Annotated in this window: 41 protein-coding genes, 1 tRNA gene and 2 pseudogenes (2 of these 44 only partly in view); 23 read left to right on the top strand and 21 right to left on the bottom strand. The window is 69.8% G+C overall.

Translation table 11 applies throughout. The features are described from left to right. Positions 1–984, bottom strand: partial view of an acyl-CoA dehydrogenase family protein gene (locus OG456_RS05135; RefSeq protein ID WP_266557625.1) — the 5' portion only. 174 nt of this gene lie to the left of the window's left edge; 984 of the gene's 1,158 nt are visible here — the first part of the coding sequence; it begins with the start codon at positions 982–984; the stop codon falls past the left edge of the window. A gap of 369 nt (positions 985–1,353) precedes the next feature. Here OG456_RS05135 and OG456_RS05130 point away from each other — a divergent pair, with 369 nt between their 5' ends. From OG456_RS05130 to OG456_RS05110, 5 genes are all read left to right on the top strand, one after another. After that, positions 1,354–2,574: an MBL fold metallo-hydrolase gene (locus tag OG456_RS05130; protein WP_266557623.1), complete on the top strand. Its 1,221-nt coding sequence runs from the start codon at positions 1,354–1,356 to the stop codon at positions 2,572–2,574. A 405-nt stretch (positions 2,575–2,979) separates the two neighbouring features. Continuing rightward, positions 2,980–5,061: a sensor histidine kinase KdpD gene (locus tag OG456_RS05125; protein ID WP_266557621.1), complete on the top strand. Its 2,082-nt coding sequence runs from the start codon at positions 2,980–2,982 to the stop codon at positions 5,059–5,061. A 114-nt stretch (positions 5,062–5,175) separates the two neighbouring features. Further along, positions 5,176–5,610, top strand: coding sequence for a roadblock/LC7 domain-containing protein (locus tag OG456_RS05120; RefSeq protein WP_100591713.1), 435 nt, complete (start codon positions 5,176–5,178; stop codon positions 5,608–5,610). A gap of 2 nt (positions 5,611–5,612) precedes the next feature. Continuing rightward, entirely contained in the window at positions 5,613–5,984 is a 372-nt protein-coding gene (locus OG456_RS05115; protein WP_266557615.1) for a DUF742 domain-containing protein, read from the top strand. Continuing rightward, positions 5,962–6,555, top strand: coding sequence for an ATP/GTP-binding protein (locus tag OG456_RS05110; protein WP_266557613.1), 594 nt, complete (start codon positions 5,962–5,964; stop codon positions 6,553–6,555). The genes OG456_RS05115 and OG456_RS05110 overlap by 23 nt, the downstream gene beginning before the upstream one ends. A 5-nt stretch (positions 6,556–6,560) precedes the next feature. On the opposite strand, the gene OG456_RS05105 is transcribed toward OG456_RS05110, so the two are convergent. The 5 genes from OG456_RS05105 to OG456_RS05085 all read right to left on the bottom strand — a co-directional run bounded on the left by OG456_RS05105 (position 6,561) and on the right by OG456_RS05085 (position 15,054). Then, positions 6,561–8,468, bottom strand: a complete 1,908-nt coding sequence (locus tag OG456_RS05105; RefSeq protein WP_266557611.1) for a DUF2264 domain-containing protein — start codon at positions 8,466–8,468, stop codon at positions 6,561–6,563. Positions 8,469–8,564: 96 nt separating this feature from the next. Then, entirely contained in the window at positions 8,565–11,000 is a 2,436-nt protein-coding gene (locus OG456_RS05100) for a polysaccharide lyase 8 family protein (RefSeq protein WP_266557609.1), read from the bottom strand. Between the two features lie 39 nt (positions 11,001–11,039). Continuing rightward, a complete protein-coding gene (locus OG456_RS05095) occupies positions 11,040–12,428 on the bottom strand; it encodes a M60 family metallopeptidase (protein ID WP_266557607.1) in 1,389 nt (462 codons plus the stop codon). Between the two features lie 410 nt (positions 12,429–12,838). Continuing rightward, positions 12,839–13,933 carry a LacI family DNA-binding transcriptional regulator gene (locus OG456_RS05090; RefSeq protein WP_266569046.1) on the bottom strand — a complete coding sequence of 365 codons (1,095 nt, stop codon included), beginning with the start codon at positions 13,931–13,933 and terminating at the stop codon, positions 12,839–12,841. A gap of 134 nt (positions 13,934–14,067) precedes the next feature. Further along, a complete protein-coding gene (locus OG456_RS05085) occupies positions 14,068–15,054 on the bottom strand; it encodes a hydroxyacid dehydrogenase (RefSeq protein WP_266569044.1) in 987 nt (328 codons plus the stop codon). A gap of 298 nt (positions 15,055–15,352) precedes the next feature. On the opposite strand from OG456_RS05085, the gene OG456_RS05080 reads away from it, so the two are divergent. The 5 genes from OG456_RS05080 to OG456_RS05060 all read left to right on the top strand — a co-directional run bounded on the left by OG456_RS05080 (position 15,353) and on the right by OG456_RS05060 (position 22,684). Then, positions 15,353–16,309, top strand: coding sequence for a sugar ABC transporter permease (locus tag OG456_RS05080; protein ID WP_266557605.1), 957 nt, complete (start codon positions 15,353–15,355; stop codon positions 16,307–16,309). 91 nt (positions 16,310–16,400) lie between these two features. Next, positions 16,401–17,261 (top strand): carbohydrate ABC transporter permease, encoded by an 861-nt coding sequence (locus tag OG456_RS05075; RefSeq protein WP_227300673.1) that lies wholly within the window; start codon positions 16,401–16,403, stop codon positions 17,259–17,261. Between the two features lie 76 nt (positions 17,262–17,337). Next, the gene (locus OG456_RS05070) at positions 17,338–19,011 is read left to right on the top strand and encodes an extracellular solute-binding protein (protein ID WP_266557603.1); all 1,674 of its coding nucleotides are present in this window, start codon (positions 17,338–17,340) and stop codon (positions 19,009–19,011) included. After that, the gene (locus OG456_RS05065; protein ID WP_266557601.1) at positions 19,008–20,450 is read left to right on the top strand and encodes a M1 family metallopeptidase; all 1,443 of its coding nucleotides are present in this window, start codon (positions 19,008–19,010) and stop codon (positions 20,448–20,450) included. The genes OG456_RS05070 and OG456_RS05065 overlap by 4 nt, the downstream gene beginning before the upstream one ends. Before the next feature lie 8 nt (positions 20,451–20,458). Next, the gene (locus tag OG456_RS05060) at positions 20,459–22,684 is read left to right on the top strand and encodes a right-handed parallel beta-helix repeat-containing protein (protein ID WP_266557599.1); all 2,226 of its coding nucleotides are present in this window, start codon (positions 20,459–20,461) and stop codon (positions 22,682–22,684) included. Positions 22,685–22,743: 59 nt separating this feature from the next. Here OG456_RS05060 and OG456_RS05055 read toward each other — a convergent pair whose 3' ends face one another. Further along, on the bottom strand, positions 22,744–24,324 hold the full coding sequence (locus OG456_RS05055) for an IS1182 family transposase (RefSeq protein ID WP_266557237.1): 1,581 nt from the start codon (positions 24,322–24,324) through the stop codon (positions 22,744–22,746). 292 nt (positions 24,325–24,616) lie between these two features. Between OG456_RS05055 and tdh the strand changes: the two genes are divergently transcribed. Genes tdh through OG456_RS05040 form a run of 3 tightly spaced genes read left to right on the top strand, consistent with a single transcriptional unit; the run spans position 24,617 to position 27,872 of the window. Continuing rightward, positions 24,617–25,645: an L-threonine 3-dehydrogenase gene (tdh, locus tag OG456_RS05050; RefSeq protein ID WP_266557597.1), complete on the top strand. Its 1,029-nt coding sequence runs from the start codon at positions 24,617–24,619 to the stop codon at positions 25,643–25,645. Between the two features lie 57 nt (positions 25,646–25,702). Then, positions 25,703–26,917 (top strand): glycine C-acetyltransferase, encoded by a 1,215-nt coding sequence (locus tag OG456_RS05045; RefSeq protein ID WP_266557595.1) that lies wholly within the window; start codon positions 25,703–25,705, stop codon positions 26,915–26,917. 55 nt (positions 26,918–26,972) lie between these two features. After that, complete coding sequence (locus OG456_RS05040) at positions 26,973–27,872, top strand: LysR family transcriptional regulator (protein ID WP_266557593.1); 900 nt, start codon at positions 26,973–26,975, stop codon at positions 27,870–27,872. Positions 27,873–27,888: 16 nt separating this feature from the next. On the opposite strand, the gene OG456_RS05035 is transcribed toward OG456_RS05040, so the two are convergent. Beyond that, the gene (locus tag OG456_RS05035) at positions 27,889–28,902 is read right to left on the bottom strand and encodes a LacI family DNA-binding transcriptional regulator (RefSeq protein WP_266557591.1); all 1,014 of its coding nucleotides are present in this window, start codon (positions 28,900–28,902) and stop codon (positions 27,889–27,891) included. Positions 28,903–29,160: 258 nt separating this feature from the next. On the opposite strand from OG456_RS05035, the gene OG456_RS05030 reads away from it, so the two are divergent. The 4 genes from OG456_RS05030 (at position 29,161) to OG456_RS05015 (ending at position 32,437) form a co-directional block, all read left to right on the top strand. Beyond that, the gene (locus OG456_RS05030; protein ID WP_266557589.1) at positions 29,161–30,024 is read left to right on the top strand and encodes an ABC transporter permease; all 864 of its coding nucleotides are present in this window, start codon (positions 29,161–29,163) and stop codon (positions 30,022–30,024) included. A gap of 62 nt (positions 30,025–30,086) precedes the next feature. Then, positions 30,087–31,115 (top strand): ABC transporter substrate-binding protein, encoded by a 1,029-nt coding sequence (locus OG456_RS05025; protein ID WP_266557587.1) that lies wholly within the window; start codon positions 30,087–30,089, stop codon positions 31,113–31,115. 37 nt (positions 31,116–31,152) lie between these two features. Beyond that, the gene (locus tag OG456_RS05020; RefSeq protein WP_266557585.1) at positions 31,153–31,974 is read left to right on the top strand and encodes an ABC transporter ATP-binding protein; all 822 of its coding nucleotides are present in this window, start codon (positions 31,153–31,155) and stop codon (positions 31,972–31,974) included. Positions 31,975–32,020: 46 nt separating this feature from the next. Beyond that, on the top strand, positions 32,021–32,437 hold the full coding sequence (locus OG456_RS05015) for a hypothetical protein (protein ID WP_266557583.1): 417 nt from the start codon (positions 32,021–32,023) through the stop codon (positions 32,435–32,437). Positions 32,438–32,484: 47 nt separating this feature from the next. Here the strand turns inward: OG456_RS05015 and OG456_RS05010 are convergent. The 6 genes and pseudogenes from OG456_RS05010 to OG456_RS04985 all read right to left on the bottom strand — a co-directional run bounded on the left by OG456_RS05010 (position 32,485) and on the right by OG456_RS04985 (position 40,951). After that, positions 32,485–34,134: pseudogene (locus OG456_RS05010) on the bottom strand (IS200/IS605 family accessory protein TnpB-related protein). Further along, a pseudogene (locus tag OG456_RS05005) lies at positions 34,127–34,707 on the bottom strand (IS607 family transposase). The pseudogenes OG456_RS05010 and OG456_RS05005 overlap by 8 nt, the downstream one beginning before the upstream one ends. A 571-nt stretch (positions 34,708–35,278) precedes the next feature. Then, a complete protein-coding gene (locus OG456_RS05000; protein WP_266557582.1) occupies positions 35,279–35,449 on the bottom strand; it encodes a hypothetical protein in 171 nt (56 codons plus the stop codon). A gap of 189 nt (positions 35,450–35,638) precedes the next feature. Beyond that, complete coding sequence (locus OG456_RS04995; RefSeq protein ID WP_266557580.1) at positions 35,639–35,953, bottom strand: hypothetical protein; 315 nt, start codon at positions 35,951–35,953, stop codon at positions 35,639–35,641. Positions 35,954–36,524: 571 nt separating this feature from the next. Then, complete coding sequence (locus OG456_RS04990; RefSeq protein WP_266557578.1) at positions 36,525–37,370, bottom strand: sugar phosphate isomerase/epimerase; 846 nt, start codon at positions 37,368–37,370, stop codon at positions 36,525–36,527. Between the two features lie 11 nt (positions 37,371–37,381). Then, entirely contained in the window at positions 37,382–40,951 is a 3,570-nt protein-coding gene (locus tag OG456_RS04985) for a ThuA domain-containing protein (RefSeq protein WP_266557576.1), read from the bottom strand. Between the two features lie 647 nt (positions 40,952–41,598). Here OG456_RS04985 and OG456_RS04980 point away from each other — a divergent pair. Together OG456_RS04980 and OG456_RS04975 are read left to right on the top strand one after the other, a co-directional pair. Further along, the gene (locus OG456_RS04980) at positions 41,599–41,961 is read left to right on the top strand and encodes an MmcQ/YjbR family DNA-binding protein (RefSeq protein WP_266557574.1); all 363 of its coding nucleotides are present in this window, start codon (positions 41,599–41,601) and stop codon (positions 41,959–41,961) included. 285 nt (positions 41,962–42,246) lie between these two features. After that, positions 42,247–43,512, top strand: coding sequence for an MFS transporter (locus tag OG456_RS04975; RefSeq protein WP_266569040.1), 1,266 nt, complete (start codon positions 42,247–42,249; stop codon positions 43,510–43,512). Here the strand turns inward: OG456_RS04975 and OG456_RS04970 are convergent. After that, the gene (locus tag OG456_RS04970; RefSeq protein WP_266557572.1) at positions 43,478–44,392 is read right to left on the bottom strand and encodes a transketolase; all 915 of its coding nucleotides are present in this window, start codon (positions 44,390–44,392) and stop codon (positions 43,478–43,480) included. The two genes, OG456_RS04975 and OG456_RS04970, sit on opposite strands and share 35 nt — an antisense overlap. After that, positions 44,376–45,152: a transketolase gene (locus tag OG456_RS04965; protein WP_266557570.1), complete on the bottom strand. Its 777-nt coding sequence runs from the start codon at positions 45,150–45,152 to the stop codon at positions 44,376–44,378. Before OG456_RS04965 ends, OG456_RS04970 begins: the two co-directional genes overlap by 17 nt. 150 nt (positions 45,153–45,302) lie before the next feature. Here OG456_RS04965 and OG456_RS04960 point away from each other — a divergent pair. Further along, positions 45,303–45,376, top strand: a tRNA-Pro gene (locus OG456_RS04960). 570 nt (positions 45,377–45,946) lie between these two features. Continuing rightward, entirely contained in the window at positions 45,947–47,620 is a 1,674-nt protein-coding gene (locus tag OG456_RS04955) for a DUF262 domain-containing protein (RefSeq protein WP_266557568.1), read from the top strand. A 155-nt stretch (positions 47,621–47,775) separates the two neighbouring features. On the opposite strand, the gene OG456_RS04950 is transcribed toward OG456_RS04955, so the two are convergent. Together OG456_RS04950 and OG456_RS04945 are read right to left on the bottom strand one after the other, a co-directional pair. Then, entirely contained in the window at positions 47,776–49,362 is a 1,587-nt protein-coding gene (locus OG456_RS04950) for a serine/threonine-protein kinase (protein WP_266557566.1), read from the bottom strand. 33 nt (positions 49,363–49,395) lie between these two features. Then, a complete protein-coding gene (locus OG456_RS04945) occupies positions 49,396–49,959 on the bottom strand; it encodes an ATP-binding protein (RefSeq protein WP_323136298.1) in 564 nt (187 codons plus the stop codon). A 162-nt stretch (positions 49,960–50,121) separates the two neighbouring features. Between OG456_RS04945 and OG456_RS04940 the strand changes: the two genes are divergently transcribed. Together OG456_RS04940 and OG456_RS04935 are read left to right on the top strand one after the other, a co-directional pair. Next, complete coding sequence (locus OG456_RS04940; RefSeq protein WP_266569036.1) at positions 50,122–50,991, top strand: helix-turn-helix transcriptional regulator; 870 nt, start codon at positions 50,122–50,124, stop codon at positions 50,989–50,991. Continuing rightward, positions 50,988–51,200 carry a DUF397 domain-containing protein gene (locus OG456_RS04935; RefSeq protein ID WP_266557564.1) on the top strand — a complete coding sequence of 71 codons (213 nt, stop codon included), beginning with the start codon at positions 50,988–50,990 and terminating at the stop codon, positions 51,198–51,200. Before OG456_RS04940 ends, OG456_RS04935 begins: the two co-directional genes overlap by 4 nt. A 99-nt stretch (positions 51,201–51,299) precedes the next feature. On the opposite strand, the gene OG456_RS04930 is transcribed toward OG456_RS04935, so the two are convergent. The 3 genes from OG456_RS04930 to OG456_RS04920 form a co-directional block, all read right to left on the bottom strand. Next, entirely contained in the window at positions 51,300–52,613 is a 1,314-nt protein-coding gene (locus tag OG456_RS04930; protein ID WP_266557562.1) for a hypothetical protein, read from the bottom strand. A gap of 137 nt (positions 52,614–52,750) precedes the next feature. After that, positions 52,751–55,945, bottom strand: coding sequence for a type I restriction endonuclease subunit R (locus tag OG456_RS04925; RefSeq protein ID WP_266557560.1), 3,195 nt, complete (start codon positions 55,943–55,945; stop codon positions 52,751–52,753). 131 nt (positions 55,946–56,076) lie between these two features. After that, positions 56,077–57,671, bottom strand: the 3' portion of a protein-coding gene (locus OG456_RS04920) for an AIPR family protein (RefSeq protein WP_266557558.1). The gene runs 400 nt beyond the window's last position; the window shows 1,595 of its 1,995 coding nt (coding positions 401–1,995); the start codon falls outside the window, past its right edge; it ends in the stop codon at positions 56,077–56,079.

Raw genomic sequence — 57,671 nt, 5'->3', positions numbered from 1 at the left:
CTTGGCCATGGCCGCCTCGGCGGTCGCGTCGAGTCCGGCGTCCAGACGCCGCGCGGCACGCCACGTCATCAGACGGGACTGCTCGATCCGCGTGCGCATGTCCGCGAGGCGGAACGCCACGGCCTGGTGCTCGATGATCGGCTTGCCGAACTGCACGCGCGTGCGTGCGTAGTCGCGGGCGTACTCGTACGCGGCCCGCGCCACACCCGTGGCCGCCGCGCCCAGAACGGCGCGCGAGATGTCGAACGTCCGCATGAGGCCGGCGAAGCCCTGCCCCTCGTAGCCCAGACGGTCGGCGTCGGGCACGAACACGTCGGAGAAGAACACCTCGCGGCACACGATCGCGCGCTGGCCCATCTTGCGCATCGGCTCACCGAACGTGAGCCCCTCCGCGCCCTTGCGCAGCAGGAACGCCGTGACACCGCCCGAGCGCTGCGACGGGTCGGTCTTGGCGAAGACGACGTACTGCTCGGCCTCGCCCGCGTTCGAGATCCACGCCTTCTGGCCGTTCAGGAGGTAGCCGCCCGCCGTGCGCGTCGCGGTCGTCACGATCGACGCGGCGTCGGACCCGGAGCCCGGCTCGGTCGTCGCCAGCGAGGTCATCGGGGTGTCGGGCCCGGCCAGCGGCGTCAGCCACGCGCGCTTCTGCTCCTCGGTGCCCAGCTCCATGACCGGGTCGGCGAAGAAGCCGTTCGAGCAGAGGAGGTTGCCGATGCCCAGGTCGCCGACGCACAGCTCCTCCTGGACGAGGACCTGCGTGAACACGTCGGTGAACCCGCCGCCCCCGTACTCCTCGGGCAGCATGAAGCCGGTGATGCCGACCTTCGCGGCCGCGCGCCACAGATCCCAGGGCGTCTCCACGTCCGCCTCGTCCACGGCGCGCCCGCGCGGGCGGATCTCCTCACGCGCGAACGTCCTCGTGAGGTCCACGATGTCCCGCTGCTCCGGGGTGAGGGGGACCAGCTCGATGGGGAGCTCTGACACGGTGCCTCCAGAAACTGACGGATACCGACGAGGGGGGTCACGACCGGCGCGGGTCACTGACCCGATTACTGAATCGCCAGTCAGTATCCGAGGCCGTGAAGACCGGTGTCAACGCAACGGCTACTGAATGATGGATCAGTTTTCTGACGCCACTGCGAAGAGGCTTCCGCCCGCTCGGCGCACGGGGGCGTCACGGCCGGCGACACGAGCCGGTCGCCGGCCGTGACGCCGAGTGACGTCGGCGCCGCGCAACCGGGGCGTGCCTTGGAATTCCCTGTGCGTCCAGGTCCCGGATCGGGCACTGTCGGCGGGGCCGCCCATAATGGAGTCCCTGATCGGGAAATCCTGATCGATCCACCGGGAGGCGCTGTGTCACGTTCCCTGAGCTCCGGGCTCCGCCCGCTGCGGCCCGCCGCTTTCGGCGCGGACCCGGCGGGAGAGAGACTCGCGCGCATCCGGAGGTCGCCGAACTTCGCGGACGGCAGCTTCCAGAACCCGGTGGGCGCACGCACCCGGCCCGCGGGTTCCATGATCGAGTTCGCGAAGGTCTTCTTCGCCAAGGAGGGGCGCGTACGCCGGGCGCCCACGGGCACCGTCCCCGTGCACTCCACGACCCTCGCCGACCTCGCCAAGCCCCCGGCGAGCGGCCTGCGGCTGACCTGGATGGGGCACTCCAGCGTCCTCGCCGAGATCGACGGCCGCCGCGTGCTGCTCGACCCCGTCTGGGGCGAGCGCTGCTCCCCGTTCTCCTTCGCGGGCCCCAAGCGGCTGCACCCCGTACCGCTGCCGCTCGCCGCGCTCGGCCCGGTGGACGTGGTGGTGATCTCCCATGACCACTACGACCACCTGGACCTGCCCACGATCCGCGCGCTGGCCGACACGGACACGGTGTTCGCGGTGCCGCTCGGCGTCGGCGCGCACCTGGAGCACTGGGGCGTCCCCGCCGACCGCCTCCGCGAGCTCGACTGGAACGAGTCGACGAAGGTGGCGGGGCTGACCCTGACGGCCACGCCCGCGCGCCACTTCTGCGGCCGAGGCCTGCGCAACGAGCAGCACACCCTGTGGGCGTCCTGGGTCGTCGCCGGTCCCGAGCACCGCGTCTACCACAGTGGTGACACCGGCTATTTCCCCGGCTTCAAGGACATCGGCGCGGAGCACGGGCCGTTCGACGCGACGATGATCCAGATCGGCGCGTACAGCGACTTCTGGCCCGACATCCACATGCGTCCCGAGGAGGGCATGCGCGCCCACCTCGACCTCCAGGGCGGGCCCGGCGGCGGGCCCATGCTGCCGATCCACTGGGGCACGTTCAATCTGGCGCCGCACCCGTGGTCCGAGCCCGGCGAGGGCACGCTCGCGGCGGGACAGCGGGCCGGGGCCAAGGTCGCGCTCCCGTGCCCGGGCGAGCCCTTCGAACCCACGGCCGAGACGCTTCCCGTCCAGCCGTGGTGGCGCGCCATCGCCACCCAGCCCGCGGAAGGCTGGCCCGCGGCGGAGCCGGCGGACCGGCCGGACGCCGGCACGGCAGCCGGCAACGGCGCGGGCGCCGGGACCGGCTCCGGCGAGCAGGAGGCCGTACCGGCGGTCTGAGCACGTCCACGAGGTCCGGGCTCTCAGGTAAGCGTCCGGTGAGAGCCCGGACCTTTGCGCGTGACAGCCCGGATCTCGGCGGGCTGTCCTGGCCCGACTCCCCGAACATCCGGCGTGCCGCGCGCGCCGGAACAGGACGCATTTTCGGGTGAGGGAACACCCGTACCCATGACCGGTCGGGCGTCCAGCCCTGTTATCGGTCTGTCGTACGAAGCCTCATACCAGAGCGGGATCTGGGCCGCCGGACTTTGGCAACTGCCCACCGCATGTGAGCCGTCCCCGACTACCGTGTGTGCTCGCTGAGCGACGCAGCGGCGGCATTCCCACCCGCTCCCGGCCGGGAGCGCGATGCCGCCTGCCCGCCTCGCGCCGACCCGCAGGAGCCCCCACGTACGAGGACGCCGAATGTCTCACCTTCGCCCACCGGCCCCCCGAGCAGACCGCCGAGAGGGCGGTCGGCACGGCAGGCCGGGCGGCCGGTCCGTCCCCCCGCAGCCCGAGACCCACATACGGCCCCAGCTTCTGCGCCTTGCCGTACTGCCCCCGCTCGCCGTCGCCCTGAGCGCCAGCGCGGCCGTTCTCTTCACCATCCGCTCCACGGGCGCCCGCCCCGGGCTCGCCCTCTGGGCCGTCCTGGCCGGAGCGTGCCTCGTCACCCTGGCCGGCATCGTGATCGCCGCCGTGGCCGCCGACCGGGCGGCCAGGACCGTACGCGAACGGGTCGGTGTCCTGCGCCGTGCGAGCGCGCGCGGGCAGGGTGAACTGCGCGGTCTCGTGGAGCAGTTGCGTAAGGGCGAGGGCCCGCCGCCCCGCAGGCAGGCCCCGTCGGCCGCCCCGGACGCCGACGAGTTCGACCTGCTGGCCGCGGACATGACGCGCGCCCAGGACGTGGCCGTCACCGCCGTCGTCCAGGCGTCCCAGCTCTCCAGCCACGCGGGCAGCGAACAGAAGGTCGAGGTCTTCGTCAACCTGGCCCGGCGCCTGCAGTCCCTCGTGCACCGCGAGATCTCGATCCTCGACGAACTCGAGAACGACGTCGAGGACCCCGACCTGCTCAAGGGCCTGTTCCACGTCGACCACCTCGCCACCCGGATCCGCAGGCACGCCGAGAACCTGGCCGTGCTCGGCGGCGCCGTGTCCCGGCGCCAGTGGAGCCGCCCGGTCTCCATGACCGAGGTCATGCGGTCGGCCATAGCGGAGGTCGAGCAGTACTCCCGGGTCAAGCTCGTCCCGCCGGTCGAGGGCACCCTGCGCGGGCACGCCGTCGCCGACTGCATCCACCTGCTCGCCGAACTCGTCGAGAACGCCACCGTGTTCTCGGCCCCGCACACCCAAGTCCTGCTCCGTGCCACCACCGTCACGTCCGGTCTCGCCATCGAGGTCGAGGACCGCGGCCTCGGAATGCCCGTCACCGAGCAGAACAAGATGAACACGCTGCTCGCCGACCCGGACCAGGTCAACGTCGCGAGCCTCCTCCAGGACGGACGTATCGGCCTCTTCGTCGTCTCGCAGCTCGCCCGCAGACACGGCATCACCGTCCGGCTCCAGAGCAATATCTACGGCGGTGTGCAGGCGGTCCTCGTCGTACCGCAGAGCCTGCTCGGGGGCGACGAGAACGAGCCCGCGCCGAGGCCACGGAGCGCCGCGGACGCGACGGACGACAGCGCGCAGACCATGCACCAGCGGCACCAGGCGCATGAGCGGCGACTCTCGCAACACCAGAACCAGCAGGAACGTCAACACCAGCTCGAAGAACAGCCGCAGCTGCAGCCGCAGTCCCACCGCCGACCACCGCAGCTCCAGCCCCAGCCCCAGCTCCAGAACCAGAACCAGCTCCAAAACCAGAACCAGCTCCACCGTCCCCCTCAGCCCGACCACCAGCCTTTCGACCCCCAGCCGTCGGCCCCCCAGTCGTACGAGGCGCCGCACCAACCCCCGCCGCCGCCACGCGAGACCCCGCACGCCGGCGTGGCCGTCGTCCCGCGGCAGCCTCAGGGCGGTGCCTCCGACGGCAGGCAATCCGGGGCGAACGGCGTCGCGCCGCCCCTCCCGCTGCGTACCGCCAGGGACGAGCGACGGACACCCGCCGACGCGCTGCCCGGCATCCGTTCCGAGGACCGGCAGGCCACCGGAGAGCCCACGCCCGTCCAGCCGACCCCGGGCAACGGCGCCGTGCGCGGCACCATGGGGCGGCCCCAACTTCCCAAACGGCGCGTCCAGGAACACCTCGCGCCGCAGCTCAGGGGCGGCCCGGCACAGCGGCAGGAGCGCCCCGAGAACGAGGCGCCCGTACTCCACGACCCGGGTCTCATGGCGGCGTTCCAGCGCGGCATCGGGCTCGCGGAGGCGGCCGCGGCAAGGGACCTGACCCTCGGCACGCGCGACCTGCCGCAGGCCGGTCCCGAGCCGACCGGCGGTCCCGCCACCGGGTCACTCGCCGCCTACGAACCGGACGCACGGCACGACGGGAGCGATCCGGCCGGATGACGTTCGCCCGCCACCTGTGCCCCCACTCCCCGTGAGCCCGCCAAGTGCCGCAAGCAGTCCCGCACTTCCCTCAGTCAACGCACCCCCAGCAGTCCACCAAGGAGTCGATCCCCCATGGCGAGCGATGTGCCGACGGGTCATGTGTCCGATCTCGACTGGCTGATGAGCGGCCTCGTCCAGCGTGTGCCGCACACCCGCAGCGCCGTCCTCCTCTCGTCCGACGGGCTGGTCAAGTCCGTCCACGGCCTCGACGCCGACAGCGCCGACCACATGGCGGCCCTGGCGTCGGGCCTGTACTCCCTCGGCCGTAGCGCGGGTGTCCGTTTCGGGGACGGGGGTGAGGTCCGGCAGGTCGTCGTCGAGCTGGACTCCACCCTGCTGTTCGTCTCCACCGCGGGCTCCGGCACGTGCCTCGCGGTGCTCGCCGGGCGTGAGGCCGACGCCGCGGTGCTCGGCTACGAGATGGCCATGCTGGTCAAGAGCGTGCGCCCGTACCTGATGACCGCACCCCGCCAGCACGCGGCCGAACCCACGGCGATGAGGAACTGAGCATGACGGCCCCGCAGGACGGGCCGTGGCTCGACGCAGCGGCCGGCCGCCTCGTCCGCCCGTACACGGTGAGCAACGGGCGGACGCAGCCGACCGCCTCGCTGGATCTGCTGTCGCTGGTGATGGCGACCGGGGCCACCCCGCTCGGCTACCTGGGGCCCGAACACGACGAGGCGCTCAAACTGTGTGCCCACCCCACATCGGTCGCGGAGATCGCGGCCCAACTGAAACTCCCCGCCGCCGTCACGAAGGTCCTGCTGTCCGACCTCGTCGACTGCGGGGCGATCACCACCAAGCCCCCCACGTTCCACGACAACCCCACTGACCGGTCCCTACTGGAGGCAGTGCTCGATGGACTACGACGACAGCTCTGACGCCTTCCCCACCGCGCTGAAGATCCTGGTGGCGGGTGGCTTCGGTGTCGGCAAGACGACCTTCGTCGGCGCGGTCAGCGAGATCGCCCCGCTGAGCACGGAGGAGCTGCTCACCACGGTCAGCGCCGAGACCGACGACCTCGAAGGCATCGAGAACAAGGTCGAGACGACGGTCGCGATGGACTTCGGGCGGATCACCCTGGACCCGCAGCACGTGCTGTATCTGTTCGGCACGCCCGGGCAGGAGCGCTTCTGGTTCATGTGGGACGAGCTCTCCGAGGGGGCGCTCGGCGCGGTGATCCTCGCGGACACCCGCCGTCTCGAGGACTGCTTCGCGGCCGTCGACTTCTTCGAGGAGCGCGGCATGGGGTTCATCGTGGCCGTCAACGAGTTCGACGGCGCCTACCGTTACGGCCCCGACGAGGTGCGGGCGGCCATCGACCTCGACCCGCAGGTGCCCGTCGTGCGGTGCGACGCCCGGATCTCCAGCTCCGGCATCCAGACCCTTCTCACCCTCGTCAGGCACCTCTTGGCCCACGCCCCCGCCCCGACGTACGGGGCGCGCACATGACGACCTCAGACGGTGACCGTCCCGCCGTCGGGGAACGTGATCCGCACCTGCCTGGCGTCCCCTGGGTCCGCCACACATGAGATCGACTCGCGCAGGGCCTGCGGATGCACGACGTCGCGCGTCAGGACCGCGAGCGTGACGTGCACGCCGGATCCTGTGGGGTGGCCGGTCGAGCGGAGGTAGGGCGTCGCCGAGTGCGGGCCGTAGGCGTTGGCCTCGACCTCCCGTGCGATACCGGACTCCTCGTCCCAGCCGTGCAGCGCCACCACCGCGCTGGTCACCCCGGACTCCGTGCGCGTCAGCGCCCAGCCCGGGCCCCGCTCGGCGTGGACGCTGGTCTCGTCGGCGACCGCGTAGCCGCCCTCGCGCACCGTCACGCCCTCGGGTGCCTGCACCCGGTGCACGCGGATCTCCCACGGCCCGTGCAGCACGGTCGTCGACTCGATCGGGAACTCCTCGTCGAATCCGGGCAGTTGGGCGTCATGGCGGGAAGAGGCGACGCGCCCCTCACAGGAGATCGGGTGGATCCGGCGCCGGCGTGAGGGGGTGCCGTCCTCCGCGATGAGCGCCACATGGTTGTCGACGGTCCGCTGCCAGGCGTGCGGGGCCGACTCGGGTGCCGTCGCCGTGGAGTAGGCGAGCTTCGCGTAGTGCGGATCGTCCGTGGCGGGACCTTCGAGCGGGTTGTGGTCGCTGCCGTGGTTGATCAGCCGCACGATCCCGTCGTGGGGCGTGCCGTGCAGCAGCCAGCCGGGCGCGGGCAGCGCCGTGTACTGCTCGGACTTCTCGACGGGCAGCTGCGCCTCGCGCTCGGTCCACACCGGATGGTCGGCGGGCAGCAGCAGTCCGAGGAACCCCTTGCTCGCCCAGTACGGCGAGGCGGGGCCCGAGTACGGCTGCGTCGTCGGCAGGAACGTCCCGTACCAGCCGAGCGGCAGCAGGCCCCGCTCGTCGGGGACGCCGCGCTCCACGAAGTGCCGTGCGGTGCCCGACGCGAGGCGTCGGGTGAGCCCCGGCTCCAGCGGGGTGCAGTCCGCGAGCGCGCCCATCCACACGGGCGCGGTGGCGGCGAAACGGTACGTCAGTGAGCGGCCCTGGTGCACGGGTGCGCCGTCACCGCCGAAGAAGTGCGGGTAGGTGGTGAGGAACTGAGACAGGCGTTCCCGGTAGACCTTCGCGCGGCCGCCGTCGCCGTCCGGGCCCGCCATCCGCGCCCACAGCAGCGGGTACAGATGCATGGCCCAGCCGATGTAGTAGTCGAAGTTGCGGCCGTCGCCGTCGGTGTACCAGCCGTCGCCGACATACCAGTCCTCGATACGGTCGAGGCCGCCGTCGATGTCCTCCTGGCTGTGCGGGGCCCCGACCGAGGCCAGGAACTGCTCCGAAACCACCTGGAACAGACGCCAGTTGTTGTCCCAGGTGCGGCCGCCGACGAATCCGGAGAACCAGTCCACGATCCGCTCCTGGACCCGGGAGTCGAGCTTGTCCCAGATCCACGGGCGGGTCTCGTGCAGCCCGATCGCGATGGACGCGGCCTCCACCATCTGCTGGGAACAGTCGGTGAGTTCGGGCCACGCCTCGCCGTCGAGGCCCGTGCCGCGGCGGCGGTCGGTGCCCGTTGTCAGACCCTGCGCGTAGCGTTCTACGAGTCGGGGATGCACGTCCCCGCCCGCGCCCGCTATGCGGAAGGAGGCCAGCAGGAATGACCGTGCGAACCCCTCCAGCCCGTCCGACACGACCCCCGACCAGCTGGCCCGCCCCGGCAGCCGGTACTGCGCGAACCCGGGCGTAGCGTACGGGACGAGCGCCTCCAACTGCCGGTCGGCGAGCGCCTCCCAGTGGGCCCGCGTCCAGCCCGTGAGCGGGGACAGGACACGGTCGGTGGGCGGCAGCGAGAGGTGCGGTGCGGGCATGGGGGCGTGTCGCTCCTTGATCGGAAGTGGCGGGCCGGGGGTGACCCTATGCGCGCCTGGGACGGACGTCGACGGTCGGAATTGACGGACATGACCTCATGCGAGCTCGGCCGTGTGGCTGTGCCCGCGTGAGCCCGCGACGTCGACCGTCAGGACGGGCCGGCGGCCTGGGGTGAGAGTGATCGTGTCGTCGGCACGCGTCACCTTGCGCACGGGGAAGGGGAGTTCGACCGTGAGAGTCGACCCGGTGCGTCCGGGGTCGGCCACGGCGACCGCGATGGCGTCGCCGTGCCGCCGCACCAGGACGGTGCCGGGACCGGACGACGTGAGTCCGGCGGCGCTCCCGGGACCCCAGAAGTGCGCGGCGAGGAGCCCGAGACGGCGCGCTTCGACGGCCTGCACCGTGGCGTCGTTCGCCACGATCCGCACGGGCCGTGAGTGCGCCCAGACTCCGGTCGCCACGGCGCTCGCACCCGGCAGGAGCACATAGGCGTACGAGGAGTCGGTGGGGGAGGAGCCGTGGTCGAACCACAGCGTGACGTAGCGGCGGGTGACCGGGTCGGTGTCGCCGCCGGTGTCCGCGCCGGAGTTGAGGGCGCCCCACGTGCCGGTGCGTTCCTCCCGCAGCGCCCGCAGCGGGACGCCGCCGGGCGCGCGTCCCGGATGGTCGGGAAAGACGTAGCCGCCCGTGCCTTCCAGATGCGCCCAGTCGGCGCCGGACAGTGACGCGGACCAGCCCTGCTCGCCGGGCTGCCGCCGCCCGTCCACCAGGAGGCGCGGCGCTCCGTCCGTGTGCAGACTGCGGTTCTCGACGACGGTCTCGATCGTGCGGCCGTCGCTCGCGGTGATGCCGGCGCCGAGCGCGACGACCGCGTTGTCCAGGCAGAACCACGCCTTCCGCGCCTGCAGAGTGCTGCCGTCGGCGATGAGTTCCATCGCTGCCGCGCCATAGCGGTCCTGGAGGACGGCGCCACCCGCCACGGCGTTCTTCGGGCGGTACGTGCCGGTGCCGGCGCCCGTGCCGAGGTTCGCACGCGCGCGCGTGTCCACCGTCGTGCCCGGCAGCCGGTACGGGTCGACGGTCGGCCAGAACCCGTCGCCGAACTGGCCGAGGTCGTCACCGTCGTACAGGTACGTCATGCCGTCGCCGGTGTACCAGCCGTGGAGGTTCTCGCCGTTGCCCGCCTCGTACGCGGCGATGCGCTTCGAGGAGAGCGACAGGGCGAGCGCCCAGCCGGGCCGCCGGTGCACCGCGCGGTCCATGTCGGCGAACGAGAAGTGACCGGTGAGACGCTCCGCGGCCGGGATCGCCTTGTCGTCGAGGACGGCCTTCGCGCGCGCCAGAGCCGGGATGCCGACGAGACCCGCGTACGGATTGGCCTTGTTGCGGCTGATCCACCCCTTGGCGAGCGCGCGCCAGCGGTCGGCGTACGGGGCCGGGGCGCCTGCGGCGAGCTGGAGGATGTAAGTGAGGGTGACAGCGCCGTCGTTGTAGTCGCGGGCTCGCTCGCGGGAGATCGCCCGCCCGCGCAGCGCGTCCATCATCAGCCCGTCGAACACGACGGGCGAGAAGGACCGCTCCACCGCCTCGTAGAGCACCGACACCTTCGGGTCGCTCAGGGCCCAGTCCGACCCGGCGAGCAGCGCGATCAGCTGCCCCGCGCTGCCGAGCAGCACACTCCCGTACGTCCCCGTGTAGGCAACGCTGTCGTGCTGGACGAACGACCCGTCCTCGTAGAAGCCGTCGCCCGAGGTGACATAGGTGAACAGGCTGCGGCGCCCGTTGTCCCGCACGTCCGACAGGCCGTCGCGGGCCAGCGCGACGGTGGCCGCGTCCCGGGCGAGGAGCCCGCGCAGGGCCACGATGACGGCCTTGTCGGCGCGGTTCGCGCCGGTCTCGGACAGGGAGGGGGAGTTGGTGCGGCGGTCGGGGTTCGGGCAGAACTTCGCGACGGTCGCGACGTATCCGGCCAGATCCGCGGCAGGCAGCTTCGACCGCAGGAGTACGCAGGTGTCCATCAGCGCGCGGGGCGCGCCGATCTCCCAGAACCACCAGTTGCCGGACTCGCCGCGGGCCGGGTTGTAGCCGGTGGTGCCCAGGAAGCCCAGCGCCGCGACGAGTGCGTCGGCGACTTCGGCGCTGCCGGTCAGCGAGGTGCCGGGGGTGGCCCAGGCGGTGGCCAGGGTGCGCAGGCGCGGATAGCTCTGCCCGAACATTCCGGGGTCCGACGCGGGGGAGAGGTCGGCCCACAGTGCCTTCCTGCCCGCGCTTCGGTCGAGGTCCTTCCACCAGGCGGACGCCTGTGTGTCGAGGGCCTTGACGGCGGCCGCGAAGTCCGGATCGGCGGTGTCGAACGCGCCGCCGGTGAGCTGCTCCTCGGCGCGCGCCAGCAGTACGTCGAAGGCGTCGGTGGCAGGGGTGTCCGCCGCTTCCACGGCGTTCGCCGCCGTGGCGACGCCCGCTGTCAGGGGGAGCGCCGCCGCGGCGGTCGCGCCCGCGAGGGTCAGGGTCTGTCTGCGAGTGAGGTCCATGTTCGGTGGGTCCCCTCCGGTTCGGTCACGTCAGTCGGGTCAGTCGGTCAGCGTGGCCGGTTCGACGGTCGGCTTCGGCAGCTCGAGCGCGGCGATCTCGGCCAGTCCGGTGGCGTCGATGGGGAAGGCCCAGTCGCGCACGAAGAAGTCCGTGAGGTCACGGCCGGAGACACGGCTGGCGTAGGTCGACAGGGCGCGGTACCGCTTGGCGGTCTCGGTGTAGTCGGACTGCGGGTTCTCCTCGCGCACAAGCTTGTGCAACCGCGGCCAGAAGTCGTCACCGAAGGCCAGCTCCAGCTGCCGCAGCGGCACGAGCTTCTCGTAGGCGCCGAAGGACTTCTCGTACGTCAGCCCGTCCGTGCCGAACTTCGCGCGTGCGGACTGGAAGGGGTTGAGGCCGGTCTTCGGGTCGACGGTCAGAAGATTGGACGGCTGGCCAAGGGCCCGCTGCACCGCGAGCGAGTAGATGTTGACCGTGACCTCGGTCAGGCCCGTCGGCTTGTACGCCATCTGCTGATGCAGGTGCCCGAGTTCGTGGTAGAGGCCCCAGCCCCGGGTGCGCAGTCCGTCGACGGTGGTGGCGCGGTCGAGATAGGCGCGCGGGAAGCCGTTGTAGCCGTGCGTGGCGTAGGCACCGACGCCGGACGGGACCACCGACACCTCGGTGAAGTGGTAGCCGCCGGCCTTCGGCCGGTGCACCGGCTTCGACCCGTCGAGCCCGCTGATCCGCGACTCGGCCTCGATGATCTCCTCGACGAGCCGGAGCAGCGCCGCGTGGTCCTGGTCGCGGTACAGGAGCGCGCCGTCGCGCGTCAGCGTCATGATGGTGCGCGGCGCGTGCAGCTCGACCACCGGTATGTCGGTGAGGGTGTCCAACTGCCGTTGGTAGTCGGCCTCGGAGGTGTGGCCGAGCGTGAAGACGGGCATCGCGGTGGCGCCCGCCGTGAACTTCACGGCGGCGCGCTCGCCGTGTCCTTCGAGGGAGAAGTAGACGGGACCGCCGTGCGGGTCGGTGACCGTGTTGGCGCCGGGCTTCAGCGCATAGCTGCGCGGCTCCGTCACCGTGCCGTAGTAGTCCCACTGCCCGATCCAGAGCGTGGGCACGAGGCCGTCGTAGGGCAGCACGTCGAAGCGCAGCGCGGTCCCGGCCGGGACGTACTGCCCGGTCGGCTGGAACTCGGTGGCGCGCAGGGCCTGTCCGAGGCGGAGGCGCTCCGTCTCGGCGGAGGGGCGCGCGATGAGCGGGATGGTGAGGCCGACACCGCCCGTGGCGTGGGCACGTGCGGTGCCGGTGCCGAGGAGCGTGGCGGCTCCGGCGCCGGCCAGGGTGGCGAGCACCGCACGACGGGAGAAGCCCGAGGTGGCGGGGGTGTCGGCGAGGACAGCGGGGTCGGCTGAGGCGGCGGAGGGTATACGGGCAGGGCGCATCCAGAGACTCCCATGGGGATCAACAGCATCGGAGTGATGTGCGGGCTGCGCGCCAGCATGTAAGCGTTTGCTATCCCGCCGCAAGAGGGCCCGGCAAGTTTCTGTCTGTTACTACGACCTGAGGGGAGGAAACCGGTGAACAGGGCCGGCCGGAACGCCGTTGAACGGTCCAGGGCAGCACGTCGTGAGCCGGGGTGCCGTACACCGGACCGGGGCGTCGTGAGTCGGCGTGCCGTACACCGGACCGGGGCGTCGTGGGTCGGTGTGCCGTATACCGGACGGAGCGTCGTGGGCCGGGGCGTCGCAAGCCGGGACGCCGTGGGCCGGGGCGCAGCGAACCAAAGCGTAGTGAGCCGGAGCGCCTCAAGCCGGGGCGCGGCAGACCGAGATGCCGTGAGCCGGTGCGCAGTTCACCCCCGGCGGCGGCGCACCCCACGTGGCGCCGCCACGGAGTCGCGTACCACCAGATGCGTACCGAGGCGGAGCGTGCCCGTCGTCGGGGCCCGCCAGTCGTCCTCGTCGCCGCCGGCGAGGGCGACGCGGACGGCCTGGCGGCCCATCTCCTCCAGCGGGATGTGCACGGTGGTGAGGCGCGGCCGCAGCTCCTGCGCCACGGGCACGTCGTCGTAGCCGACCAGGGAGACGTCCTGCGGCACCCGCATCCCGGCCTCCTCCAGGGCCTGGGCCGCGCCCGCCGCCACGATGTCGTTGGCCGCGAAGACGGCGGTGAACTCCGGCCCGTCGCGCAGCAGTTCCGTCATCCGGCGGTGCCCGAACTGGCGGCTGAACGCCCCGGGCTGCACGAGCGCCGGATCGCGCGGCAGCCCGCGCTGCTCCAGGGCGCGACGGTGGCCGGCGATCCGTTCCTTGGTGGTGGAGAGCCCCGGCGGGCCGCCGAGGTACAAGATCCGCTCGTGGCCCTCGGTCAGGAGGTGGTCGGTGATCGCGAAGGCGCCGCCCTCGTTGTCGTACTCGACCCCGACCGTGGGCGCGTCCTTGCCGAGGGAGGGGCGGCCGCACAGCACGAGCTTCGAGCCGCCGGCGTCCAGTTCGCGGGCGCGGCGTTCGAGTTCCGTGCGGTAGCCGCGGTCGGCGACGCTGCCACCGACGAGGATCACCGCGTCGGCGCGACGCTCGTGCATCAGCTCGATGAAGGCCAGCTCGCGCTGCGGGTCGCCCTGGGTGCTGCAGACCAGGCAGAGCCTGCCGCCCGCCGTCGCCTCGCGTTCCACGCCGCGCGCGATGTAGGCGTAAAAGGGGTCGACCACGTCGCTGATGATGATGCCGACCGTGCGTCCGGAGACACCCGCCAGCGCGCGGGCATGGGCGTTGACCACATAGCCCAGCTCCCGCATGGCCTCCTCGACGCGCTCGCGGGTGGCGGCAGCGACCGGGTAGTTGCGGTTCATCACGCGGGACACGGTCGCGGTCGACACGCCCGCGAGACGCGCCACGTCCACGACGGTCGCGCGCCGTCCGTTCGCCGTAGAGCCCTGCCGGGGCATCCGGACCTCCCCCTGGTCGTCGCGGTCGTCGTGGTCTTCCCGACCGTCCTGGTCACCGGTCTGCGCGGCGGGCCCCGCGACCCGTCCCGCGACCCTCCCGCACGCAGAGCCTATGGCGTCCTCGGAGCCCCCGCTCACGCGATCCGCTCCAGTTCCTCCAGGAGGACCGGGTGGTTGAGAGGCACCCCGCGCGCGTAGCGGGCGAGTTCGTCGACCGCGAGGGCGCCGAGCCGCCCCACCTCGTTGCCCTGCGCCCCCGCCAGGTGCGGGGTGATGAAGACGTTGGGCAGGTCCCACAGGGGGTGGTCGGCGGGCAGCGGCTCGGGGTCCGTGACGTCGAGTACGGCGTCGATCCGGCCGCTGACCAGGTGCGCGGTGAGGGCTTCGGTGTCGACGAGCGGGCCGCGTGCCGTGTTGATCAGCAGGGCGCCCGGGCGCATCAGCGCGATCCGTCGCTCGTCGAGCAGGCGGTGGGTGAGGGGGGTGGACGGCGCGTGCAGGGTCACGACGTCGCTGGTGGCGACGAGGGTGTCGAGGTCGGTGCGGGTGGCCCCGAGCAGCTCCGCCTCGGCGTCGCTCACGTACGGGTCGTGGAGCAGTACGTCGGCGTCGATGGAGCGCAGCAGCTGGATGACCCTGCGGCCGGTGCGGGAGGCGCCGACCACGCCGACGGTGATGCCGTGCGTGCCGAGCCAGTGGTGGCGGTCGAGGTCGGCCGCCGTGCGGTGGGAGCGGCGGGAGCGGAAGAGCTGGGCGAGCGGGAAGGCCCGTTTGGCGCCCATGATGATCGCCGCGAGGGTGAACTCCGCGACGGGTACGGCGTTGGCGGCCGCGGCGGACGACACCGCGATGCCGCGTCCGTACGCCTCGGGGGTCAGGAACGTCTTGACCGTGCCCGCCGAGTGGATCACCGCGCGCAGCCGCGGTGCCCGGTCGAGCACGTCCGTGTCGATGTGAGGACAGCCCCAGCCGGTCAGCAGGACCTCGCACTCGGCGAGCGCGGCCACCGCCTCGGGACTCCCGAACTCGCCCACCACCTGCGGCGGCCGGATGTCCGCGGACTCCTCGAGCCGGAGCCGTACGGCGGGCGGGAAGACGTCGTCGAGCAGCCCCGCGTCCATCGCCAGGACGGTACGGGGCCTGCGTGGGGGCCGTGTGGAGCCGGCGGAGTCGGCCTGGACCGGCGACTCGTCAGTGGTACGCACCCTGCCTCCGGACAGTAAACGTGTTCTATGAGGTCACCGCACGCTAGGGATCACGAGGGGTGAGCGTCAAGCATGCCGACCACGGCCCTAGCCCGCCGTACCACGACATAGCGCTAAATGCCCGTCAGGAATGGGCAGTTGAAAAGCTCGCTTGACCCAGGTGTTGCCCAGACCTATTGACGTGAGGGGTAACCGATTACTAACTTGCCGCCCCATGGCTGATACAACGCCCTCCCCGCCGCGGGCAGTTCACCGCCTCTCGCTGGGGCAGCGGCTCAAGCGGGACAAGGTCATGCTGCTGCTGACCCTGCCGGGCCTGCTCTATTTCTGCGTCTTCCACTACGTGCCGCTCCTCGGCTACGTGGTGGCGTTCCAGGACTACCAGCCGTACCTGGGCTACATGCACAGCGCCTGGGCAGGCGTCTCGAACTTCACGTCCGCCTTCGCCGACCCGGCGTTCTGGTCGGCGACCGGCAACACGCTGAAGATCGCACTCGTCCAGCTGGTGTTCTTCTTCCCGGTCCCCATCGCCCTCGCGCTGCTGCTCAACAGCATCGTCAGTGACAAAGTCCGCCGGTTCGTGCAGAGCGTCGTCTACCTGCCGCACTTCATCGGCTGGGTCATCATCGTCTCGATCTTCCAGCAGATCCTCGGCGGCGCCGGCGTCCTGCCCGACCTCCTCGGCCACCTCGGCCTGCCGCGCTACGACATGACGACCGACCCGGCCGCCTTCCCCTGGCTCCTCACCCTCCAGGTGGCCTGGAAGGACGCGGGCTGGGGCACGATCATCATGCTCGCCGCCCTGCTCAACATCGACCGGGGCCTGTACGAGGCCTCGGCGATCGACGGGGCGGGGCGCGCCCGGCGCCTGTGGCACGTCACGCTGCCAGGCATCTCCCCGGTGATCATCCTGCTCCTGATCCTCAACCTGGGGCAGATCCTCTCCGTCGGCTTCGAGCAGATCCTGCTCCAGCGCGACGCGGTCGGCCCCGCCGCCGGTGAAGTCCTCGACACCTACGTGTACTTCCACGGGATCAAGAACAACGACTGGGGCACGTCGGCGGCCGTAGGACTGGTCAAGGCGGTCATCGGCACCGTCCTCGTACTCGGCGCGAACAAGTTCGCCCACCGGCTCGGCCACGAAGGGGTGTACCGCGGTGCTGACCGCTGAGACGCAGACGGCGGCCGCCGGACGCCGCACACGCAAGCCGGCCGCCCCGGCCGACACCGGCATCAGGGTGTCCGACGGCCGCCCGCCCTGGATGGAGAAGCCAACCCGAACCGGCCTGTTCCTCAAGGGTCTTGTGCTGGTCCTGGTGGTCGCGGCCGTCGCCTACCCGCTGCTCGGTGTGATCGGCACGAGCTTCGCCTCGCAGTCCGACATCATCCGCAGCCCCGGCCTGGTCCTGTGGCCCGACCACCCGACCCTGGAGGCGTACCGCACGGTCTTCAGCGGCGGTGTCGTCACGCACGCGCTGCTCATCTCCGTCGGCGTGACCCTCGTGGGCACCGCGACCAGCGTCCTCGTCACCATCGGGATGGCGTACGGCCTCTCGCGCCGCGAGGTCACCGGCTCCCGCTTCATCCTCATGACGGCCCTGTTCACGATGCTCTTCGACCCGGGCATCATCCCCAAGTTCCTCACCATCAAGGAACTCGGCCTGTACAACACCCTGGCCTCGCTCGTGCTGCCCACCATGGTCAGCGCGTTCAACCTCGTCGTCCTGCGCTCCTTCTTCATGAACCTGCCCGAGGAGCTGTACGACGCCGCGAAGGTGGACGGCGCGGGCGACCTGCGCACCCTGGTGCGCATCGTGCTGCCGCTGTCGAAGGCCGTCATCGCCGTGATCAGCCTGTTCTACGCGGTGACGTACTGGAACGCCTTCTTCAACGCGATGCTCTACCTGAGCGACAACGACAAGTGGCCGCTCTCCATGGTCCTGCGCACCTTCGTCCTCCAGGGCCAGTCCCTCGAAGGCGCCTCGGCCGGTGAGGCCCTCGCGCCCCAGCAGGCCGTGCAGATGGCCGTTCTGGTGATCGCCGTCGTGCCGATCCTGTGCGTCTATCCCTTCCTCCAGCGCTACTTCACCAAGGGCGTCCTCACCGGCGCCATCAAGGGCTGACGCCGCACAGTCCCACTGCACAGCCCCGTCTCGCACCCCCCGCGCCCATGTCCCCTCCGTCACCGAGGAGTTCACCGTGTCGCGCTCCACCCCCATCAGTCGCAGAACCCTGCTGAGGACATCCCTCGGCCTGGGCCTCGGACTCGCCGCGGCCCCGCTGCTGACCGCCTGCGGTGACGGCGGCGCCGCCGAGAAGTCCGCCGCGAAGAGCGGCAAGGTGCTGCCGTCCACCGTCACGGCCAACACCGTCAAGGCCGACCTCCCCGGCACGGCCGCCGGTGTGCCCAACGCCTTCTACGGCTACCCGAAGACTCCGGTCCGCTCCGTCCAGGGCACTCCGCTCAAGGGCGCCAAGACCGTCAAGGCGTTCACCGAGACCTACGCGCCGCCCGCCCCGGGCCGTGGCAGGAACGCCGCCTGGCAGGCGATCGAGAAGCGGCTCGGCGGCACGGTCGACATCACCGCCGTGGCCGCCGACGACTACCCGGCGAAGTTCTCGACGATGGTCGCGAGCGGAGACCTAGCGGACGTGTTCATGTACCCGGAGAGCGGGGGAGTCGACCACAAGGCCTCCTTCCTCGCCGCCGAGTGCGCGGACCTGACGCCGTTCCTGTCGGGCGACAAGGTCAAGGCGTACCCGAACCTCGCGGCGATCCCCGCGAGCGCGTGGCAGCAGGCCCTCTACGGCGACAAGCTCTACGGCGCCCCGGTCACCCGTTACGGCACTTCGGGAGCCGGCTTCTACCGGCACGACCTGTTCAAGGAGGTCGGGGTCGACAGTCTTGACCAGATCACCGACCTGGACCGCTTCTTCGAGGTCTGCAAGGAGCTCACGCAGCCCAAGAAGAAGCAGTACGCGATCATCGCGGGCGCCACCAGCATGCTCGCGATGTCGGCCGGCGCCCCCTACTTCTGGTCGATGGACAAGAAGACCGGCAAGTTCACCGCCGACCTCGAGACCGACGAGTACCGCGCCGCCGTGGAGATGGCGGCCAAGCTCTACAAGGCGGGCTGCTACTACCCGGGCACCCTCGCCATGAGCGGCGCCCAGAAGGCCCAGTACACGGACCTCTTCAAGAACGGCAAGGGCGCGTACGTCTACGACGGCATGCCCGCCTACCTTCAGCCCGCCAGCGGGTACGTCGACGCGATGGCCGCCATCGACAAGCGCTACGACGTGAGGCCCTTCGTGCCGGTCGGTACCAAGGCGGTCACCTGGACCGACAACGCCACGCTCAGTGAGTCCTTCGTGAAGAAGGCCCCCAAGGAGCGCGTCGAGCAGATCCTGCGCCTCCTCGACTTCATCGCGGCGCCGTTCGGTACCGAGGAGTACACCCTGATCAACTTCGGGGTGGAGGGCGCCGACTTCAAGCGCGACGCCAAGGGCATCCCGGTGCTCACGCCCAGCGGCAGCCAGGACATCGGCGTCCCCTGGGGCAAGCTCGCCTCCGGTGTCCCCGCGCTGTTCTCGCCGACGTCGAAGGACGCGGTGACGTACGCGCACGAGGCGTACACGAAGCTCGTTCCGAAGCTGGTGAAGTCCGACTACCTGGACTACACGTCCCCGACCTGGGACTCGAAGGGGTACGGCAGCCTCGGCACCCTCAAGGGCGACGGGCTCAAGGACATCATCTCCGGCCGCAAGTCCATGAAGGACTACGACGCCCTGGTCAAGGACTACCTCGCCAAGGGCGGGGAGCAGTGCCGCTCCGAATTCGAGGACGCCGCCCAGAAGGGAACCGGCAAGTGACCCGCACCGTACGCGCCGCCATCGCCACCGCCGCGGCCACCGCGACCCTCGCCCTGGCCGCGCCCGCGCAGGCGCACCCGTTCGACCCGAAGCCCGGCGCGGACGGCGTCGGGGACCCGCTCTTCCCGACGCTCGGCAACGGCGGCTACGACGTCCGGCACTACGACCTGTCCTTCGACTTCACGCCGGTGACGTACGACTTCACCGGCACCATGAAGATCAGCGCGAAGGCCACCCAGGACCTCTCCTCCTTCAACCTCGACATCGACTCGCTCGCCATCGACGCGGTGAAGGTCGACGGCGAGGACGCGTCCTTCGCCGTATCGCTCGGCAAGAGCGGCCAGGAGCTGACGGTCACCCCCGCCGGCGGCCTGCACGACAACCGGCCCTTCGAGGTCGCCGTCACCTATCACGGCAACGGCAGGACCAAGCCCATCGGCGCTCCCGGCTGGCGTTACATGAGTGACGGAGGGTTCGCCTCCGCGGCGCAGTCGTCCCGCGCCGACACGTTCGCCCCGGTCAACGACACCACGATGGACAAGGCGAGCTGGACCTTCCACCTCACCGCCCCCGACGGCTGGACGCCCGGTGCCAACGGCACCGCGACCGGCACCCGCCCGGCGGGCGAGGGGAAGACCACCTCCGACTTCCGGCTCGACGCGCCCATGGCCTCCGAACTCCTCGGCATCTCCGTGGAGAAACAGACCCTCCTGACGGGACACGGGCCGCACGGAGTGACACTGCGCCACTACGTCCCCGACGACCAGGTGGCCACGTACCGGCCGATCGTCGAGCAGACCGGCGGCCAGATCGCGTGGCTGGAGAAGACCCTCGGCGTGCGCTTCCCGTTCGACACCTACGGGATGCAGATCGTCCGCGACGGCTACAGCGACGCGTTGGAAAACCAAACCCTGTCACTGTTCGGGCCGGGCTGGTTCAAGAACGCGTCCACGTCGACGACGTACACGAACGTCATGGTCCACGAGATGACCCACCAGTGGTTCGGCGACTCGGTCACGCCCACCACCTGGCAGAGCGCCTGGCTGAACGAGGGGCCCGCCGTCTACTACGCGGCCCTGTGGGCCGACCAGCAGGGCACCGCCTCCATGGAGGACAAGATGAAGACCGCGTACGGCAAGCTCGACGCCGTCCGCAAGACCGACGGGCCGCCCGGACTGCCCACCGAACTCGGCGGGTTCAACATCTACGACGGGGCCGCCGTCGTGCTCTACGCCCTCAACCAGCAGGTCGGCCAGGACGACTACGACGCGATCATGAAGTCCTGGCTCACGAAGCACCGGCACGCCAACGCCGACTCCCAGGACTTCATCGACAACGCGGTACGGGTCACGCACGACCCGTCGCTGCGGCCCTTCCTGGAGGACTGGCTGTTCAGCAAGGACAACCCGCCCATGCCCGGCCACCCCGACTGGAGCTGACGCCGATCATGAACGGCACCCGCATCGCCGTAGCCCTCGCCGCCACGGCCGCCCTCCTGTCCACCGCCCCCGCCGCACAGGCCGACCCGTCCCCCCGTGTCCTGCACGCCGCCCCCGACGGCTCCGGCACCGCCTGTACGCACGGCCGCCCCTGTTCCCTCGGCGGCGCCCGCGACGCCGCCCGCACCGTCGACGGACGCGACGTACGCGTCGAACTTGCCGACGGAACCTACGCGTTGAGCAGACCGCTGGAACTCGGCGCGGCCGACTCCGGGCGCGACGGGCACACCGTCACCTGGACCGCCGAGCGAGGCGCACACCCCGTACTCTCCGGGGGCAAGGCCCTGAAGGGCTGGGACAGCAACACCGACGGGACCTGGACCACGCACGTCCCCGAAGGTGTCACGCCCCGCCAGCTCTTCGTCGACGGGGTACGGGCCGTGCCCGCACGCGGCGCATCGTGCGCCGCCTCCGTGTGCGACGCCACCAAGACCGGCATGACCGGCGCGAAGGCCACCGGCATCGCCTCCTGGGCCCGCCCCACCGACGCCGAGGCCGTCATCAGCGTCCGCTGGCGCAACTACCACTGCCGCATCGACTCCGTCACCGGCGACATCCTGACCTTCGCCCAGCCCTGCTGGACCAACTCCGCCTCCGGCACCGACCGCACGGGCCCCGCGTGGGACACCACCGCGGTCGACTCGTCGCGCTACTCGAAGGTCAAGTACTTCGAGAATGCGCCCGAACTCCTCGATCAGCCGGGCGAGTTCGTCTGGAACTCGGACGCCCGCACCCTCACGTACCTGCCGCGCAAGGGCGAGGACATGCGCGGCGCCAAGGCCGTCACCCCGGCCACCGAGCAGCTTCTCGTCCTCGACGGCGCCCACGACGTGCGCATCGAGGGCATCGCGCTGCGTTACGCGGCCTGGCACCAGCCCTCCACCGACGAGGGCTACGCCGGCATGCAGGCGGGACTCGTACTCACCGGCGCCACCGGCCCCAAGGACCACGCGGGCCGCTACTACACCAAGCCCTCCGCCGCCCTCACCGTGCGGGGCGGCAGGCATGTGAGCGTCGACCAGGTCGAGTTCAGCCGGCTCGGCGGCGCCGGAGTGGTGTTCGAAGCCGGTACGCAGGATTCGAAGCTCACCCGCTCGCGCTTCACCGACCTGTCCTCCGGAGCCGCCTACATAGGGGACACGGAACCCATGCCGGCTCCTGAACTCGTGGGTGCGCGCAACACGGTGGCGTACAACACCATCCGCCGCACCGGTGTGGAGTTCACCGACGCCGTCGGCATCTGGGCCGGCTACGAGGCCGCCACCGTCATCGACCACAACACCCTCGACGACCTGCCCTACTCGGGCATCTCCGTCGGCTGGGGCTGGAACCAGCCCGAGGCGCAGAAGTCCGTCCTGCGCGACAACCGGATCACGAACAACCGGATCACGAACGTCATGCGCGTCGAGCACGAGCAGCACGACGGCGGCGCCATCTACACCCAGGGCGCCCAGCCCGGCACCGTCATCTCCGGCAACTACATCAACCGCAGCGCCTTCGGCAACACCGAGCGCGACGGCAACGGCATCTACCTCGACGAACAGTCCAGCCACATCCGTGTCGAGGGCAACGTCCTCACCCGCCTCGGCTACAAGTGGGTGTCCAACTGGGCCGACTACGGCATCGACAACCACGCCACCGGCAACTGGACCGACACCGACGCCCCCGCCCTCGCCGGCACCGGCTCGGCGACGGCCGACAACCACACCAAGCTCGACCGGCTCCCCGCCGACGCGCTGAAGGTCGCCGCCGCCGCGGGCGCCCAGGGACACGACCGCGCCGAACAGCTTCGCCCCGACCTCGCCCGCACCGGCACCGCCTCGCAGTCCTCCACGGACGGCACCGCCACCGCGGCCGCCGCGACCGACGGAGACACCTCCACCGACACCCGCACCCTGTCCGAGCCGGGCGCCTGGTGGCAGGTCGACCTGGGGTCCATACAGCACGTCGGGCAGGTCGAGGTCTGGAACAACACCGCGATGACCACGACCGGCTTCGACGTCCAGCTGGCCCGCACCGCGGACTTCGCGGACGCCACCACCCTCCACGTCCCGGGCAAGGCCCTGCGGCCCACCGTCCTGGACACCGACACGGGCACCGAGGCCCGCTACGTACGGATCAAGCTCACGGGAACGGGACGCGTGGCACTCGCCCACGTGCTTGTCCACCCCTAGAAGACTCATGAAGATCTTGCTGAGGGGTTGTCCGGCCGCAGGCCGGGCGGCCCCTCCGGCTATGTATTGACCGGGGTGAGGTGCCAGGTTCCGTTGGTTCGGGTGAGTCCGAGGTTGATCAGTCGGCGGAGGTTGAGGGCGGCTGCTCGGGTGTGGAGCCAGGCGTCGTTCTTGATGGTGCCGCGGTAGCGGAGTTTGCGGTTGTTGTGGTGGACGAGCCAGGCGACGGCGCGTTCGACTGGTGGTCTCCAGCGCCGGTAGTCAGCCTGCCAGTCGGGATCGGTGGCGGTCTGGTGGCGAGCGGCGGCGAGCAGGTCGTGGTGCGGACGGATGGTCAGGATCCGCCCGGCCTTGGCCTTGGTGCACCGCTCACGAAGGGGGCATCCGGCGCACACGTCCTTGAACGAGGCTTTGCGCTGGTGGTGCTGCCCGGCGGGAGCGGATAAAGGGACGGTGTGTCCGGCGGGGCAGGTCACGGTGGCGGCGCCGGTGTCGATGATGAAGTCGTCGAGGGTGAAGCCGCCAGGGACGGCGGGCCGCAGTGGTGCGGGTTTGAGGAACAGCCGGTGACCGGCAGTTTCGAGGCTGTGGCGGGCGTCGCCGGTGGAGTAGGCGGTGTCACCGAAGGCGTCAACGGGCTCGTCCTCGTCGGTGAGCAGGTCGATTCCGACCATCGCCTCGTGGTGCTCGGGACCGGCTCCGGGCCGCAGGGCGACGGCGGTGTATAACCCGGTCTCGGGCTCCATGGCGAGGTGGGCCTTGAAGCCATCCTGTTGGTGGGTGCGGGTCTTGTGCACGTGCCGGGCTTCGGGGTCGACAGTGGAGACCATCCGGTTTGGTGCGGTGCCCTGGGTGATGCGCCAGCGCCCGTCGCGGCCGTCGGAGTCCTCGGCGGGCTCCACGTCCTGACCTGCGACCAGGGCCAGGATGCCGACCGCGTTCGCGGCCTTCTCGTCGAGCTGCTGCTCGGGCAGATGGCCCAGCAGCCGCAGTGCGTCACCGACCAGGGCGTCGACCAGGTCGGCACGGGCCTGCTCGTCGTTCCAGGCGATCCTCGGCTTGCCCGGGTCGTTGTAGTCGTGCGCGGTGCACTGCACGGCTGCCACCTCGCCGGCCCCGGGGACTTCCCGGATCACCGCCCGGATGGCGGCGATGATCTGGGTGACGGTGTCCTGGGTGGCCACCGCGTCGTCCAGCACAGTGGAATCCAGCGCCCGGCGGTGCTTGCCCTTGAGGACACCGGTGGCCTTCACGACCTCACGCACAGCCTCGAATACCCGGTTCGGCCGGGCGGAACGGGCCAGCCGGCGGCGGAAGTAGGCCAGCAACGACGGATCGAACGCCATGTCATGAAGGCCCAGTCCACAGGCGGCCTTCCACCGCAGGTCGCACCGCAGCTCCTGGACCGTCTCGAAGTCCGAAAGCCCGTGCAGGGCCTGTAGCGTGATCGAAGCGGCCAGGATCTGCGGCGGCATGCTCGGCCGCCCGTTCGCCGACGGGTACATGTCCGCAAACATCTCCGCTTCGAACAGCGCGCTGCGATGCTCGGCCAGGAACGCGAACACACTCCCTGCCGGGATCAAATCCCGGCAGGTCTCCCATACATCCGGCCCGATCGTCTCCCCGGCCCATTCCCCCATCACCACAACAAACAGTCTGGCCCCGCCGCTCACGCGGCGGGGCCAGAACCCAAGATCTTCATGAGTCTTCTAGCTCCCGTGCCGGGAGAGGCCTGAAGGAAACCTGCGGCGGCGCTTAAGAAATCCTCGATGGACCAAGAGCGCCGCAGTACGGCAGATTTGCTCCCGTCGGCAGCAGGGCGCGCCGCAGCCGCACCAAGGCGCCCTCCCGTGCTGTCATTTCACTCTTCCCCTCGCACGGCGGCCGGTCCCGGCATGCCGTGACGCGGGGTGCGACGAGGGGAGCCGTGCGTTGAAGGCGCTGGTCAAGGAGAAGTCCGAGCCGGGACTGTGGCTGACGGACGTGCCCGAGCCGGGCATCGGCCACACAGATGTGCTGATCAAGGTCCTCAGGACCGGGATCTGCGGCACCGACCTCCACATCCGCAACTGGGACGGCTGGGCGCAGCAGGCCATCAGCGCGCCGCTGATCGTCGGCCACGAGTTCGTCGGCGAGGTCGTCGAGACCGGCCGTGACGTCGCCGACATCGCCATCGGCGACCGCGTCAGCGGCGAGGGCCACCTCGTCTGCGGCAAGTGCCGCAACTGTCTCGCCGGGCGGCGCCACCTGTGCCGCTCCACGGTCGGGCTCGGCGTCGGACGCGACGGCGCGTTCGCCGAGTACGTCGCTCTGCCCGCTTCCAACGTGTGGGTGCACCGCGTGCCGGTCGACCTCGACGTGGCCGCGATCTTCGACCCGTTCGGTAACGCCGTGCACACCGCCTTGTCGTTCCCGCTGGTCGGCGAGGACGTCCTGATCACCGGCGCCGGGCCCATCGGCCTCATGGCCGCGGCCGTCGCCCGGCACGCCGGCGCCCGCAACGTCGTCGTCACCGACGTCAGCGAGGAGCGGCTCGACCTGGCCCGCAAGATCGGCGTCAGCCTCGCCCTGAACGTCGCCGAGACGACGATCGCCGAGGGACAGCGCGACCTCGGCCTGCGCGAGGGCTTCGACGTCGGCCTGGAGATGTCGGGCAACCCCGTCGCCATGCGCGACATGCTCGCCAACATGACCCACGGCGGCAAGATCGCCATGCTCGGCCTGCCCGCAGAAGAGTTCGCCGTCGACTGGTCCCGGATCGTCACCTCGATGATCACGATCAAGGGCATCTACGGCCGCGAGATGTTCGAGACCTGGTACGCGATGTCGGTCCTCCTGGAGGGCGGCCTCGACCTCGCCCCCGTGATCACGGGCCGCTACAGCCACCGCGACTTCGAGGCGGCCTTCGACGACGCGGCCAGCGGCCGCGGCGGCAAGGTCATCCTCGACTGGACCGTCTGAGCACGGCCCGCCAAGCCCCGACCTCCTGACCGACCTCTTCTTTTAAAGGAAGTCACCATGTTCGACTCCGTACGCGACGGTCTCCAGGCCACCCTCGACGAGATCGCCGCCGCGGGCCTGCACAAGCCCGAGCGCGTCATCGGCACCCCGCAGTCCGCGACGGTCGCCGTCACCGCGGGCGGCCGCCCCGGCGAGGTCCTCAACTTCTGCGCGAACAACTACCTCGGCCTCGCCGACCACCCCGAGGTCATCGCCGCCGGCCACGAGGCACTCGACCGCTGGGGCTACGGCATGGCCTCCGTGCGCTTCATCTGCGGCACCCAGGAGGTCCACAAGGAGCTCGAGGCGCGCCTGTCCACGTTCCTCGGCCAGGAGGACACGATCCTCTACTCCTCCTGCTTCGACGCCAACGGCGGTGTCTTCGAGACGCTCCTGGGCGAGGAGGACGCCGTCATCTCCGACGCGCTGAACCACGCCTCGATCATCGACGGCATCCGCCTGTCCAAGGCCCGCCGCTTCCGCTACGCCAACCGCGATCTCGCGGACCTGGAGCAGCAGTTGAAGGAGGCGCAGTCCGCGCGCCGCCGCCTCATCGTCACCGACGGCGTCTTCTCCATGGACGGCTACGTGGCGCCGCTGAGCGAGATCTGCGACCTCGCCGACCGCTACGACGCCATGGTCATGGTCGACGACTCGCACGCCGTCGGCTTCGTCGGCCCCGGCGGCCGCGGCACCCCCGAACTGCACGGCGTCATGGACCGCGTCGACATCATTACCGGCACCCTCGGCAAGGCCCTCGGCGGCGCCTCCGGCGGCTACGTCGCGGCCCGCGCCGAGATCGTCGCGCTGCTGCGCCAGCGCTCGCGCCCGTACCTCTTCTCCAACAGTCTCGCCCCGGTCATCGCGGCCGCGTCCCTCAAGGTCCTCGACCTCCTGGAGTCGGCGGGCGAGCTGCGTGAGCGGCTCGCCGCGAACACGGCGCTCTTCCGCACCCGCATGGCGCAGGAGGGCTTCGACATCCTGCCCGGCGACCACGCCATCGCGCCCGTCATGATCGGCGACGCGTCCGTCGCGGGCCGCATGGCCGAGCTGCTCCTGGAGCGCGGCGTGTACGTGATCGGCTTCTCGTACCCGGTCGTCCCGCAGGGCAAGGCGCGGATCCGCGTCCAGCTCTCCGCGGCGCACTCCACCGAGGACGTGAACCGGGCCGTGGACGCCTTCGTCGCGGCGCGCGCGGAGCTCGACGCGGAGCCCGCCGGGGCGGCCAGCTGACCTGGGGCTTGCCCCCGGTTCGGACATCGGCGGCACATTTGGGAGAATCGGTCACATGATCGAAGCGCGGCGGCTGCACATCCTCCGAGCGGTGGCCGACCACCGCACCGTGACGGCGGCTGCCGCCGCGCTCTATCTGACCCCCTCAGCGGTCTCCCAGCAGCTGACCGCCCTGGAACAGGAGACCGGCCACCGGCTCGTCGAGCGGGGCGCGAAGGGCGTCCGGCTCACCCCGGCGGGCGAGATCCTGCTCACGCACACGAACGCGGTCCTCGCCCAGCTGGAGCGGGCGGAGGCCGAGCTCGCCGCGTACAGCTCGGGGGCGGCCGGCACGGTCACCGTCGCCGCGTTCGCCACCGGGATCGGCCTGGTCGTCGCCCCGGCCCTGAGCCGCCTCGCGCGGACGGCGCCCGGCATCCGGATCCGCGTCCAGGACGCCGAGGGCGACGCGAGCCTGCCCATGGTCCTCGACCGGCAGGTCGACGTCGCGGTCGCCGTCGAGTACCGGGGGGCGCCGGGAGCGGACGACGCCCGCCTGACGCGCGTACCGCTGTACGCCGAGCCGTTCGACGCGGTGCTTCCCGCGGGGCACCGGCTCGCGGCGTCCGACCGGGTGCCGCTGGCCGAGCTGGCCAAGGACACCTGGATCGGCCCGTTCCCCGGCAACCCGTGCCACGACGTGGTGGTCCTGGCCTGCGAGCACGCCGGTTTCCAGCCGCAGGTCGAGCACTCCTCGGACGACTTCCGCGCCGTCGTCGCCCTCGCCTCGGCGGGCGCGGGCGTCGCCCTGGTGCCACGCTCGGCGCTGCGCGGCATGGACCTGTCCGACGCGGTCGTCCGCCCGGTCGACGGGGTGGCCCCGACCCGCAGGGTCTTCGCGGCGGTCCGCTGCGGAGCGGAGGAGCACCCTCTGATCAGGCCGGTACTGGAGGCGCTGGGGGAAGCGGCCGAGTAACCGAGAGGCGACCCGGTCACCCCGGCGTTCCCGTGCTCGCCCGTATCCGTACCTCGCCCACGATCCGCTCCACCCGCGAGCGCGGCCCCCTCGGTTCACGTAACGCGAGGTCGAGGGCGGCGCGGCCCATGCCGGTCAGGGGGAGGGCCACCGTCGTGAGGGGCGGGGTCAGTTCGCGGACCAGCGGGATGTCGTCGAAGCCGGCCAGCGAGATGTCCTGAGGGACGCGCAGGCCGTGGTCGCGGAACGCGGCGAGCGCCCCCACAGCCATCACGTCGGTGACGGCGAAGACGCACGTGGGCCGGGGTGCGCGGCGCAGCAGTTCGCTCGCCGCCGCGTATCCGCCGTCGCGCGTGAAGGCCCCCTCGACGACCCGCTCGTCCGCGAGGGGCACCCCCTCCTCGGCGAGCCCCTGCCGGAATCCGGTCAGCCGGTCCGCGACGGTCGTCAGCCGCGCGGGCCCGGCGAGCACCCCGAACTCCCGGTGCCCGAGGCCGAGCAGCGCCCGGGCGAGCGCCGCCGCCCCCGCGCGGTTCTCCGGCAGCACGGTGTCGACGCGCAGACTGCGGTGCCGGCTCACGACCGCGACCCGGCCCCCACCGCGCAGATAGGGAGCGATCTCGGACTCCAGCGACCGCTCCCACGCGGGGTCCTGGAAGCCGGAGCCGATGAGCAGGATCGCGCGGGCCCGCTGCGCGCGCAGCATGGAGATGTACGCGATCTCGCGCTCGGGCGCGCGGAACGTGCTGGACAGCATCACCAGCAGCCCGCGCTCGGCGGCCCGCGCCATGATGCCGCTGGCGATCGCGGCGAAGTACGGGTCGCCCACGTCGTGGCAGATGACGCCGACGGTGTTGTTGGAGGCGCTGGCGAGGGCCTGCGCGTGGGCGTTCGGGATGTAGCCGAGTTCGTCGGCCGCGGCGCGGACCCGGCGCAACAGGTCGTCGCGGACGCGGGTGGTTCCGTTCAGGGCGCGGGACGCCGTAGCGGGGGAGACCCCCGCCGTGCGGGCCACCGCGTCGAGGGTCACGTGCGGTTGTTGCGGGTGCCCGTGCGGTTCGCCCACCCTGCCCCCTCGGATTCCGGCTTCGGCACCGGTCACAGGAAACTTCGGAACGGCCTATTGACCCTGTGCTCCACGAGTCATTAGCGTGGCTGACATCGTACCAGAAAGCGCTTTCTGAAAGCGATTTCCGGGCTTCGTTACCGTAGTGAGCATTGATCCGTAACCTCGCGAGTTCGTTACCCCGGCCCCCTCAACTGCCTCCCGATTCCGTAGGAGTTCATCGTGAGTCAGAGCACACTGCCCGCAACCCCCGCCAAAACGGCGGGAGTTGCCGACCGGCAGGCGCCCGGGCTGCGCCGGCGTGCCGCGGACGTGGCCGAGCGGAGCTGGCGCCCCGTCGCGCTGCTCGTGATCTGTTTCGTCGCCTGGTGGGTGATCGCCGCGGCGGAACTGGTCGAGCCCTATCTGGTGCCGTCACCGGGCCGGACCCTCGACGTCATCCTCGACAAGCCGGACTACCTCTGGCAGCACACCTGGGTGACCACGTACGAGACGCTGCTCGGCTTCGTCATCGCCGTCGGCGTAGGCATCCTCTCCGCCGTGATCATGGTCTACTCGTCGACCGTCGAGAAGACCCTCTATCCGATCCTGCTCTTTGCCCAGGTCGTGCCGAAGATCGCGATCGCGCCGCTGTTCGTGGTCTGGCTCGGTTTCGGCATCGCGCCGAAGATCCTCATCGCCGTACTCATCGCGTTCTTCCCCGTCGTCATCTCGATGGTGACCGGACTCAAGGCCGTCGACCCGGAGATGCTCCAGCTCTCCGCGACGATGGGCGCCAGCCCCTGGCAGACCTTCTGCAAAATCCGCTTCCCGGCCTCCCTGCCGCACCTGTTCTCCGGCCTCAAGGTGGCCGTCACGCTCGCCGTCACCGGCGCCGTCGTCGGTGAATTCGTGGGCGCGAACGAGGGACTGGGCTACGTCATCCTCCAGGCCAACGGCAACCTCGACACCCCGATGCTCTTCGCGGGCCTGCTCGTCATGTCCTTGATCGGTGTCGTGCTCTTCGTCCTCGTCGAGATCGCCGAGAAGCTCCTCCTGCCGTGGCACGCGAGCCGCCGCGACATCGCGGCGACCACGGCGTACTGAACGCCTGCATTCCCGGGAACCGCCCCGGACCACCCACCGACCGCCGTGAGAAGGGCCGCCCCATGCACGCGCGCAGAATCCTGACCGGACTCGTCCCCCTGACGCTCCTCGCCCTCACGGCGACGGCCTGCGGCGACGACTCCGGCTCCACGTCGACCAGCGACTCAGGCAAGAAGCTCGACAAGGTCACGCTGACGCTCAACTGGTACCCGTACGGCGAACACGCGCCCTTCTACTACGGCAAGAAGCAGAAGATCTTCGAGAAGCACGGCATCGACCTGGAGATCCGCGCGGGACAGGGCTCCCAGAAGACCGTGCAGGCCACAGGCGCGGGCCAGACCGACTTCGGCTGGGCCGACACCCCCGCCGTGCTCGCCGGCGTGGACCAGGGCGTCAACGTGAAGAGCCTGGGAGTCTTCCTCCAGACGACACCCGCATCCGTGCAGTCGTTCGCGAGCCAGAACATCAAGTCCCCGGCGGACCTCAAGGGCAAGACCATCGCGGGGACGGCGGGCGACGCGCTGTCCAAGACGTTCCCCATCTTCCTGAAGAAGAACGGCCTCGCCGAGTCGGACGTCAAGGTCCAGAACACCGACCCCGCCGGCAAGATCGCCGCCGTCATCTCGGGCAAGACCGACGCCCTCCTCGGCTACGCGAGCGACCAGGGCCCCACCATGCAGGACAAGGCGAAGAAGGACGTCTCGTACCTCCGCTTCTCCGAGCACGGCCTCAACTTCTACTCGAACGGTCTCATCGCAGGCCCCAAGACCCTTCAGGGCAAGGGCGATCTGGCCAAGCGCATGGTCGAGGCCGTCAGCGAGTCCTGGGCCGCCGCGGAGAAGAGCCCCGAACCCGCCGTCGCCTCCATGAAGGGCGCCTCCGAGCAACTCCCCCCGGAGACCGTGCTGTCCGAGCAGTTCAAGACCACCCTGACCCTCCTGCACACGGACGCGACACAGGGCAAGGCACCCGGCGCCAACACCGAGGCCGACTGGCAGCAGACCATCGACGTCTTCGCCCAGGCGGGCATGGTCAAGAGCCCGAAGCCGGTGGCGGACTACTGGGATTCGGCCAACGGGATCAAGGGCTGAGCACCCGTCCCGTACGGCCCACAAGGAGAGCTGCACCATGCCGAAGGACGCCACACTGAAGAAGACCGACGGAGCGAGCGCACACGTCGGAGCCGCCGTGCGCGCGACAGACGTCGACGTCCGCTTCCGCACGAAGAAGAAGGACGTCACCGCGCTCACCGACGTCTCGCTCGACGTCGCAGCCGGCGAGTTCGTCGCCATCGTCGGACCGTCCGGCTGCGGCAAGTCCACACTCCTCAAGCTCGTCGCGGGCCTCCTCACACCCTCGTCAGGCGAAGTCCGCCTGCACGACGAACTGGTACGCGGCCCACGCAAGGACATCGGATACGTCTTCCAGCGCGCGGCCCTCCTGGAGTGGCGCTCGGCGCGCCGCAACATCCTGCTCCAAGCAGAGATGCGCGGCATGCCCACCGCCCAGGCGCGCGCGCGTGCCGACGAACTGATCCGGATGACCGGCCTCACCGGCTTCGAGGACGCGTATCCGCACGAACTGTCGGGCGGCATGCAGCAGCGCGTCGCCCTGTGCCGGGCCCTGCTGCACGAGCCACCCGTACTCCTCATGGACGAGCCGTTCGGCGCCCTCGACGCCCTCACACGCGAGCAGATGAACGTCGAGATGAACCGCATCTGGCGCCAGACCCGCACCACTGTCCTCCTGGTGACCCACTCCATCCCGGAGGCCGTCTACCTCGCGGACCGCGTCGTCGTCATGAGCCCGCGCCCCGGCACCGTCACCGAGATCATCGACGTCGGCCTGCCGGCCGAACGGGACTACGCCGCGACGCTCGCGACCCCCGAGTTCCGCACGGCGACAGGCCGCATCCGCGAACTTCTGGGGGCGGTCTCGGCGCACGACTAGTGCCGCATCAGGCAACGTTCGCCCTGCCGATGGCTAATCTGACGACGTGGCCAATGAAGAGGACAGTGGGAGCGGCTCGATCCGAGGCCCCTCGTGGGACCATCCGGTGGTGTCCACCGTCGCACAGGAACTGGGCGGTCTTGCTGTCTGCGGGTTGGTCGCTCTGGTGGGGTGGCCGTTCGGGTGGCTGCCTGACACTGGTTTCGTCCTCCTCGTGACGGGCCTGATCGCGATCGGGCCTGCGGCTGAGTTGTACCGCGGGGCGGGCCCGCCGCGTCGGCTTGCTGTTGTTGCCGCTCTCCTTGCGCTGGCAGCGGTGAGACTGCTCGTGGCTGCAGCAGTGAACTGGGCCTTTCCTGCGCTGGCTGATCCGGGCGTCGGTATCCTCGTCGGCTATCTTGTTGCGTTGCCCATTGGCGTGGCTGTGTTGGCTTGGTTCCTCACCAGGGCGAACGTTGCCTGATGCGGCACTAGCGCGCACAGCACGCCTCCGACCTACACGTACCGTTCCTAAACAGTGTGCGGGAGTGGCATCTGATGCTCGCTCCCGGAACTGCGCGCATCCCGAACGGTGTTGGATGCGCTGGGTTCCCGCGTTCGCTGTATGCCGGTCCGGTGACGTGCATCGTGTGCACGGTCCGTGACGGGTGGGCGGGTTCCCTCACGCCCGCGTGCGCCTGGTCCGGCCTGGGCGGTCCGATGCCCACGACGATCGCTCTGGTCGTCGTGGGGCGGTGCCGTCCGTCGCCGGATCGGGTGCCCGAGGGCGCGTCGCCCGATCGCGACGCTCGCGGCGTCGTGTCGGGACATCTTGCGGGTGGCGCTGGTCAGAGGTTTGCGCCAGTGCTCATCGCCCCACATCGACGTGTATGCCGGGTCGACGGCGACGACCGACAGGCCACTGTCGGCGGCCATGGATACCAGGCGGGCCTTGAGATTGCCGGTGGGCATGCCGGAGATGAGCTGCCGGAACTTCTTCTTGCGGCCGTGCTTCTCGCGGGTTTTCTCGGTGGTGAAGTCGAGGTTCTCGATGCCGATGGCCTGGACGCCGCATCGCTTGGTCCAGTGCAGGAGTTGGCTGATGGCGTGCCGGATCTGTGCGTCGCGATGGTCCGCGGTTCCGGTGAGGTCGTAGAAGAAGCGCCGCGGGTCGCCGACCGGGTTGCCGTGCGCGTCGAGGTGGTAGGCGGCGAAGTGGTCGGCGTTCGTATCCACGCCGACCATGCCCTGAGCCCGGGCTGCATCCAACGGGACCGTCTTCACCACGGGCTTCGTCCACGCGGCGGTGAGGTACCAGCGCCCGCACTGGTCATCGAGGTGGATGCGGTACGCGACAGCCCGGTTACCTTCGATACGGTCGCGCCACTCGGCGCCCCGGTGCTGGAACCGCACCTCGCAGGAGAGCACGTACCGGCTGTTCTTGCTGTTGGCGAGATGGGCGAGCGGGGCGGGCAGCTTGACGGAGACCTCACCATCGGGGGTGACGCGGATCGTCTCATTCCCGAAGCGTTTGCCGGACTCGCCGTCAGCGGCAATAAACCAGCGCTGGGCCTCCCACCGCTGCCGCCATTGCCTCTCGGTGAGTTGGGCGGCTTCGAGATGGTGACGGTTGCCCAGCAGGCGTCGGCCGCCGCGCACCACCTGCACGACACCTGCCTGATACTCGGCGCGCGCCTCATCGAGGCGGTGCTCCAGCGTCGCCAGACGGCGCGACTTGTGAAACCACTCGCCCCGGGAGCCGTATCCGCCCGGCGCCCGCTTGGTGCCCTTGACACCGATCGGCTGGGACAGGCGATGCACAAGGGTGCGCACACCGGCCTCAAGGGACTGGATGTGCGCGAGCTGACAGCGCCGCGACAGCGCCCACTGATCGTGCGTGGCCCTCGTGATACTCCCCGCCCAGCGCGAGGACGACTGGCCGGTCAGGGCCTGCTTACGGGCCGCCCACGCATCCGCGTTGTGGTCCAGGCCGTCAGCGCAGCGGGCCTTGAGATCGAGGGACGCGAGCTGTCCGAGGTGTGCGCCGACCAGACGCAACACCTTGTCGTCCACGTCGGTGAGGTGCTTGAGGCGGTCACGGATCGCGACGCCGGACGGGCCGAGCGCGACGAACGGGTCCTCGATGGTGCGCAGCCGCTGCGTCTTCGTCGGCTCAGTCAACGCCGGCCGCCGCTTGAAGGGTCTTCGCGGCCCGGTTCTTCGCCGAGCGACGCCCGTACAGGCGGGCACAGAACGAGGTCAGCACCTCCACCATGTCGCGGACCAGGTCGTCCTCGACCTCGCCGTCCTGAAAAAACGACGAGTTGACGGCCGGTCGCGGACAGAGCGGCCCTCGACGAGTTCGACATTCATGCGGCCGAGACGGTCTTTGTGTTCGACCACCACACAGGTCACTTTCGGGTCGGCCAGCAGCCGCTTCGCCTTCGCACGGCCACCGTTCATACCCGAGGCGATCTCGGACTCGATCCGCACCACCCGGTGACCAGCCTTCACCGCCCACGCCGAGACCCGAGCGGTCTGACACTCCAGATCGGCCTTCTGATCATGCGAGGAGACCCGGGCATACAGACCCACACCACCGGTCACGGAGGGTGAGGAGTTCGCGTCGGTGTTCACCAAAATCGTGCGCGGTCCCACCCGGCGGGCGGGCACCGGCAGAGTGCCCTCACGAAACCAGCGATACGCCGTATGCGGGTTCACCCCCTGCACCCATGCCCACTCCGTCAGATTCATATGCTGATAACGCCAACAACTCCCTCATAGTTACGCACCCTCAACAACCTTTCGCAGGCAGCAGTTGGGAACCCCTTACGCGCATGGCAGGGACCGTTCCTAAGCAGTGTGCAGGAGTGAGTCTTGAACCAATGTCCTGCAACTGCGCGCATCCGGAACGGTGTTGGATGTGCCGGTCTCCCGTGTTCTCGTCTCGTTGCCCTTGCCCGGCGAGGCGCATCGTGTGCACGCTCCGTGACGGGATGGCGGGGGTTCCTCACGCCCTGGGACACGGTGATGGCCTGGACGGTCCGATGCCCACGACGATCGCTCTGGTCGTAGTGGGGCGGTGTCGCCCGTCGCCGGATCGAGCGGCCGAGGGCGCGCCTGCCGATCGCCACCGAAGCGGCGCCAAGGCAAGCCATAGTGTGCTTCGGGCAAGGGAGGGGCTTGCGCCAGTGCCCATCGCCCCACATGGAGGTAGACACCGGGTCCCCGGCGACGCCACCCCCCCCGCGATGTCGTCGATGAGGCGCAAGCGCCTCCTGGCGACGAACCGCACACCGCCGGCGGCGGCGCGGCGTTACGGGCGTCAGAAAGAGCTGACGATCAGCCATGCCGCGACGCCGAGCACCACCAGGTACCCACCGACCGAGATCGTCTTGCCTACCGTTACATGTCCGGCGTCCTCGATCCAGGAGCCGATGACACCGACCAGCGGTGCTCCCACGATGATCAGCAGGATCCCTATTAAGAAGCCCATCTGTGCCCCTAGTTGACATCTGTGCCCCGTGATCCGACGGCGAGCCTAGGGGCCATGGGGCACCGCTGGAAGGGCTCTCCCATGACAGGGGTCAAGCCGCGCTATGACATGTGCGGCCGCACCTTCAACGGCCCCGCCACAGCAGCAGCCCATGCCACCCGGCTCAGAACGAGACCGTTCGGACAAGATTTACGGCGTACCGCCGCGCTCGCGCTTACCACCGGCGCGCTGCCCCACCATCATGACGATGAAGCCGCCCACCAGAATCGCGCTGCCGATCAGCGGCGCCGACGGCCGAATCCCCGAATCGCTGATCAACAACCCAAAGGCCGTCTGCCAGCACAGCGCGAAGGCCACCATCAGCTGCCCCCAGCCGTAGATCCGCGGGGCATGAACATGGCGCCGGTTCATGGGGGGCACCCAGCCGCGAGTAACCGCCGCAACGCCGGAGGCAGCGTAGAGCAACGCCAACAGCACAAGAGGCACAGCGAAGTACAGCGTCACGGTCACTCCCCTGCGTGCCGGGCCCACGCCCGACAGCAGCGTGATGATGACACCCGGCGCATCGCACGTCCATACTCCGTGGGCCCCGTGACCGGCCCGGACCGGACCCTGATAGAGGACGCCGAGCCCCGTGTCCGGCCGGCAGCACGGGCAGGCGCGACGCCCTCCGTGAGCCCGCGCAACGCCTGATCGCGGTCGACACCCCGGGAACGTCTGCCCGCACGAGATCCACGCCGACGAGTCCGGCCCGATCATCGAGACGGCCGAGGTCTGCACTGCGATCAACCCGCCCGGGAGCGGCGGCAGTTCCGTAGCGTCCCGCATGCGGCGCGGGATGCGGAACTTGGTGGTGAAGGTGTGGTCTGACGGGTCCAGCCGCACCAGAATCGGACCTCACTTTTCGGCGTGAAGCCGCTGCCGTTCACATGCTGCTGACGCCACCCACTCCCACGCGTTTACGCCCACTCATCAACCTTCACAACCAACAGCTGGCAACCCCGCGCCCCGAGACGCTGTTCCGCAAGCGTCTCGGGACGCGGGGTCCCTTTTCCGGTCTCCTGCACGGGCCTTCTCAGTACCGCAGCGCCGCCAGATACTCGTAGCTGTTGCGGGCCGTCGCGAATGGGTCCTTCGGGATGTCGTGCTCCACCAGCCACTGCTTGACTCCGCCGGCCTGGGCGTCGTCGAACATGGCGGCGAAGTCGAGCGTCCCCGACCCCACGTCGGCGAACCCGCCGTCGGGTGCCATGTCCTTCACGTGCAGGGCGGGGAAGCGGCGCGGGTGCCGCACGAAGTACGCGGCGGGGTCCGCGCCGCCCTTCGACGCCCAGTACACGTCGAGCTCGAAGGCGACCAGATGCGGATCGGTCTCGCGCACGAGGATGTCGTACAGGTTCTCCCCGTCCATCACGTCGTGGTCGCCGTCGTGGTTGTGGAACAGGACGGGCCCGAGTCCCGCCTCGCGTGACGCGGCACCGATCCGGTTGAACTGATTTGCCGCTTCCCGGTATCCGGCCCGGCTGTGCATCGAGCCCGGCAGGCTGGGCACCACCGGCCACTTCGCGCCCAGGGTATGCAGATCCTCCAGTGCCTGCGGCAGTCCGCTGCCGGTCAGCGTCTGATAGGCGACATGCTCCAGGACCGCGCGCAGGCCGACGGTGTCGAGCATCCGCCGGATGTCGGCCGCCCCGTACCCGTGCCGCCCGCTCACGCCGACCGTCGCGTACCCGATCTCCGCGAGCTGCGCCACGGTGCCTGCGAAGTCCTTCGCGAGGACGTCACGCATCGTGTAGAGGTGCATGCCGATGCCGCCGCGCGGTATGCGCCGCCGCTGCCCGGCCGACGCGGGCAGCGTCGTACCGACCGCTGCCGCGAGCCCGAGCGACGTACCGAGAAAGGCCCTTCTGCTGCTCTTCATGCCCACACTCCTCACTTCACCGTGATCCGGACCGAGCCGGTGGTCGTGTCGCCCTTGTCGTCGGTGACGGTCAGATGCGCCGTGTACGCACCCGCGCGCGCGTACGCGTGCTGGGCGTCGGCGCCGTCCGTACCGCTCGGCTTGCCGTTGTCCCCGAAGTCCCAGTGGTACGAGGCCGGAGTGCGGCCCTCCGGGAGCTTCACCGTGCCCTTGAGCGCGACGGTGAGCGGCGGCGCGCCGCTCTCGGGTGTCGCGGTCACCGTCACCTTGGCGCCCGCGTGCTTCTCCACTCCGGGACCGTTGAAGTGCAGCCAGTCGACCGCGAACAGGTCGGGCTTGTCGGCGCTCCACTGCGGGTTGGTGAAGACGGCGTACAGCGGGAACGTGCCGTCGTAGTCGGCCAGTTGGGTGGTGGGGGACACCACGTTGCCCCAGCCTCCCGTGTTCGGGACCGACACCTTGCCGAGCAGCTTGCCGGTGGGGGAGCCCACGCGGAACTCGACGTCGCCGCCGATCCCGCCGGACGCGGCGCCCACGGTCACCGAGTCGACGCCCTTGAGGTGCACGGGGTCGAAGGACACCCAGTCCCCGTCCTCGATCTCGGTGAGCCTCTTGCCGCCCGAGGCGTCCGCGCGGCTCGCGACCACGACGCCGTCGTGCGCGCCACCGGTCTTCGTGTAGTGCTCGGCCTCACGGAACGAGGTGCGCAGCGAGAGTGACGCCGACCCGGTCAGCGCGGGCACGCCGCCCGCCCCGCCCTTGTCCTCGTACTGGGCGCTGATGCCGTAGTACAGGTTCTGGCCGGGCCCGTGGCTGTCCCCGGCGTCCGTCACGATCTCCCCGGCGCACCCCGTGTAGTTGTCCAGGGGATGCAGGTGGGAGTCGTGGCCGAGCTGGGACTGGACGACGACGCGCGAGCAGTCGATCGGACGTCCGTCCTCCGGGTCCGTCACCTTGATCTTGAAGGGGATCGTGTCGCCGAAGCTGAACGTCCCGCCGTTCGGTGGCTGTTGGATCGTCACCTTGGGCCGTGTGTTCCCCACGGTGATGTCCTGCACGGCGCGACCGGTGAGCCCGGTCGGCCCGGTCACCGTCAGCCGTGCCGTGAACACGCCGGTCTTCGTGTACGTGTGCTTCGGGTTCGCGTCGGTCGAATCGGTGGTGCCGTCCCCGTCGAAGTCCCAGGCGTACGTGACCGGTTTGCCGTCGGGCAGGCCCGAGCCCGCGCTGGAGAACGTGACGGCGAGCGGTGCCGAGCCGCTGTCCGGCGCAGCGGCTGCCCGGGCGTCGGGAAGGCGGCTGTCGGCGACGTAGTCGATCCGGTAGATGCCGGCGCCCTCGTTGCTGCCGCCGCGGCCCGTGCCGCTGCCGAGCCCGAAGTCGATGACGTACATGGATCCGTCGGGACCGAAGTCCGCGTCGAACGGCTGGTTCCACTTCATGTCGCCGAACACGGAGTTGATGGACTGCAGATCGCCGGACTTGGCGGGTGTGAACCGCGGATCCGTGAACGTCTGGTCCTTCTCCTGGATCGAGAAGGTCTTGAACCACTGCCTGGTCAGCTCGTAGTTGAACCACTTCCCGTCGAAGTACTCCGGGAACTTGGTCTTGTTCGGGTTCGCGGGATCGTAGGCGTACACGGGACCGCTCATCGGGCCACCGCCGCCGGTGCCGAGCTCCGGGAACTGCTCCGAGGCGGAGTACGCGTACCAGACCGACGCCGCGTGCGCGGGCGGCAGATCGCGCAGGCCGGTGTTGTTCGGCGAGTCGTTCACGAGGTGACCGCAGTCGAACTTCGCCCCGGACGTCTTCGACTCGAAGTCGTAGTCGTTGAAGGGGGTGTTGTCGCCGATGCAGTACGGCCAGCCGTAGTTCCCCGCTTTGGTGATGCGGTTGAACTCGACGGTGCCCTCGGGTCCGCGGTCTGCCACCGCGTTGCGCGCGTCGGGACCGTAATCACCCACCAGCAGGGCGCCGCTGACCGGATCGGTCGTGATCCGGAACGGGTTGCGCATGCCCATCGCGTAGATCTCCGGGCGGGTCTTGTCGGTGCCGGGCGCGAACAGGTTCCCCTCGGGGACGCCGTACGTCCCGTCGGCCTTCGGGGTGATCCGCAGGATCTTGCCGCGCAGGTCGTTCGTATTGCCCGCGGTGCCCTGCGCGTCCCAGGCGCGCCGGCCCTCGCGCTCGTCGATCGGGTTGAACCCGTCCGACGCGAACGGGTCCGTGTTGTCGCCCGTCGCGATGTAGAGGTCGCCCTTGTTGTCGAAGGCGATGGAGCCCGCCATATGGGAGTTGGCGCGTCCCTCGCCCCGCCAGGTCGGCAGGGTCAGCAGGCGCTTCTCCGACGCCGGGTCGACCTTGCCACCCGACTCGGTGAACCGCGAGAGGTTGATCCGTTTCTCGGTCTTGTCGGAGTTCAGCAGATAGATCCAGTGGTTGTCCCCGAAGTTCGGATCGAGCGCGAGCCCCAGCAGACCGTCCGACTGACTCGTCATCTCGGGTGTGTAGTCGAGGTCGAGCGCCGTGGTGACCTTCAACGTCTCCTGGTCGATGATCTTCAGCTTGCCGGTCCGCTGGATGAAGAACACGCGCCGGTCCGGCGCGACAGCCAGCTCGAAGGGGTCGGCGAGATCGGCCGTCGCGAGCGGGGTGCGCTGGAAGCTGCCGGTCCTGGTCGCCGAGCAGTCACCCGGCTTGTCGCCGGCCGCCCACTGGATGCCGCCGAGGATGTGCTGGAGGAAACCAGCTTCCTCGAACGCCGACTTGGCGTGCCCGCCCGCGGTGAACCAGGAGCGGCCGCCGTCGTAGTTCTGGCACCACGACCACGGGTGATCGACGCCCTCGTCGAGGCCGGTGACCCCGTCACGCACCTTGACCTGCGCGAGCGTGTGCACCTTCCCGGTGGGGTTGGTGCGCCAGTTGTACCACTCCTCCGTACGCTCCCAGAGCTCCGGAAGCCCCTTCGTGGACGGGTGCGCATGGTCGAGAACCTTGATCCGGCCCGTCTGTACAGCGGGATGCTGGTCGAAGATGGCTCCGACGAGCCCCTCGTACCAGCCCCAGTCCCGCTCGCTGGCCGACGCGGCATGCAGCCCGACCCAGCCGCCGCCCCCGCGGACGTACTTCTGCAGGGCCGCACGCTGGGCGGCGTCGAGCAGATCGCCCGACTCCGGCGTCGAGTTGGTGTTGTTGAAGACGATCGCCTTGAAGCGGGCGAGGTTCTCGTCGGTGAACGCGGCGGCGTCGTCGGTCGCCTCGACCTCGAAGCCGTTCTCACTGCCGAGCTTCTTGATCGCGTCGATGCCCGCCGGGATCGAGTCGTGGGCGAAGTTCGTGACCTTGGAGAAGACGAGCACCCGGTACGAGGCGGCGGCCTCGGCGCGCGGCGGAGCCGCCAGACCGAGGCCGACGACGAGGGCGACGAGCGCGAGGAGGACGGTCCAGGGCGAGCACCTGTGAGGGCTTCGCCGGCTGCGTGGGCTTCGCGCGGTGGGCGGGTTGCGCGGCTTTCGCGCGGTGGGCGCGGGAGGACCATGTCTCCCGGACGGTACGGGTGTGGCGGAACTCGTAGAACTCATGGCGCTCCCTGGGCTGTTGGCCGGTGGCCGACTCGGGCGTGCGGTGAGTGCTGCGGGAATGCCGGAACGCCTGGAAGCCGAAGCTTAGAAAGCGCTTTCCCGATGGCGTCGCTAGCGTAGGTTCCGGGCGGAGAGGGGTCAATGGGTCGGAACGGGCCGGGGGGTGCGGAGGGGGCGCCGCGATCACGGGCGACCGGCTGGAAGTCGCCGTCGAACCGGTGGAGCCGTTGGCTGCCGATCGCGGGGGCGGCGGCGGTGGCGCCTCAAGTGGTGAGCGGGCTGTCCGTTGTTCGCGGGGCTTGGTGCCGGCGACGCTTGAACGGGTAGGCGGGCGGGTCTTCGTGGGCGGGGACCCCGTGCCGGTGGCGCCTGAACCGGTGGGCCGACTAGCCGTTGTTCACGGGGCCGGGGACCCGGCGCCGGGGCGCTTGAACTGGTGGATCGGCGGCGCCGGTGGCGGCGGTGGCGGCGGGCAGGAAGTCGTTCGCGGTGGGCCCGGTGTCGGTGGAGACTGAAGTGGTGGGCCGGCCGTGCGTTGTTCGCCTAGACGGGGGCCCGGCGCCCGTCACGCCCGAACCAGTGGGCAGGCTGTCCCGCGTATGCGCTCCGACCGGCGGCTGTCAGTGGCCTTGGCTACGGTTTCTTTTATGCAAGACGCCGACGACGTACGTTCCATTGCACTCGCCCTGCCGGAGGTGACGGAGAAGATCGCCTGGAGCATGCCGACGTTCCGGGTCGCGGGGAAGATGTTCGCCACGATGCCCGAGGAGGAGACCTCCATCGCGGTGCGCTGCCCCAAGGTGGAGCGCGACGAACTGGTTCTCGCGGAGCCGAAGAAGTTCTGGATCGCGGACCACGAGGCGGGCTTCGCGTGGGTGCGGGTGAGGCTCGCCGCGCTCGACGACGGCGACGAACTGCGTGACATCCTCACCGACTCCTGGCGCCAGGCCGCCCCGGGCCGACTCCTGGACGCCCACCCGGAGTTGGGTCCACCGGAGCCGACGGACTGATATTCACAGGGCGATGTCAGTGCCGCGTGGCATGATCCGGCAGGGGTAGGGGAGCGCGGAGCCACAGGGGCCGCCGCGCCGCCGGGGAGGGTACGGGCAGGCATGGGCGGAATGTCGAAGGAAGGGTCACGGGGGTCGGGGGAGGAGCGGGAGCGGGACGGGGATTCGGCTGGGGGGTCGAGTCCTGGTGCTGGTCCTGGTGAGCGCGGGCGTCCGCGGGATTCGGCTGGTGGGGCCGGCGGGTCGAATCGTGGTCCCGGTGAGTCGAGGCGGCCGCGCGGCGGTATCTGGTCGCGGGACTTCGGGCTGTTCTTCTCGGCGCGTGCCGTGGCCAAGCTGGGGGACACCATGCTGCCGGTGGCGCTCGCCGCGGGCTTGCTCCAGCACGGGTACGGCGCGGGCGCCGTCGGCCTCGCCATGGCCGCCTCAGTTGCCTGTTTCGCGGGGCTCGTCATCTTCGGCGGTGTCTTCGCGGACCGGTTCAATACTCGGCTGCTGATGATCGGCGCCGACGTCACACGCCTCGTCACCCAGTCCCTCGCCGCGGTCATGTTCTTCTCCGGGCACGTGGTGCTGTGGGAGATCTGCGTGATCGGCGCGGTGAACGGCGCGGCGGCCGCCCTCTTCCAGCCCGGCGTCGCCAGCACCGTCCCGCGTCTCGCCGCCGATGTGCAGGCGGCGAACGGTGCGATACGCGTGGCCGAGTCGGTGGCGCAGCTCGCGGGCCCGGCCGTCGCGGGCATGCTCGTGGCGTTCGCCTCGCCCGGCGTCGTCTTCGCGGCCCATGCGGGCACGTACGGGCTGAGCGCCTTGTGTCTGCTCCTGCTCCGGCTGCCCCCGGCCCAGCCCGGTACCGAGGCGATCCGCGGAAGCGGTTTCCGGGCCGATCTCGTCGAGGGCTGGCGGGAGTTCAGATCGCGCACGTGGCTCTGGGGAGTCATAGCGATCTGGTGCGTACTGATGATCGCCGCCTGGGGCCCGGCCGTCCCGCTCATCGCCACCCAGGTCGTCCAGGAGCACGGCCCGCGTGCCTACGGCCTGGTCAACTCGGCACTCGGCCTCGGCACGGTCATCGGCGGCGTCTGCGCTCTGCGGCTGCGCCCCCGCCGGATGCTGCGCGCCGGCGCGGTCGCGCTGTTCGGGTTCAGCTTGTTCCCGGCGACCGTGGGTGCCGGGTTCGGCGTGGAGTGGATGGCGGCGGGCGCGGTCGTCGCGGGGGCGGGCATGTCGTTCTGGGGTGTCATGTGGGCGACCAGCATCCAGACCCAGGTCCCGCGCGACGTCCTCAACCGCATTCACGCCTACGACGTCGCGGGTTCCCTCGCGATGACACCGGTCGGCCAGGCGCTCGCCGGCCCTGCCGCCGGAGTCTTCGGCACCCGCCACGTCCTGCTCGCCGGTGGCGTCACGACCGTCCTCGTGGCGGCGGCCCTGCTCTGCGTCCCCGCGATCAGGGGCTTGATACGGGTGGACAGCACCGTGCCGGTGCCGGGCAGGAGCCTGGACAAGTCCCCCTCTAACCGCGAGCCAGCCCGCCGAGGAAGCCACTGATCCGCTCCCGCAGGGACGCGGGGTCGAGGCCGTGCGCGGCCACGTGCTCCTCGATCTGTCCGTACCTGCGCAGCTCACGGCGGCCCACACCCAGCCCCAGCACCCGGTGCGGCAGATCGGCGAGCGCGTCGTTGGCGGCCGCCGTCGACGTACCCGTCAGGTAGGGCTCGACGATCACCACGTCGGCGGCGTCGGCCGCACCCGCGGCACGGCGCAGCGCCCGGGCGTCGAAGGGCCGCACGGTCGTCGCGTAGAGCACGGTCACGTCGAGGCCTTCGGTAGCGGCGAGAACCGCGTCGAACATCGGCCCGACGGCGACCACGACACCACCGCGGCCTTCGCGGACGGTCAGGAAACGCTCCCCGTCGACGGCGAGTGCCTCCCTGTTCGACTGCACCGAGAGACGGACGTACACGCGGTCGTCACCGGCGCCGACCGCGTGCCGCAGGAGCGTCTCGGCCTCGTCCGGGTGGCCCGGGACATGCACGGTCCAGCCGTCGAGAGTGTCGAGCAGCGCCACGTCGCCGGGCGCCATGTGCGTGAAGCCGCCGGACGGCCAGTCGAAGGAGGCGGCGGCGCTCACCAGGACTCCTCCCACGTCCTGATGCCCGAGGTCGAGTTTCACCTGCTCGAAGGGGCGCTCCACCAGGAAGCTGGCGAAGGTGTGCATGACGGGCCGCAGCCCGGTCAGCGCGAGCCCCGCGCCCGTCCCAATGAGCAGCTGTTCCCTGATGCCCACGTTGATCACCCGGTCCGGGTGCCGGCGCTCGGCCTCGACGAAGCGGTCCCTGCCGATCTCCGCGAGGACGACGGCGACCCGGGGGTCCTCGTCGAGCAGCCGGGAGACGACGGGGGCGAATCGATCACGCATGGTGTCCATGACGCGTGTGTCCTTCCAGGGAGAGAGAGCAGAAGAGAGGGGCGGGGCGGGCGTTCTTGGGCTCCACGCGGGCGACGACCACGCGCGGCCTTCCCGGGTGCGGCGCGGTGAAGGCCTCGTACAAGGCCTCGTGATCGCGTCCGTCGACGGTCGCGGCGGACCAGCCGGCCGCCTCGAAGCGGGCGGCGATGCCGCCGGGCCGGGCGTGGCTGGCCGAGGAATTGTCGACGACGACGGTGTGGAGCCGGTCGAGGGCGGCGGGCCCCGCGAAGGCGATGGCCTCGTGGTTGCTGCCCTCGTCCAGCTCGGCGTCCCCGATCAGCGTCCAGACCGCCGGTCCCCCGAGGCCCTGCGCGCGGAGTCCGAGCGCGGTCCCGACGGCGATCGGCAGCCCGTGCCCCAGGGACCCGCTCGCGATCTCCACGCCGGGGACGAGCACCCGGTCCGGGTGGTGCCCGAGCGGGGAGTCGTACGCCCCGAAGCCGGGCAGCCACTCCACCGGCACGAAGCCCTTCGCCGCGAGCACCGCGTAGTACGCCATGGGGCCGTGGCCCTTCGACAGCAGGAACCGGTCACGTCCCGGATCCCGTACACCGTCGGGCGTCACCCGCAGCACGCGGTCGTAGAGCACCCACAGGACATCGAGGGTGGAGGTCGCCGCGGGGCCGTGCTTCTCGTCGCCGGTCATGCGTTCCATGAGGGCCGGAAGATCTTCGTAGGAGTAGGAGGCCGCCGCTGTACGTGCCGCTGTCGTTGTCATGACAGGAGCGTGCAACCTCAAGCCAGCTTGAGGTCAAGAGCGACCTGCCACGCGTCGGCCACGGACGAAAGGGGTGCGCGACCACGGCCCCGAGTGCGGTATGGTTTCCGTGCGCGTTCGGCCAGGGGAAAGCCCAGGTCAGACGAGCACCGGGACGTGGCGCAGCTTGGTAGCGCACTTGACTGGGGGTCAAGGGGTCGCAGGTTCAAATCCTGTCGTCCCGACAGTTCGAACGATCGAACGTCGCAGATGAGGGGCCGTTTTCGAACGGCCCCTTTTCTGATTCCGGGCCCGCTCCCTGGGAGCGATGGGAGGGAGCGCGCTCCCTCCCAGTCCCCTTAACGGATTGCTCACGCTCGGGCCGCTGCGCACATATTCGATTCCTTGCCCACGCGTTCACATTCGTGCCCGTTTTGTGACCGCTGGCTTCCCGTCGTTCGGGGGGTCTTTTGGGTATGGGCTTGCGCTCTTCGTGCAGGTCACGCTCGCTCCCGGTGGGAGCGTAGCTGGGAGCAGCGTTCCCATAACCGGGGCCGATGGTATGGGGCCATGCGAAATCTTGGCCCCATGTCCGAATTCTGGGACCCCATATGCCGGATTCTTCTCTGGGGCGTTGTGCGCGGCATTGAGAAGTTGAACGCGGTAGGGAGTGCTGGGCAGGTGGGCTGCGCCGCAGATGGGAGACGGGTGGCCCCGGCGGCGCTAGCTAGGCCTGGCCTAGGCCCCCTTTACGCATAGAGGTAGATCGTAGGACTCCTGGGACACAGCGCCAATGGCTCCGACATCATCGGGGCATGCAGCAACTCGAGGCGCAGGAAGTGTCCCTGCACAAGGTTTTCAGCAGCGACTACGACTTCAGGATCCCGGACTACCAGCGGCCGTACGCCTGGGACATCGAGCAGGCAGTCCAACTACTCACCGACTTGGAGGAGTCGTTGGACAGGGGGACGGACGAGCCGTACTTCCTCGGCTCCATCGTCCTCGTCAAGGCCAAGGGCAACGCGCCCGCCGAGGTCATCGACGGTCAGCAGCGCCTCACCACCCTGACTATTCTGCTCGCCCTTCTTCGCGACCTGACGGAGGACCCCGACCTGCGCAGCGATCTTGACAAACTGGTCACTGAGCCAGGCAACAAGGTCCGCCGGCTCGATCCCAAGCCGAGGCTCACCCTGCGAATCCGCGACGCCGGCTTCTTCCAGCAGTACGTCCAGACAAAAGGCGCCACTGAGGCACTGCGGATCCTGAAGGAGGAGACGCTGCCGACGGACGCGCGAAAGGCCGTTCTGCGCAACGCGAAGGCGCTGCACGCGATACTCGCCGACTGGTCGGAGGAGCGACGGCTGGACCTCGTACAGATGCTTGGCGAGCGCACCTTCCTGGTCGTCGTCAGCACCCCCGATCTGGACAGCGCGCACCGCATCTTCAGCGTGATGAACTCCCGGGGCATGGACCTCTCGCCCACGGACATCTTCAAGTCGCACATCATCGGTGCTCTGGACGAGAAGGCCTCGGAGGAGTGCGCCCGCAAGTGGGAAGACGCGGAGGAGGCACTGGGGCGAGACGACTTCGCCGACCTCTTCCTTCACCTGCGCATGGTGTTTGCCATGAAGCGGGCAGAGCGGGAACTGCTCAAAGAGTTTCCCGAGCAGGTGCTCAGCCGCTACCTGCCCGGCAAGGCAGAGTCGTTCGTCAATGACGTCGTCGTGCCGTATGCGGACGCCTACGTGCAGATCCGCGACGCCAGCTACCCGGCGGCCTCTGGAGCGGAGCAGGTCAATGCCTGGTTCAAACGCCTCCAGCAGGTCGACAACAACGACTGGCGTCCCGCGGCCCTGTGGGCACTGCGTAACCACGGTGACGACCCGGCCTGGCTCGACAGATTCTTCGACGCACTGGAACGGCTGTCGGCCAGCATGTTCATCCGCCGCGTCTACACCACTCCCCGCGTCACGCGTTACGCGGACCTCCTGCGCGAACTCAACGCCGGCAAGGGCCTGGACGCAACGTCCTTCGCCCTGACGGACACGGAGAAGGCCGAGACTCTCGCGCGCCTGGACGGCGACATCTACCTGGTCACCAAGACCCGCAAGTACGTCCTGCTGCGCCTGGACGAGATGCTGGCCGGAAAGCCCGGAGTCTCGTACGACCACACCCTGATCACCGTCGAGCACGTGCTACCGCAGAACCCGAAGCAGGGGTCGCAGTGGCTGCGGCACTTCACCGACGAGCAGCGCACGGAGTGGACGCACCGACTGGGCAACCTCGCCCTGCTCAACCGGACGAAAAACGCCTACGCCCAGAACTACGACTTCACAGAGAAGAAGGCCAAGTACTTCACCGGCAGGCACGGCGTCTCCACATTCGCCCTGACCAGCCAGGTGTTGCAGCACCAGGAGTGGGCGCCGGAACTGCTGCAGAAGCGGCAGCGGCGGCTCGTGGGGCTGCTGGCCGACGAGTGGGATCTGTAAGGAGCCAGGGACGGAAGCCCGCAGGGCTCATGCGCCTGCAGGCTGCCGCTCACCCGGCAAGCCCGGCTCGAAAGTTGTGGTCCCCGATGCGGCGCAGGTCCGAATTCGTCGCGAGCAGCACGGTTTCGGCCGATGCCGCTTCTGGAGGACACGGGTCAGGAAGCCGATCCGTCGAGGCCGAGGCGGATCACGGAGAGTGCCTCGGCTATCTCGACGGTCATCTCGTCGTCGGGGCCGAACACCATGCACATGTCCTGGTGTAGGGGTTCGAGGACCTGCCGGGCTTCGACGGCCCGGCCCTGGGCGAGCAGCAGCATCCCGATGTTGTGCCGTAGCTCCACCGCTTCTTCGCTCACGTCGCTGTCGACGGCCCGTACGACGTTCAGCACGCCCTGGAGCGCGGCGAGCGCGTCGGTGACCTGGCCGAGTTCGGCGCGGCACCGGGCCGCCTGGGCGCGGCAGGCGCGGGCCTGCTCACCGGTGGGTCCGGAGATGCGGGCGTACGCGTCGGCGAGGGCGGCGAACTCGGGCAGGGCGGCCCGGTAGTCGCCGCCGAGGAGGCGGATCGCTGCTCGCTGGCGGCGCAGCGCCAGGACCTGCTTGCTCTCCGAGCCGAGGGCGAGGGCCGCGGGTTCGATGACCTCGCCGAGCACCTCGGCGGCCTGCGCGAACCGCTCCTCCTCCAGGAGGGCGTCGGAGTGGGCGTACGCCTCCTTGATGTCCTCGCGCAGCTGGGCGGGGACGGGCACGGGCTGGGCCCCCGAGAGGACGGCTGTCGGCGTCGAACCACCGGGTGTGGGGCCCTGGGCGCGGGCGCGGGGCGCGAAAGGGTGACGGAACACGCCCGTCGGGTCAGGTGCGCCGGCCGGCCCGGCATCGGCCGTGCCAGGCTCCTGGCCTGGTGGCAGGAGGAACGGCAGCAGCCGCGCGTACACCTCTTGCGTGTCGGCGGGCCGCGCCTCGGGCGCCTTGCGCAGCAGGTGCAGGACCAGCTCCTCCAGCGCCTCGGGGACGTCGGGCCGCAGCTGTCGCAGCGGGGTGGGGGCGGCGTTGACGTGCTGGTACATCAGCAGGTACTCGCTCTCCGCCTCGAACGCGAGGCGCCCGCTGAGGAGTTCGTGCAGCACACAGCCCAGCGCGTACAGGTCGGTCTGCGGGGTGATGCGTCCGCCGCGGACCTGCTCGGGCGACATGTACTGGTGGGTGCCGATGGGGCTGCCGGTGGCGGTCAGCTTGGTGACGTCGGTGCGCAGGATCGCCGCGATGCCGAAGTCGAGAACCTTCACGGTGCCGTCGCGTGCGACGAGGATGTTGCTCGGCTTGAGGTCCCGGTGGATCACCGGCACGTCGTGCGCGTACGACAACACGGTCGCGACCTGCGCGGCGACGGCGGCCGCCCAGCTGACCGGCAGCGGTCGGCTGGGGTCGAGGTAGGCGGACAGCGGTACGCCGTCGACGAGCTCCATCACCAGGAACAGCCGCTCGTACGACGCGTCGAGCACCGCGTCGTACACTTGCGGCACGCCCGGATGCTGGATGCGCGCGGTGATGCGGGCCTCGCGACGGAAGCGCTTGGCGAACTCCTCGGCCAGCTGCGGGGAGGTGACCGACGCCTGCCGGATGAGCTTCACGGCGACGGGCCGGTCGAGTACGGCGTCGTAGCCGCGCCACACGTCGCCCATGCCGCCGTGGCTGAGCTCCTCCAGGAGTTCGTAACGGTCGGAGATCGCCTCCTGCGGCACCTTGCCCCCGGTGTGCGTGATGAACAGTCATGGTCAGGGGTCAAGTGTGACCGCTGCGTCGATCTGCCGTCCAGCGGTCTTGGTGAGACAGGGCTTGGGTGCGGTGGTGGACGACGGCCGGGAGTGTGCGACGACCGGCCGGCTTGGCGCCAGCAGGACGTATTCCGCCCAGACCGTCTTGCCGGGGCCGCCCTCGCGCGGGTGCCAGTCCCAGCGGTCGGCGAGGTGCTCCACCAGGAGCAGGCCGCGGCCGGTGTCGCGGAGGTCCGTGGGCGTCGCTACGACTGGTACGCCTTCGGTGCGGGTGTCGGTGACCTCGATCCGTACGGTCGCGGCGTCGCAGGCCAGCGAGAGGTGGAAGTCGCGGCCGGGGACCCGGCCGTGCCGGACGGCGTTGACGGCGAGCTCGGCGACGATGAGCGTCAGCGCGTGGTGCGTGTCGCAGTCGTAGGGGATGCCCCATGCGTCGAGCCGCTGCCCGGCAAGACGCCGGGCGAGCCGCGCGCCGCGCGGTGTCGTGCTGAAGCGCATCGCGAAGTGGCCTGTGGGGCTGGTGGGTTGGGGGACGCGGTCGGAGACAGCGGTCTCACTGTTCATGCCTCCCAACGCTCCCGGCGGTGGCGTAGCGTGACCAGCGGTGACGCGCCGTCGCATGCCGGTTGTACGCGACGGGGCGGGAGGTGTACGAGGCGCGCCGCGTGACCGGCTCGGGGCGGGCGCGTTGGGCCGGGGAACCGGGCCGGGGAGGCGGTGAAGCCGATGGAGTCGGTGGAGTCGGTGGAGCAGGGCGAGGGCGAGCGGGAAGATGCCGGACCGCGGCCGGAGGACGAGCCGGGATCGGGCGTGGTGATGGTGTTCGGGCGGCAGTTGAAGCTGCTGCGGGTGCGAGCGGGCCTGGAACGGCCGGAGTTCGGGAAGCTCACGGGGTACGCAGGCCAGTCGATCGCCTCCTTCGAGCAAGGCCGGCGGATTCCCTCGCCGAGGTTCATCGACCGCGCGGACGAGGTGCTGGACGCCGGGGGCGTCCTCAAGGCGCTGAAGGAGGAGGTGGGACGGGCACAGTATCCGGCGTTCTTTCGGGACGCGGCGCGGTTGGAGGCGCGGGCGACGGCTCTGAATGTGTATGCCGTGTATGCCGTGCCCGGGCTATTGCAGACGGAGGATTACGCACGGGCTGTCTTCCAGATGCAGCGCCCGCTGCTGGAGGACGAGGTAATCGAGCAGCGCTTGGAAGCTCGTATGGTGCGGCAGAGCATCTTCACCCGTCGCCCGGCCCCTCTGATGAGTTTCGTCATCGAGGAAGCGGTGTTGCGTAGGCAGCTCGGCGGCCCGAAAACCATGCGCGGGACCCTGGAACAGATCTTGCTCACGGGGCAATCAAGGAATGTTGAAGTACAGGTGATGCCGATCGGACGCGAGGACCACGCCGCGCTCGGAGGCCCCTTCACCTTGATCGACACTGACAAGGGGCATCGCATCGCGTATGCGGAGGTCCAGGACGACAGTCGTCTCTACACCGATACCGCATACGTACGTACGCTCGAAGCACGCTATGGCATCCTCCGATCGCAGGCGTTGACCCCGAGCGAGTCGTCGGCGCTCATCGAGCAACTGATGGGAGAGGCATGAACGTGCAGCGCAGCAGAGCGGCTGTGCCGGAAGCCGCTTGGTTCAAGAGCAGTTACAGCACGGGCAACGGTGGCGAGTGCGTCGAGGTCGCCGAGGCTCCCGGAACCGTACACATCCGAGACTCGAAGGTCCGATCCGGACCGGTTCTGACGGTCACCCCCCAGGCGTGGGCCGGGCTCGTCGGGCTGGCCGCCGACCAGGGCATCTGAGCCGTACATTCGCAAGCCCCGTGGTGGCCCAGTCGCAGAGGCGGCTGGGCCACACCACCGCCCGCGACGCGAACGCGGGCTGTGCGAGCGCGCTTACGCCTACGCGGGCAGCGCGGGGAACACGACCACCGAGCCGTCCTTGTTGCGGGCAATCTCAATCGCCACTTCTGTCGTGCGGCTGTTGACCGTGACGCCGTCGCCCAGCTTGTGAATCCGGTATGCCGCGCGCATCAGGCGTTCGACTTCACCGGTCGTGAAGACGGGGCGCAAACCGTTCGGGCGTGCCAGCTCCAGTGCCGACAGGCGTACCAGGACACTGGCGATGCCCGACTCCAGTTCGTTGAGGCGCCGCTGATCGCGCTTGAGTACGCGGGTGAAGTTCTCGAACGGATTGCCGGGGTCGCTCTGGGCGTGCTCGACGGCCTGGAGGACGACGACCCGCCGCATCAGCGCGACAGCCAGGGAGGCGAGTTCGAGGTGGGTACGGAACATGCCTCCGTGGTCGTCGACGCCGGGGAACGACTTGGTCAGCGTGCCGAGTTCGACGGCCTCGCCCTCGGCCAGTCCGTCGAGCGCGCTCTGCCATCGGGCGAGGCGGAGGTCGGCTTTGCCCAGCGCCGTGTCGATGGTGTGCACCGCCGAGTCGAGTCCCAGCGAGACACCGAGCTTGCCCTCGTCGAGCAGGATGGCCGTGGCCTTGTCGATGGCGGCACGGCTGCCGTTGAGTGCGCTGTGCTCGTCGTCGAGCTTGTCCTGCTGAAGTTGCTCCAGCAGTTCCGTGATGTGTTCGATGGCCTGCTGGCGCTTGTGGTCGGCGTGCGCGCTCACCCCCACCGCCACGGCCATGAGCACGAGCGGAGCGGCTACGGTGAGCGCCGTGCCGCCGGCGGCCGCGGCACCGGCTGTCGCACCGGCCCCGCCGACGGTGCCCGCCGCTGCAGCTCCTCCGACCGGCACGAACCTCGCCTTGGAGGCGATCCTGCCCGTCGTCGAGTTCACGAGCTCACCGAAGATGCCACCGGCCGCTCCCTTCGGGACCATCGGGCAAACGATGCCCTGCGCGAACTGGGCGGCGACCTTCGCCGGGACCACCATGCGGTACAGGCTCTCGCCGGAGGCGGTCGCTCTGGCCGCTGTAAGGGAACTTCGCGCCGATTGCGTGATGAACTGCGACAAGTGTTGCGCCAGGGGACTCGCGGCGTCCAGCGGGATGCCACGGCCGCGGTCGATCTTGTCGGGCAGCGGATGTACCTCAAGTGTGACGATCGGCTCGTCGGCCAGAACGGCCAACACTCCTCGCAGTTCGGCCAGGCGCTCAGCCGTCATCGACTCGCCCGCGGTCAACCCTGGCACCCGGACGTCACCGGTTGCCAGCGTCCACACCGGAACGCTTGCCTTGCGGTCGTCACTCATTGTCTCCCCTTGTCTTCCAAGCCTCTGGCTGACGTCCGACAAAAACGGCATGAACCTCGTGTACCTACGGCCGTCGGGCCGCATGCGAATCGAGGCCAAAGGGTGCCCGGCCGGCATGTCCAGCCGGGGCGTGCGGATCAGACGTCGTCGTCCAGGCCCTCCTCGCGGCGGATCATCCGCCAGGCGGCCTTGCGGGCGCTGCGGTCCAGGCTGGACTTGAAGCCCTTGTCGGGGCCGAAGTACTGGCGGCCCATGCCCGCGATGGTGTCGATGTGGTCGGCCATCTTGTCCGCGAAGACGTTGTCGAAGACGAGCCCGAAGTTGTCCTCGTCGTTGACGACGGCCGCCGCCCGCACCTTCGGGTCGGCCTTGGCCTCCTCGAACGGGCGGATGACGTCCTGCTCGGTGAACTCGGTGCCGAAGCGTTCGTTGAACTTGTCGATCAACTGGGAGAGCAGCGACTTCTCCGCTTCCTTCGCGCCGCCCGAGCCGTCGCCGAAGCCCTGCATCGTCGTCGGCCCCTCGGCAGTCAGCGAGACGTCGTACTCGCCGGTCTTCTCCACCCGCATGTGGCTGAGGTCGATCTCGCCTATGTCCACGCCGCCGTCCGCGCGGCGCGGCAGCCGGTTGAGGAGGTAGCGGCCGTAGAGGTGCAGCCGCTCCAGCTCGGCGTCCCGGTAGGGGACGATCTGCGCGAGGAAGCCGTACTTCCTGACGTAGTCGTTGAGGTCGGCGCGGAAGCCCTCCGCCGACTCCTGGTCGTCCTCGTCCTCGCTTTCGAGCAGGGGCGTGAAGCGGGCGACGGCGGGGGAGAGCAGCCGGTACAGCTCAGCGTGCAGCTTCTCCCACTTGGACTGTGAGCCTGCCGCCTTCTCCTTGGCGGCGAAGTACGCGGCGGCGAACTCGTCCATCTCCTGCCCGGACAGAATCGCTGCCTGCATGACCCGGCTCTGCGCGGTGTAGAGCAGGTTGGGGTCGGAGGGGAGGGTCATCGCCTCCTCGAAGTACGGGCGGAAGGAGTCCTGTATGTCGTTGGCGTCGTTGACGAAGTCCAGTACCGCCAGGTCGGCCTGGGTCTTGCGCTCGGCGGTCCGGTTCAGCCGCGACAGGGTCTGCACGGCGGAGATGCCGGTCAGCGACTTGTTGACGTACATCGTCGTCAGCAGCGGCTGGTCGAACCCGGTCTGGTACTTCTCCGCCACGACCAGGATCCTGTACTCGTGCTGGCCGGCGCCGCCGGCTCGGGCGGCCTTGTCGTCGGCACGTGTGTACGCGAACGCCTTCGGGAGCGCGCTCTCCGACAATCCGCCGTTCTCCTTCGGCTCGGTGGTCTCCTCGCCGTCGACGGTGAGCGAGCCGGAGAAGGCGACCAGGACACCCAGGTCGGGGTACTTGGTGTCGTAGTCCCGGTCCTTGATGTAGCTCTTGATCGCACGCGCCATCTGCACGGCGGACTGCCGCGAGGCGGTCACCACCATCGACTTGGCCCGCCCGCCGAGGCGGCCCCGGCTGTGCGCCACGAAGTGCTCCACGATCACCTGGGCGTGCTGGGCGACGGTCGAGTCGTGGGTCAGCGCGTACCGGGCGAGCAGGCCGTTCGCCTTCGACGGGTCGACTTCCCGCTCGTCGGGGTTCTGGTTCACCAGTTTCCAGTACGTGTTGTACGTGACGTAGTTGCGCAGCGGGTCGAGGATGAACCCCTCTTCGATGGCCTGCCGCATGGAGTACGTGTGGAAGGGCCGGTACGTCGCCTTGCCGTCGATGTCCTGGAGTGTGCCGAAGAGTTCGAGGGTCTTGGCCTTGGGCGTGGCGGTGAACGCGAAGTAGGAGAGGTTCGCGGCACGGGAACGCTGTTCGGCCCTCTTCTTGAGCTGCTCGTCGAGGCTGCCGGCCGGGGCCTTGACCGCGGTCGCGCCCTCGTCGTCCGAGTCGGAGTCCAGGCCGAGGTCGCGCAGGGCGGACCGTACGGCGGTGGCGGCGTCACCGGACTGCGAGGAGTGCGCCTCGTCCACGATGATCGCGAAACGGCTGCCCCGGATCTCCGTGGGGTTGCGCTGGAGGTAGTCGAGCAGCGCCGGGAAGGAGTGCAGGGTGACCGTGACGATCTTCCCGGTGTCACGGGAGAGGGCCTTGGCGAGCTGCTCGCCCTTCGCCCCGTGCTTCTCGTCGATCTTCACCACGAGACCTGCGGTCTGCTCGAAGTTACCCACCGTTTCCCGCAGTTGAGCGTCCAGGTTGCGGCGGTCGGTGATGACGATGACCTTGTCGAAGACCGGCACGCCCGGCTTGAGGCCCTTGGCCACGGCCTCGGCGTCGAGTGCGCGGGGGTCGGTGGGGGTGTGCAGGTCACTGAGGCGGTGCGCGAGCCAGCCGATGGTGTTCGACTTACCCGAGCCGGCCGAGGCCATGACCAGGTAGTCGTGTCCCGCGCCGTTCGTTGCGGCGTGCGCGGTGAGCTTCTTGACCGCGTCCCACTGCTGGAACCGGGGGAAGACCATCGTCTTGGTGCTGCCGCCGCCGGGCGTCTTGCTCTTGTGCAGGTGCACGAACCGCTGGAGCAGGTCCAGCCAGTTGTCCGGCTGCCAGACCTGCTCCCAGAGGTAGGAGGTCGCGTACGTGCCGAAGACGGTCGGGGCCGGGTTCCCGGCGCCGCCCGGCTGACCGGGACCATTGGAGCCGGTGTTGAAAGGGAGGAAGCGGGTGTTCATGCCCTTGAGCTGGGTGGCGACGAAGACCAGGTCCGGGTCCACGGCGAAGTTCGCGACGACCCGGCGCGTGAAGATCAGCTCGGTGGGGTCACGGTCGGTACGGTACTGCTCCTTGGCCTGCTCCACCCCCTGCTTGGTCAGCGGGTTCTTCAACTCGGCCGTGGCAACCGGGATTCCGTTGAGGAAGAGGGCGAGGTCGAGCCGGTTGCCCCAGTCGGCCTGCTTCGTCGCGTACTCGAGTTCCCGGACGACGGTGAGACGGTTGGCCCGGTATCCGTCGAGTACGGAGTCGTGGGCGACGAGGTTCGGCTTGAAGTACGCGACGCGTAGGAGGACGCCCCGGTCCTTGACGCCGTTGCGGAGGACATCGAGGAGGCCGTTGGTGGCGATGGCCTGGTCGAGTCGACTGGCGAACCCGCGCTGGGCCTCGTTCGGGTCGCCGCCGTAGACGGTGAGCAGTTCGCTCCACTCGTCGGGCTGAGTCGCACCGATGAAGGTGAACAACTCGTTGGTGTCCAGGCCGAGATCGGCCCGGTAATCCTGCGGGAGCGCCTCGCGCCAGCCGCGCTCGACCATGGCGGCGACGATGGCGTCGGCGAAGGCAGACTCGTGATGGATGGCCATGCTGTCATGTCCCCGTTCTCGGATTACCAGGCAACTGAAGTGCCCGAAGTGCCTCTTCACAAGCAGCCCACGGCTGCGGGGTTGCTGCGCCGGGAAGAACCTGCTCCGGCGCCCCACTTACCGGCTCTGTGCTATTCATCGTCGTTCGCGTCCTCGGCGGACTGGAGGCGCAGCGCCAACTCCCACAGAGTCTCGCCTGCCTCGATACGCCACCACTTGGTGCCCTGGTTGGCGACCGGCTGCTTCTTCCACTCAGCAAGCCGCCACATCTCGCTGATGAGTCCTGACGGCGCGTACTGCTTCTTGTCCGCCGCCCAGAGGATCGGGCGCTTGCGGTCGTTGGTCCAGGTTGCCTGTCGGCGGCGCGGATCTGCGGCCAGCCAGCTGATCAGTTCCTCGGCTTCGCGCTCGGTGCTGTGTGGCGTGTCGTAGACGAGCGGAGTTCCTTCGGCGATGGCCTGCGCGGTGACGAGGTACGGCACTGTGTTCGGGCGTCGCGGCTTACGAGGCCTGGGCACCTTCTTGTACGCGGATTGAAGCGCTGGCGGAGCGGCCTCTGTGCGGGCGTCCCTGAGTACGAGTCCGGCGAGCTCGGAAACCTGATCCGGGTCCGCAAGCGTCCGCCCGATCTGGGCGCTCTGCCCGCACTCCACGTCGATGTGGTGGATGAGCCAGGCCAATACTGCGTCAGCGGTCTCGGGGACCCGCTGCAGGACCTCGGCGTCCCAGTCGAATCCCGGCTCGTCGATCTCGTCCCTGCCGAGCAGTTGCATGGTGAGGTGAGCGATGACGTAGGCGCCATGCTGGGCCAGAGCCGCGGCGCGGCCTTCACGACGGGAACGCGACTCGTGCAGCGCCGCACGGACAGCTCGTACGGTGAGCACAGATCGCCAGACCTGGTGAGCAGTGGGACGCGTTCGGAACAGCACGTCGTACGTCCCACGAACTCCACGCTCCCACAGCAGTTCCAGCGACTTGGTCAGCCGAGAGGAGTACGAGGCGTCGGGGTGAAAACAGGCCAGTGCGGCAGCGGCCTCAGCGAGTGAGCACCCGGACTCCGGTGCCGGGTCCGGCGCTCCACGCTTGATCGTGTATTCCTTGTCCAGCTCCGCCGCGAGGTCGTCCCTGATGAGACTCTGGACGAGGTCGAGAGCGACAAAGTCGCGTGATTCCACCCGGTTCTGCAGATTCGTCGCCTCGGTAACGTCCTTCGCGAACGCCGCGACGCCCTGGGTGGCGATCACTCGCACGCTCACATAGGCGTTGCCGGCGGTACCAGGGTCCGTCTTCATCGCCTCGGCGATGGCGGTGACGGTCTGTGCGCCGTTGACAATGCTGGCGTTGACGGCCGTGAGGGCGACCCGGCCGCCCTGCGGGACAGCCTGGGACCGGTAGCGGGCCTCGATGGTGTCGCACAGCAGCGTGATGCCGTTGTTGAAGTACCAGAAACTCGCCGGTGACTCCAACAGCGTCTTGACGATTCCTGCGTTGGTGCGCGTGGCGCCGAGCGGGTTGCGGATGTTGAGGTGGAAGAGCTGACTGCTGTGATCCTGGTACCAGCTCGCGATGTCCTCCACCCGCACGATGCCCTGGAACGACTCATGCAGCCCGTCGTGCTTGTGCCACCGCTCCATCTCCACTTCGAGGTTCAACGGCGCCGGCGCCAAGTCCGCGCGAACCTGTAGGGCGAGATCCTCGGCATGGAGATAGCGCACGTCGAGGAACG

This window comes from Streptomyces sp. NBC_01446 (assembly GCF_026340095.1).
GTDB lineage: Bacteria > Actinomycetota > Actinomycetes > Streptomycetales > Streptomycetaceae > Streptomyces > Streptomyces aureus.
The sequence above is the reverse complement of the archived record's forward strand: the minus strand, read 5'-3'. Positions and strand labels throughout refer to the sequence as shown.

Excerpts from the sequence above, each read along its gene's own strand:
- OG456_RS05115 (WP_266557615.1), top strand. The coding sequence starts at position 5,613 with ATGACGGCCCCGCAGGACGGGCCGTGGCTCGACGCAGCGGCCGGCCGC.
- OG456_RS05080 (WP_266557605.1), top strand. The coding sequence starts at position 15,353 with ATGGCTGATACAACGCCCTCCCCGCCGCGGGCAGTTCACCGCCTCTCG.
- OG456_RS05060 (WP_266557599.1), top strand. The coding sequence starts at position 20,459 with ATGAACGGCACCCGCATCGCCGTAGCCCTCGCCGCCACGGCCGCCCTC.
- OG456_RS05020 (WP_266557585.1), top strand. The coding sequence starts at position 31,153 with ATGCCGAAGGACGCCACACTGAAGAAGACCGACGGAGCGAGCGCACAC.
- OG456_RS05085 (WP_266569044.1), bottom strand. The coding sequence starts at position 15,054 with ATGGACGCGGGGCTGCTCGACGACGTCTTCCCGCCCGCCGTACGGCTC.
- OG456_RS04940 (WP_266569036.1), top strand. The coding sequence starts at position 50,122 with ATGGAGTCGGTGGAGTCGGTGGAGCAGGGCGAGGGCGAGCGGGAAGAT.
- OG456_RS04985 (WP_266557576.1), bottom strand. The coding sequence starts at position 40,951 with ATGAGTTCTACGAGTTCCGCCACACCCGTACCGTCCGGGAGACATGGT.
- OG456_RS04925 (WP_266557560.1), bottom strand. The coding sequence starts at position 55,945 with ATGGCCATCCATCACGAGTCTGCCTTCGCCGACGCCATCGTCGCCGCC.
- OG456_RS05025 (WP_266557587.1), top strand. The coding sequence starts at position 30,087 with ATGCACGCGCGCAGAATCCTGACCGGACTCGTCCCCCTGACGCTCCTC.
- OG456_RS05125 (WP_266557621.1), top strand. The coding sequence starts at position 2,980 with ATGTCTCACCTTCGCCCACCGGCCCCCCGAGCAGACCGCCGAGAGGGC.
- OG456_RS05075 (WP_227300673.1), top strand. The coding sequence starts at position 16,401 with ATGGAGAAGCCAACCCGAACCGGCCTGTTCCTCAAGGGTCTTGTGCTG.
- OG456_RS05095 (WP_266557607.1), bottom strand. The coding sequence starts at position 12,428 with ATGCGCCCTGCCCGTATACCCTCCGCCGCCTCAGCCGACCCCGCTGTC.
- OG456_RS05120 (WP_100591713.1), top strand. The coding sequence starts at position 5,176 with ATGGCGAGCGATGTGCCGACGGGTCATGTGTCCGATCTCGACTGGCTG.
- OG456_RS05045 (WP_266557595.1), top strand. The coding sequence starts at position 25,703 with ATGTTCGACTCCGTACGCGACGGTCTCCAGGCCACCCTCGACGAGATC.
- OG456_RS05000 (WP_266557582.1), bottom strand. The coding sequence starts at position 35,449 with ATGGGCTTCTTAATAGGGATCCTGCTGATCATCGTGGGAGCACCGCTG.
- OG456_RS04990 (WP_266557578.1), bottom strand. The coding sequence starts at position 37,370 with ATGAAGAGCAGCAGAAGGGCCTTTCTCGGTACGTCGCTCGGGCTCGCG.
- OG456_RS05105 (WP_266557611.1), bottom strand. The coding sequence starts at position 8,468 with ATGCCCGCACCGCACCTCTCGCTGCCGCCCACCGACCGTGTCCTGTCC.
- OG456_RS05090 (WP_266569046.1), bottom strand. The coding sequence starts at position 13,933 with ATGCCCCGGCAGGGCTCTACGGCGAACGGACGGCGCGCGACCGTCGTG.
- OG456_RS04980 (WP_266557574.1), top strand. The coding sequence starts at position 41,599 with ATGCAAGACGCCGACGACGTACGTTCCATTGCACTCGCCCTGCCGGAG.
- OG456_RS04945 (WP_323136298.1), bottom strand. The coding sequence starts at position 49,959 with ATGAACAGTGAGACCGCTGTCTCCGACCGCGTCCCCCAACCCACCAGC.
- OG456_RS04965 (WP_266557570.1), bottom strand. The coding sequence starts at position 45,152 with ATGACAACGACAGCGGCACGTACAGCGGCGGCCTCCTACTCCTACGAA.
- OG456_RS05110 (WP_266557613.1), top strand. The coding sequence starts at position 5,962 with ATGGACTACGACGACAGCTCTGACGCCTTCCCCACCGCGCTGAAGATC.
- OG456_RS04935 (WP_266557564.1), top strand. The coding sequence starts at position 50,988 with ATGAACGTGCAGCGCAGCAGAGCGGCTGTGCCGGAAGCCGCTTGGTTC.
- OG456_RS04930 (WP_266557562.1), bottom strand. The coding sequence starts at position 52,613 with ATGAGTGACGACCGCAAGGCAAGCGTTCCGGTGTGGACGCTGGCAACC.
- OG456_RS04970 (WP_266557572.1), bottom strand. The coding sequence starts at position 44,392 with ATGGACACCATGCGTGATCGATTCGCCCCCGTCGTCTCCCGGCTGCTC.
- OG456_RS05055 (WP_266557237.1), bottom strand. The coding sequence starts at position 24,324 with ATGGGGGAATGGGCCGGGGAGACGATCGGGCCGGATGTATGGGAGACC.
- OG456_RS04955 (WP_266557568.1), top strand. The coding sequence starts at position 45,947 with ATGCAGCAACTCGAGGCGCAGGAAGTGTCCCTGCACAAGGTTTTCAGC.
- OG456_RS05040 (WP_266557593.1), top strand. The coding sequence starts at position 26,973 with ATGATCGAAGCGCGGCGGCTGCACATCCTCCGAGCGGTGGCCGACCAC.
- OG456_RS05100 (WP_266557609.1), bottom strand. The coding sequence starts at position 11,000 with ATGGACCTCACTCGCAGACAGACCCTGACCCTCGCGGGCGCGACCGCC.